At 36.5% G+C, this 57,671-nt stretch carries 43 protein-coding genes; 26 read left to right on the top strand and 17 right to left on the bottom strand.

The genetic code is table 11. The features are described 5' to 3' along the window. The first annotated feature begins 128 nt into the window (after positions 1-128). Entirely contained in the window at positions 129-1,925 is a 1,797-nt protein-coding gene (gene lepA / locus DB895_RS10665) for a translation elongation factor 4 (protein WP_116725383.1), read from the top strand. Positions 1,926-2,046: 121 nt separating this feature from the next. Here the strand turns inward: lepA and DB895_RS10660 are convergent, their stop codons facing one another. After that, on the bottom strand, positions 2,047-2,979 hold the full coding sequence (locus tag DB895_RS10660; protein ID WP_116725353.1) for a 1-phosphofructokinase family hexose kinase: 933 nt from the start codon (positions 2,977-2,979) through the stop codon (positions 2,047-2,049). 143 nt (positions 2,980-3,122) lie between these two features. Between DB895_RS10660 and thiL the strand changes: the two genes are divergently transcribed. The 9 genes from thiL to DB895_RS10615 all read left to right on the top strand — a co-directional run bounded on the left by thiL (position 3,123) and on the right by DB895_RS10615 (position 12,000). Beyond that, positions 3,123-4,172 carry a thiamine-phosphate kinase gene (thiL, locus tag DB895_RS10655; RefSeq protein ID WP_116725352.1) on the top strand — a complete coding sequence of 350 codons (1,050 nt, stop codon included), beginning with the start codon at positions 3,123-3,125 and terminating at the stop codon, positions 4,170-4,172. Between the two features lie 206 nt (positions 4,173-4,378). Next, positions 4,379-5,281: an oxygen-dependent coproporphyrinogen oxidase gene (hemF, locus tag DB895_RS10650; protein WP_116725351.1), complete on the top strand. Its 903-nt coding sequence runs from the start codon at positions 4,379-4,381 to the stop codon at positions 5,279-5,281. A 47-nt stretch (positions 5,282-5,328) separates the two neighbouring features. Next, positions 5,329-5,910: a hypothetical protein gene (locus tag DB895_RS10645; RefSeq protein WP_133242666.1), complete on the top strand. Its 582-nt coding sequence runs from the start codon at positions 5,329-5,331 to the stop codon at positions 5,908-5,910. A 104-nt stretch (positions 5,911-6,014) separates the two neighbouring features. Continuing rightward, entirely contained in the window at positions 6,015-7,007 is a 993-nt protein-coding gene (hemB, locus tag DB895_RS10640) for a porphobilinogen synthase (protein ID WP_116725349.1), read from the top strand. Between the two features lie 2 nt (positions 7,008-7,009). After that, a complete protein-coding gene (locus tag DB895_RS10635; RefSeq protein ID WP_116725348.1) occupies positions 7,010-7,393 on the top strand; it encodes a c-type cytochrome in 384 nt (127 codons plus the stop codon). 97 nt (positions 7,394-7,490) lie between these two features. Further along, on the top strand, positions 7,491-7,961 hold the full coding sequence (locus tag DB895_RS10630; protein ID WP_116725347.1) for a methylated-DNA--[protein]-cysteine S-methyltransferase: 471 nt from the start codon (positions 7,491-7,493) through the stop codon (positions 7,959-7,961). A 76-nt stretch (positions 7,962-8,037) separates the two neighbouring features. Next, complete coding sequence (locus DB895_RS10625; protein WP_116725346.1) at positions 8,038-8,751, top strand: 3'-5' exonuclease; 714 nt, start codon at positions 8,038-8,040, stop codon at positions 8,749-8,751. 53 nt (positions 8,752-8,804) lie between these two features. Further along, positions 8,805-10,244 carry a nucleoside recognition domain-containing protein gene (locus DB895_RS10620; RefSeq protein WP_116725345.1) on the top strand — a complete coding sequence of 480 codons (1,440 nt, stop codon included), beginning with the start codon at positions 8,805-8,807 and terminating at the stop codon, positions 10,242-10,244. Positions 10,245-10,398: 154 nt separating this feature from the next. Next, entirely contained in the window at positions 10,399-12,000 is a 1,602-nt protein-coding gene (locus tag DB895_RS10615) for a fumarate hydratase (protein ID WP_116725344.1), read from the top strand. Between the two features lie 110 nt (positions 12,001-12,110). Here the strand turns inward: DB895_RS10615 and DB895_RS10610 are convergent, their stop codons facing one another. From DB895_RS10610 to DB895_RS10590, 5 genes are all read right to left on the bottom strand, one after another. Beyond that, a complete protein-coding gene (locus DB895_RS10610) occupies positions 12,111-12,770 on the bottom strand; it encodes a CoA transferase subunit B (protein ID WP_116725343.1) in 660 nt (219 codons plus the stop codon). Next, a complete protein-coding gene (locus tag DB895_RS10605; RefSeq protein WP_116725342.1) occupies positions 12,757-13,473 on the bottom strand; it encodes a CoA transferase subunit A in 717 nt (238 codons plus the stop codon). The genes DB895_RS10610 and DB895_RS10605 overlap by 14 nt, the downstream gene beginning before the upstream one ends. Positions 13,474-13,610: 137 nt before the next feature. Further along, positions 13,611-15,902, bottom strand: coding sequence for a penicillin-binding protein 1A (locus tag DB895_RS10600; RefSeq protein ID WP_116725341.1), 2,292 nt, complete (start codon positions 15,900-15,902; stop codon positions 13,611-13,613). A 7-nt stretch (positions 15,903-15,909) separates the two neighbouring features. Then, entirely contained in the window at positions 15,910-16,419 is a 510-nt protein-coding gene (locus DB895_RS10595) for a gliding motility lipoprotein GldH (RefSeq protein WP_116725340.1), read from the bottom strand. Then, a complete protein-coding gene (locus DB895_RS10590; RefSeq protein WP_243694664.1) occupies positions 16,403-17,698 on the bottom strand; it encodes a PSP1 domain-containing protein in 1,296 nt (431 codons plus the stop codon). The genes DB895_RS10595 and DB895_RS10590 overlap by 17 nt, the downstream gene beginning before the upstream one ends. A gap of 518 nt (positions 17,699-18,216) precedes the next feature. Between DB895_RS10590 and DB895_RS10585 the strand changes: the two genes are divergently transcribed. From DB895_RS10585 to DB895_RS10565, 5 genes are all read left to right on the top strand, one after another. After that, entirely contained in the window at positions 18,217-20,658 is a 2,442-nt protein-coding gene (locus tag DB895_RS10585) for a bifunctional UDP-N-acetylmuramoyl-tripeptide:D-alanyl-D-alanine ligase/alanine racemase (RefSeq protein WP_116725339.1), read from the top strand. Between the two features lie 97 nt (positions 20,659-20,755). Next, positions 20,756-21,172 carry a large conductance mechanosensitive channel protein MscL gene (gene mscL / locus DB895_RS10580; RefSeq protein ID WP_116725338.1) on the top strand — a complete coding sequence of 139 codons (417 nt, stop codon included), beginning with the start codon at positions 20,756-20,758 and terminating at the stop codon, positions 21,170-21,172. A gap of 163 nt (positions 21,173-21,335) precedes the next feature. Continuing rightward, on the top strand, positions 21,336-22,325 hold the full coding sequence (locus tag DB895_RS10575; RefSeq protein WP_116725337.1) for an aspartate-semialdehyde dehydrogenase: 990 nt from the start codon (positions 21,336-21,338) through the stop codon (positions 22,323-22,325). A gap of 97 nt (positions 22,326-22,422) precedes the next feature. Beyond that, on the top strand, positions 22,423-22,773 hold the full coding sequence (locus tag DB895_RS10570) for a hypothetical protein (RefSeq protein ID WP_116725336.1): 351 nt from the start codon (positions 22,423-22,425) through the stop codon (positions 22,771-22,773). A gap of 72 nt (positions 22,774-22,845) precedes the next feature. Further along, complete coding sequence (locus tag DB895_RS10565) at positions 22,846-25,053, top strand: TonB-dependent receptor (RefSeq protein WP_116725335.1); 2,208 nt, start codon at positions 22,846-22,848, stop codon at positions 25,051-25,053. Between the two features lie 17 nt (positions 25,054-25,070). Here the strand turns inward: DB895_RS10565 and recJ are convergent, their stop codons facing one another. Beyond that, entirely contained in the window at positions 25,071-26,777 is a 1,707-nt protein-coding gene (gene recJ / locus DB895_RS10560; protein ID WP_116725334.1) for a single-stranded-DNA-specific exonuclease RecJ, read from the bottom strand. 154 nt (positions 26,778-26,931) lie between these two features. Here recJ and ade point away from each other — a divergent pair, with 154 nt between their 5' ends. Further along, on the top strand, positions 26,932-28,557 hold the full coding sequence (ade, locus tag DB895_RS10555) for an adenine deaminase (protein WP_116725333.1): 1,626 nt from the start codon (positions 26,932-26,934) through the stop codon (positions 28,555-28,557). Positions 28,558-28,647: 90 nt separating this feature from the next. On the opposite strand, the gene DB895_RS10550 is transcribed toward ade, so the two are convergent. The 3 genes from DB895_RS10550 to DB895_RS10540 are packed head-to-tail and all read right to left on the bottom strand — an operon-like array spanning position 28,648 to position 30,721. Then, positions 28,648-28,995 carry a HopJ type III effector protein gene (locus DB895_RS10550; protein WP_116725332.1) on the bottom strand — a complete coding sequence of 116 codons (348 nt, stop codon included), beginning with the start codon at positions 28,993-28,995 and terminating at the stop codon, positions 28,648-28,650. A 16-nt stretch (positions 28,996-29,011) separates the two neighbouring features. Next, entirely contained in the window at positions 29,012-29,707 is a 696-nt protein-coding gene (gene rsmI, locus DB895_RS10545; protein WP_116725331.1) for a 16S rRNA (cytidine(1402)-2'-O)-methyltransferase, read from the bottom strand. Further along, a complete protein-coding gene (locus DB895_RS10540) occupies positions 29,708-30,721 on the bottom strand; it encodes a hypothetical protein (protein WP_116725330.1) in 1,014 nt (337 codons plus the stop codon). A gap of 230 nt (positions 30,722-30,951) precedes the next feature. Between DB895_RS10540 and DB895_RS10535 the strand changes: the two genes are divergently transcribed. Beyond that, a complete protein-coding gene (locus DB895_RS10535) occupies positions 30,952-31,536 on the top strand; it encodes a thymidine kinase (protein ID WP_116725329.1) in 585 nt (194 codons plus the stop codon). Positions 31,537-31,641: 105 nt separating this feature from the next. On the opposite strand, the gene rpmA is transcribed toward DB895_RS10535, so the two are convergent. Next, positions 31,642-31,908 (bottom strand): 50S ribosomal protein L27, encoded by a 267-nt coding sequence (gene rpmA / locus DB895_RS10530; RefSeq protein WP_035669638.1) that lies wholly within the window; start codon positions 31,906-31,908, stop codon positions 31,642-31,644. A 23-nt stretch (positions 31,909-31,931) separates the two neighbouring features. Continuing rightward, entirely contained in the window at positions 31,932-32,348 is a 417-nt protein-coding gene (rplU, locus tag DB895_RS10525) for a 50S ribosomal protein L21 (protein WP_116725328.1), read from the bottom strand. Between the two features lie 251 nt (positions 32,349-32,599). Here rplU and DB895_RS10520 point away from each other — a divergent pair, with 251 nt between their 5' ends. The 3 genes from DB895_RS10520 (at position 32,600) to DB895_RS10510 (ending at position 38,639) form a co-directional block, all read left to right on the top strand. Then, positions 32,600-33,925 (top strand): M16 family metallopeptidase, encoded by a 1,326-nt coding sequence (locus DB895_RS10520; protein WP_116725327.1) that lies wholly within the window; start codon positions 32,600-32,602, stop codon positions 33,923-33,925. 12 nt (positions 33,926-33,937) lie between these two features. After that, on the top strand, positions 33,938-35,980 hold the full coding sequence (locus tag DB895_RS10515; protein ID WP_243694663.1) for a M16 family metallopeptidase: 2,043 nt from the start codon (positions 33,938-33,940) through the stop codon (positions 35,978-35,980). 445 nt (positions 35,981-36,425) lie between these two features. Then, a complete protein-coding gene (locus tag DB895_RS10510; protein ID WP_116725325.1) occupies positions 36,426-38,639 on the top strand; it encodes a T9SS type A sorting domain-containing protein in 2,214 nt (737 codons plus the stop codon). Between the two features lie 61 nt (positions 38,640-38,700). On the opposite strand, the gene DB895_RS10505 is transcribed toward DB895_RS10510, so the two are convergent. Next, complete coding sequence (locus DB895_RS10505; RefSeq protein WP_116725324.1) at positions 38,701-39,567, bottom strand: DMT family transporter; 867 nt, start codon at positions 39,565-39,567, stop codon at positions 38,701-38,703. A gap of 122 nt (positions 39,568-39,689) precedes the next feature. Here DB895_RS10505 and DB895_RS10500 point away from each other — a divergent pair, with 122 nt between their 5' ends. Beyond that, positions 39,690-40,211, top strand: coding sequence for a heavy-metal-associated domain-containing protein (locus DB895_RS10500; protein WP_116725323.1), 522 nt, complete (start codon positions 39,690-39,692; stop codon positions 40,209-40,211). 83 nt (positions 40,212-40,294) lie between these two features. Here DB895_RS10500 and gldD read toward each other — a convergent pair whose 3' ends face one another. The 4 genes from gldD to mutY are packed head-to-tail and all read right to left on the bottom strand — an operon-like array spanning position 40,295 to position 43,739. Then, complete coding sequence (gene gldD, locus DB895_RS10495; protein ID WP_116725322.1) at positions 40,295-40,858, bottom strand: gliding motility lipoprotein GldD; 564 nt, start codon at positions 40,856-40,858, stop codon at positions 40,295-40,297. A gap of 6 nt (positions 40,859-40,864) precedes the next feature. Next, a complete protein-coding gene (locus tag DB895_RS10490) occupies positions 40,865-42,163 on the bottom strand; it encodes a gliding motility-associated protein GldE (RefSeq protein WP_116725321.1) in 1,299 nt (432 codons plus the stop codon). A 23-nt stretch (positions 42,164-42,186) separates the two neighbouring features. Continuing rightward, positions 42,187-42,624 (bottom strand): single-stranded DNA-binding protein, encoded by a 438-nt coding sequence (locus DB895_RS10485; RefSeq protein ID WP_116725320.1) that lies wholly within the window; start codon positions 42,622-42,624, stop codon positions 42,187-42,189. A gap of 44 nt (positions 42,625-42,668) precedes the next feature. Continuing rightward, the gene (gene mutY, locus DB895_RS10480; protein ID WP_116725319.1) at positions 42,669-43,739 is read right to left on the bottom strand and encodes an A/G-specific adenine glycosylase; all 1,071 of its coding nucleotides are present in this window, start codon (positions 43,737-43,739) and stop codon (positions 42,669-42,671) included. Positions 43,740-43,872: 133 nt separating this feature from the next. Between mutY and DB895_RS10475 the strand changes: the two genes are divergently transcribed. The 5 genes from DB895_RS10475 to DB895_RS10450 all read left to right on the top strand — a co-directional run. Further along, a complete protein-coding gene (locus tag DB895_RS10475; RefSeq protein WP_116725318.1) occupies positions 43,873-44,163 on the top strand; it encodes an HU family DNA-binding protein in 291 nt (96 codons plus the stop codon). 400 nt (positions 44,164-44,563) lie between these two features. Continuing rightward, the gene (locus DB895_RS10470) at positions 44,564-46,108 is read left to right on the top strand and encodes an Rne/Rng family ribonuclease (RefSeq protein ID WP_116725382.1); all 1,545 of its coding nucleotides are present in this window, start codon (positions 44,564-44,566) and stop codon (positions 46,106-46,108) included. A gap of 298 nt (positions 46,109-46,406) precedes the next feature. After that, entirely contained in the window at positions 46,407-50,159 is a 3,753-nt protein-coding gene (locus DB895_RS10465; protein ID WP_116725381.1) for an N-6 DNA methylase, read from the top strand. Between the two features lie 296 nt (positions 50,160-50,455). Further along, complete coding sequence (locus tag DB895_RS10460) at positions 50,456-53,824, top strand: CotH kinase family protein (RefSeq protein WP_116725317.1); 3,369 nt, start codon at positions 50,456-50,458, stop codon at positions 53,822-53,824. Between the two features lie 179 nt (positions 53,825-54,003). Continuing rightward, a partial coding sequence (locus DB895_RS10450; protein WP_166426964.1) for a CotH kinase family protein occupies positions 54,004-57,671 on the top strand: 3,668 nt, incomplete at its 3' end.

The raw sequence follows: 57,671 nt of genomic DNA, 5'->3' as shown, positions 1-57,671 counted from the left end.
ATTGAGTTTGCGTGAGGGATAGAAGCGGCATCCTTTTGTGGAGCGAAAGCGGAACAAAAGATAGAGCGAATAGCCCGACCCGGAGTTTTTACGAAGGGTCACGCCAAAAAAATAGACATAAACAAAGAATGAAAAACATACGGAATTTCTGCATTATTGCACACATCGACCACGGAAAAAGCACGCTTGCCGATAGACTTCTAGGAGCAACCCAAACCGTTACTGCCCGGGAAGAAAAGGCGCAATTGCTGGACAATATGGATTTGGAACGCGAGCGTGGCATTACCATAAAAAGTCACGCCATCCAGATGGAGTACAAATATAAAGGCGAGGAATACATCCTGAATTTGATTGATACGCCGGGTCACGTCGATTTTTCGTATGAGGTTTCCCGTTCGATTGCCGCTTGCGAAGGAGCGCTTTTGATTGTGGATGCAGCGCAAAGCATCCAGGCACAAACGATATCCAATTTGTATCTGGCATTAGAAAACGACTTGGAAATCATTCCGGTATTGAACAAAGTCGATTTGCCCAGTGCCAATCCGGAAGAAGTTAGCGACGACATTGTTGATTTATTGGGTTGTAAATTGGAAGATATTATTCACGCTTCGGGAAAAACGGGTTTGGGTGTCGAAAATATTTTGGCGGCCATTATCGAAAGAATTCCTCCTCCAAAAGGCAACGTTGACGAACCGTTGCAGGCATTGATTTTCGATTCCCATTACAATCCGTTTCGTGGAATTGAGGTTATTTTCCGTGTAAAAAATGGGCAAATCAAGAAAGGGCAAAAGATTAAGTTCATGGCAACTGGCAATGAATATTTTGCCGATGAAATTGGCACCTTAAAATTGAACCAAGTTCCGAAACAAGTGATTTCGGCAGGAGATGTTGGGTATTTGATTTCGGGCATAAAGGAGGCAAAAGAAGTAAAAGTAGGAGATACGCTGACGGATGCCAAGAATCCAACAACAAACATCATACACGGTTTTGAAGATGTGAAGCCCATGGTTTTTGCGGGAATTTATCCTGTGGATACCGAAGATTATGAAGAGTTGCGAAACTCGATGGAAAAATTGCAATTGAACGATGCTTCCTTGGTGTTTTTACCGGAAAGTTCGGCAGCATTAGGGTTTGGTTTCCGTTGCGGATTCTTGGGAATGTTGCACATGGAAATTATCCAAGAACGTTTGGAAAGAGAGTTCAATATGACCGTGATTACTACCGTTCCCAACGTTTCGTATTTGGCTTACACCAAGAAACACCCAGAAACGCCATTGGTGGTAAACAATCCTTCGGATTTGCCGGAACCCTCTCGTTTAGATCATGTTGAAGAGCCTTTTATAAAAGCAACGATCATCACCAAATCCGATTATGTTGGAAATGTCATGAGTTTGTGTATCGAAAAACGAGGGTTGATTACCAATCAAACCTACTTGACGACCGAACGTGTGGAATTGACCTTTGACATGCCGTTGGCAGAGATTGTATTCGATTTTTATGACCGTTTGAAAACCGTTTCTAAAGGATATGCTTCCTTTGATTATTCCCCAATTGGAATGCGAACTTCTAATTTGGTAAAAGTAGATATCCTATTAAATGGAACTATTGTAGATGCTTTGTCTTCCTTGATGCATGCCGATAATGCGTATTCTATTGGTAAAAAAATGTGCGAAAAACTGAAAGAATTGATACCGCGTCAGCAGTTTGACATTCCTGTTCAAGCGGCGATTGGCGTGAAAGTGATTTCGCGTGAAACGATTAAAGCCTTACGGAAAGATGTAACTGCCAAATGTTATGGTGGCGATATTTCTCGTAAACGTAAATTATTGGAAAAACAGAAAAAAGGTAAAAAACGTATGAGATTAGTTGGAAATGTTGAGATTCCGCAAGAAGCATTTATGGCGGTATTGAAATTGAATGATTAAAGCCCCTAACCCCAAGGGGAAATTAGGATAAAGAAAAAAGAGAATAGATTATAGAAAAACCTGACGATGTTAAAATTGTCAGGTTTTTAGTTTTTAGTTCCCCCTTTGGGGCTTAGGGGGCTTATTTATCCTTCAACCAATCAAACAACCGTTTCGCGTCTTCCAATTTAAACAATTGGGTTCCCTCATTCATGGTTGCTGCCGATCCGCAAGCCACGCCCCAACGAATGACTTCTTTCAGGCTTTTGTTTTGGGAAAGTGCCCAAACCATTCCGCCTACCATACTGTCACCCGCGCCTACGGTACTTTTTTTGGCCACATTGGGAGCTGGAACAAACTCATAATTGTCTTTAGTTACCAAAACGGCACCTTGCGGCCCGAGGGAAACCACAACAATTTCGGCCCCGCCCTTGGTAATGATTTGCTTTGCAGCTTCGTTTACTTCTTCCAGTTCCAATCGCTCCACACCTATTAATTTTGCCAGTTCTCCAACATTGGGTTTGATCATATAAACACCAATTTCTAATGCTTTTTTTAGCGCTTCGCCCGAAGTATCCACGATTAATTTAGCGTTAGATTTTTTAGCGATTTCTGCAATTTTTTGATAAAAATCTACCGGTAGTCCTTCATTCAAACTGCCACTGGCTACAATGAATTTCGGTCTCAAATTGGTTACGGTCTCCAATACTTTAGCGCTTTCTTCTGCTGAAATGACTCCGCCGGTAAATCCAAATCGGTATTGCGAATTCGTGTTGTCATCCACCGCCACAAAACTTTCTCTTGTCCAAGTCTGTATTTCGATGGCTTTGTATACTATTGATTCCTTGGTTACGAGTTCTTCGAGCATTTTACCTATTGGCCCTCCAGAAGTAAAGACCGCTAAAGAGGTTCCGCCCAATCGGGAAATCGCCTTAGAGACGTTGATTCCTCCACCTCCAGCATCAAAACGTGGTTCGTCACAACGGATTTTTTGTTCCGGTACTAAACCCCTAAAGTGCGTGCTTTTATCTAAGGCCGGATTAACGGTAATGGTAACTATGTCAAATGATTTCATTAGGTATGTTTTACAAATCTAAAGATGCGATAAAATTCGGGGAAAACGGTATAATTCTTGGCAAAAATTTCTTCGTATATTTACAGCCTTAAAACTTTTAAAACTAAAAAGAACGAAGAGAACCTTTCGTTTCCTCAATAATCATGATAGAAGATAAATCACCACAACGCACGAGCATAGCTCAACTGGGAGAATTTGGACTTATAGACCATTTAACATCAAACTTTACCATCAACCAACCTTCAACTTTGAAAGGAATTGGGGACGATGCAGCCGTTTTGGATTTCAGAGACAAAAAAGTGGTCGTTTCCACTGATTTGTTAATTGAAGGTGTCCATTTTGATTTGGCTTATGTCCCTTTGAAGCATTTGGGTTACAAGGCAGTCGTGGTTAATATTTCTGATATTTGTGCCATGAATGCTAAAGCAACACAAATCACGGTTTCTATAGCCGTTTCCAATCGTTTCCCGTTAGAGGCTTTGGATGAATTGTTTGCAGGAATTACCCTTGCCGCCAATGAATATAAAGTGGACGTGATAGGAGGCGACACCACTTCATCCCAAAAAGGATTGATTATTTCGATTACCGCCATTGGCGAAGCCGACGAAGATGAAATCGTGTATAGAAATGGTGCCAAACAAACGGATTTATTAGTGGTAAGCGGAGATATAGGTGCTGCTTATATGGGTTTACAAGTTTTGGAACGGGAGAAACAGGTTTTTCAGGTCAACCCAAATTCGCAGCCCGATTTGGATGCCTATACCTATTTAATTGAACGTCAACTGAAACCAGAAGCCAGAAAAGATGTACGCACTTTATTGCACGCTTTGGAAATCAAACCGACTTCCATGATTGATATTTCGGACGGATTGTCATCGGAAATTATGCATTTGTGCAAGCAATCGGGCGTGGGATGCAACTTGTATGAAGACAAACTACCATTAGATCCGCAATTAATTAATGTTTGCGAGGAATTTGACATCGATTCCACAACCGTGGCCATTAACGGTGGCGAAGATTATGAATTGTTGTTCACCATTCCTATAGATGATTTTGACAAAATAAAAGGGAATCCAAATTTCACAATTATCGGTCACATGACCCAAGAAAGTGAAGGCATTCACCTAGTGACTCGAGCCAATACAAAAATCGCTTTGAAGGCTAGAGGTTGGGATGGTATTAGCGAAAATTAGGATTTGATTTCATACAATATCCAACGCATAAAACCAGTAATTTTTGATCTTTTCATCAAAAGAAAAATATTTTATGTAAATTTGAATGTTGCTTTTTGAATTGAATTTCAATTGTACCCAACACAAAAGCAGCACAAATAGTATTAAAAACCAATACAAATCCTCTTGCTTCCTCTTCCTATGAAGATTATGCTGGAATAAGCAATATGAAAGACCAGTTTTACCAATACATACAAAACCTCCAAGATCAAATTTGCAAAGGATTAGAAGCGGTCGACGGTCGGGCTAAATTCCGTGAAGACCTTTGGGAACGCCCCGAAGGAGGTGGCGGAAGAACCCGCGTGATAGAAAACGGAACAGTTTTCGAAAAAGGAGGTGTCAATATTTCGGCAGTTCACGGAAAATTGCCCGAAGCCATGCAAAAATTATTCAACGTAGGTGAAGCCGATTTTTTTGCTTGCGGATTAAGTTTGGTTTTGCATCCAAAAAATCCAATGGTGCCGACGGTTCACGCCAATTGGCGCTATTTCGAAATGTATGATGAGAACAAAAATGTGATTCAGCAATGGTTTGGTGGCGGGCAGGATTTAACACCCTATTATTTGTTTGAAGAAGATGCCATTCATTTTCACCAAACTTGCAAAACAGCTTGCAACAAAGACAATCCCGAGTTTTATCCAAAATACAAAAAACAATGTGATGCCTATTTTTGGAACTCGCATCGCAATGAAGCCCGAGGCATTGGAGGGTTGTTTTTCGATTATTGCAAAGCTACGGATGCGATGAGTATGCAGGATTGGTACAACTTTGTAACCGAAGTTGGTGATAGTTTTCTGGAAGCCTACGTTCCAATAGTTGAAAAAAGAAAAGACCTTTCATACACTGCCGAAAACAGAACTTGGCAGGAAATCCGTCGAGGACGTTATGTAGAGTTCAATTTGGTTCATGACAAAGGCACGTTGTTTGGATTAAAAACCAACGGAAGAATTGAAAGTATCTTGATGAGTTTACCCCCACACGTGCAGTGGGTTTACGACCATCATCCTGAAAAAGGAAGCGAAGAAGAAAAATTATTGAAAGTTTTAGAAAAACCAATTGATTGGCTTTAAAGCTCCAACGGAGCGCCATATTTATAAATAAAAAATTTATCGAGGCTATGATAACAAAAGAGAGCGAAAAAATGTTTTATGAATATGAAGAAATTCTTAAAAAGAATGGTATTGTAAATGTAAAAGACCTTTTGGATGATGAGTATATAATTGAACCTAAAAGTGAATATAATTTTTATAGAAATGAAAATTGCATCATATTATACTTAGTAAAAAGTGAGAGTAGAAGAAAATTGACTGTAGGTTATAATCTTAACAATTGGGTAAGAAGTGCTTTGTTTAATAAGAAGCAATTATTGGAGTTGTCTGTTTCTGTAAGTAAATATGGAGATAACTATGCTTATTTTATTAACGAAGATAAATCTATAGGATTTGCTATAGGTTGGAATTTTTCTCACAAAACTCCTAATATTCCTATTAATAGTTATAATGCCGCAAGAATATCTTATAATATTTTTAAGAGAATATTAGAAGGAGAAATATTTACCGTTGGTATTGTAGAATCTGATATTCATAAGGACTTGTTTGACAATACCAATACTAAATTTAGTATATCAGTTGATGATCTAAAAATAGAGCAATATCCAAATAAACGCGAAGATGAATCAATAAATGATTTGCCTTTTTAATATAAAATAGTTGTGAATTTAATACACATAACATATTGCTCTACCGGAGCTCATAAACAGATTAATAAATATAACGCTCCTACGGAGCTTGAAAAAATAAAATTATGTTCCCATTACACAGAGGTAGAAGATTAAGAACGAACGAATCCATCAGAAGTTTAGTTCGCGAAACCACATTAAGTCCAAGTGATTTTATGTTTCCCATGTTTATTGCAGAAGGCGAAAATATACAAGTGGAAATTGCTTCCATGCCAGGAATATTTCGTCGTTCCATTGATTTGACCGTCAAAGAAGTTATTGAATTATTTGATTTAGGTATTCGTGCTGTAAATATTTATGTAAAAGTCGGCGAAAATCTAAAAGACAATACTGGAAAAGAAGCTTGGAATAAAGATGGACTAATGCAAAACACTATTCGTGCCATCAAAACCTCTTGCCCGGAAATGATTGTAATGCCTGACGTAGCATTGGACCCGTATTCTATTTATGGCCATGACGGAATCATTGAAAGAGGAGATGTTGCTAACGATGCGACTAACGAAGCACTGGTAAAAATGGCCGTTTCTCATGCCCAAGCCGGAGCCGATTTTGTGGCGCCAAGTGACATGATGGACGGTCGTGTACTGCGTTTGCGCCAAGGATTGGATGCAGCTGGATTTCAAAATGTGTGTATCATGAGTTATTCTGCTAAATACGCTTCCGCATTTTACGGACCGTTCCGTGATGCCTTAGACAGCGCTCCGGTTGATTCTACTGAAATCCCAAAAGACAAAAAAACGTACCAAATGGATTATGCCAATCGCATCGAGGCTATCAAAGAAGCCTTATGGGACGTGGAAGAAGGTGCTGATATGGTTATGGTAAAACCAGGAATTGCGTATTTAGACATTGTTCGTGAAGTTAAAAATGCCGTGAACGTTCCTGTAACTGTTTTTCATGTTTCTGGCGAATATGCCATGATAAAGGCCGCTGCCGAAAGAGGCTGGCTAGACCATGACAAAATTATGATGGAACAATTAATGTGTATCAAACGAGCAGGAGCCAGTTTGATTTCGACTTATTTTGCCAAAGAGGCTGCAATACTTTTGAAGAAATAGGCATGAAAAAACAGTTATTCCTATTGTTAATTTTATTGACCTTGTCTTGTAAAAAAGAATCTGCTGAATCTTTTGGAAAACCCGATGAGAACGTATCTGAAGTTCAAAAACCGGAAGATTTAGGAAAAAGCATTTTTGAAGGGAAAGGAAATTGTATTGCCTGTCACCAAGTAGCGCAAAAAGTGGTAGGGCCAAGTTTACAGGAAATTGCAAAAATCTACAAAGATAAAAATGCAAATATGGTTCAATTCCTTAAAGGCGAGGGAGAACCAATTGTAGATCCCGCACAATATGAAGTGATGAAAGCAAATTTTGTCATCACTAAAACCATGTCCGATGAAGAGTTGAAAGCTCTAGAAATTTATGTATATTCTCACTTAAAATAAGGATACATCCGAAATATAGAATATGAACGTCTACAGATTTTTTTGTAGACGTTCTTTTTTTGACAACTTCTAGGAATAAATTATTTACTTTTATAAAATGGAAACTGCCTTATTCAAAACTTCTTTAGGAATTGCCGAAATTATTGGAGACGAAAACGGAATTTCAAAAATTTCCATTTCCGATGAAGGAGAAGTCTCTGAAACCATACCAGCAGTTTTAGTCGAAGCCATTTCCCAACTTCAAGATTATTTTGAAGGAAAAAGAACTCGTTTTGATTTCAAAATCAATCCAAAAGGAACCGAATTTCAACAAAAAGTATGGAAAGGATTATTAGAAATTCCTTTCGGGAAAACGATGTCTTATTTAGAATTATCAAAAAAATTAGGTGATGTCAAGGCCATTCGGGCTGTGGCTTCCGCCAATGGGAAAAACCCGCTGTGGATAGTGGTTCCGTGTCACAGAATCATTGGAACAGACGGTTCGCTTACAGGATACGCGGGTGGTTTATGGAGAAAAAAATGGTTGCTCGAGCACGAAAACCCAGTAACCCAGCAAAGTTTGTTTTAAAATTGAATCCTTAGACCGCTTAGATTTATTAGATTTGTAGAAAGTCTGAATCAATAAGAAGTCTAAAAGCTAAATTATGATAGAAAAAATTCGCCTAGAAAACATCCTATTTCTTGATATAGAAACTGTTCCCGATGTAGCCGATTTCAATACCTTAGATGCCGAAATGAAGGAACTTTGGGAACACAAAACCCAATACCAACGCAAAGACGAATATACTCCAGAAGATTTTTATGACCGCGCCGGAATTTGGGCAGAATTTGGCAAAATCATTTGCATCTCAGTAGGCTATTTCATCATTAAAGGGGATGTCAGAAATTTTAGGGTGACTTCATTTTTTGGGGAGGAAAAGAAAATATTGAACGACTTTAATAATTTGCTGAACAATCACTTCAATCAGCCGCATCATGTTTTGTGCGGTCATAATGCCAAGGAATTTGATATTCCATTCCTCGCCCGGCGCATGATAATCAATCAAATTGCGATTCCAAATAAGTTGAATCTTTTTGGCAAAAAACCTTGGGAAATCCCACATTTGGACACGTTAGAATTATGGAAATTTGGCGATTACAAGCATTTTACTTCTTTAAAATTGATGTGTAAAGTACTCGGAATTCCATCCCCAAAAGGAGACATCGACGGTAGCCAGGTAGGTCACGTTTTTTATGTAGATAAAGACATTGATCGCATTGTTACCTATTGTGAAAAAGATACGATTGCTGTGGCACAAATTTTCCTTCGCTTGCGTCGAGAAGATTTGTTGATTGAGGACGAGATTATTCACGTGTAAGGATTCATTATTGCAATTGTTATTGATTTATTACATTTACAAAAATTATAATTATGGTATTGAGTAGATTTTGGTTGGCTATTTTTATTTCTTCAATTGCATTTGTGATTTTCAGTTTGTTTTCTGGTAACAGCTACACGATTGACAATGTTTTAAACGGAAAAAAAGACGATCCTATTTTAATTTCAGAAAAATATATGGGTCGGATTCCTGTTTTTATAAAAGACAGCATCAATAAATCGAAAGAAAAAACCTTTGTTATCAATAGAGATACACTAAATGCCGATACTACTTATGTGTATAAAAATAAAGTAGTTAAAATTTTTAGTGGAGTTCAAAAATCAGATGGGTTGTTGCCAACTTGCAAAAGTACATTACTTGATTTAATCATTCCGTTGATTGCTTATTTGGCTTTTTTCTGTGGATTGATGGAGCTTCTAATCATTTCCGGAGCATCTGAAAAACTAGCAAAAGTATTGAGTCCGGTATTCGTAAAAGTGTTTCCAAGTATTCCTCAAAATCACCCGTCGATTTCCTATATGACCTTGAACTTTGCTGCCAATTTCTTAGGATTGGATTCGGCCGCGACACCATTTGGATTAAAAGCTATGGAAAGTTTGCAAGAACTGAATACCGACAAAGATCGAGCGAGTGATGCGCAAATTATGTTTATGTGTTTGCATGCTTCGGGACTTACCTTAATAGCAACTTCTATAATTGGCTATCGTGCTGCTGCCAATGCCAGCAATCCAGCTGATGTGATGTTGCCTTGCATTATTACCTCTTTTATTGGTACAATTGCTGCTTTTCTTATCGTTGGAATTAAACAAAAAATTAATTTCAAAAGTGCGTCTTTAGTAGTTACATTAATGGCGTTAATTACTGCAATTGTTGGTTTGTTGATGTATGTAAACCATTTGGATTTAATTGGTAAAAACTATTTTACAGCTAATCTTTCCGCTTTGATATTGGTAGGAATTATTATTTTCACTTTGATCTTTTCCTTTATTAAAGAGAAAAAATTTGCTGAGGCCAATACTACTGTTTATGAAGCCTTTGTAGTTGGAGCCAATAATGGCGTAAAAACTGGAGTTACCATTTTTCCTTATGTTTTGGGAATGTTGGTTGCCATATCTTTATTCAGAAACAGTGGTTTGTTTGAAATTATTAGCAATTGGATTGCTTTTGCTTTTTCTAATATGGGCGTAAGCAAAGAAATCACCGATGCTTTACCGGTAGCATTACTAAGACCCTTTAGTTCTGCGGGTTCACGAGGGTTTTTGATAGATTCGATGAATACTTTTGGTGCCGATTCCTTAACGGGAAGGTTGAGTAGTATTTTTCAATGCAGTGCCGAAAGCACCTTTTATGTAATTGCGGTTTACTTTGGTTCAATTAATATAAAAAATACACGTTACGCTTTAGGAACGATGCTTGTAGTTGACTTTATTTGTGTAATTACGGCTATTTTTGTGGCGACTTGGTTTTTTTAAAATAAATAACACCAGACTTCTGTTAATTAGTGCGGGCAAGCCGATGACTTTTTGACATCTAATTTTAAATCATTCTAAAGCATAAGTTGATATAAATCAGGTTTAGTTCTTTTGACAATTCTTATATTTGGCATTCTTTAAAAAACCTCATATTATGGAATTTATATACCAGGATCCTTATCCAATTTTAAAAGACGATACCCAATACCGAAAAATTACTTCTGACTACGTAACCTTAGAAAAATTAGGAGACAGAGAGATTTTAACAATTAATCCAAAAGGATTGGAATTGTTATCGCAAGAAGCTTTGAAAGACGTTTCGTTTATGTTGCGGACTGCACATTTAGCTAAGCTAAGAGTTATTCTTGACGATCCGGAAGCAACCGACAATGACCGTTTTGTAGCCTATAATTTATTGCAAAATGCAGTTGTGGCAATTGATGGGGAATTACCTTCTTGTCAGGACACCGGAACAGCGATTGTTATGGCCAAAAAAGGCGAAAATGTATATACAGGCGTTGATGATGCTGAATGGATTTCGAAAGGGATTTTTAACACCTATCAAGAAAGAAATCTTCGTTACTCTCAAATTGTTCCGATTAGCATGTTTGAAGAAAAAAATTCAGGTTCTAATCTTCCGGCACAAATTGATATTTATGCCAAAAAAGGAGCTACTTATGAATTTTTGTTTTTAGCAAAAGGTGGAGGTTCTGCCAATAAAACGTATTTATACCAACAAACGAAATCTTTATTGAATGAAAAATCAATGGATGCTTTCATTCGTGCCAAAATAATGGATTTGGGAACTTCGGCTTGTCCGCCGTATCACTTGGCTTTAGTGATTGGAGGAACTTCAGCGGAAGCGAATTTGGCAGCGGTCAAAAAAGCATCTGCGGGTTATTTTGATAATTTACCCACTTCTGGAAATATGGCAGGTCAGGCTTTCCGTGATTTGGAGTGGGAAAAACGAGTGCAATTAATTTGCCAGGAAAGTCATGTCGGAGCGCAATTTGGAGGAAAATATTTCACCCATGATGTTCGTGTAATTCGTCTACCACGTCATGCTGCTTCTTGCCCGGTTGGATTAGGAGTTTCCTGTTCTGCCGATAGAAATATTAAAGGTAAAATTACCAAAGACGGAATTTACGTTGAACAATTGGAAGTGAATCCAAAACAGTTTTTGCCGGAAACGGCGCCACATTTGGAACCAGCAGTCGAAATTGATTTGAATCAACCAATGGCTGATATTCTTAAAAAATTATCCCAATATCCAATCAAAACGCGTTTGAAATTAAACGGAACTTTGATTGTAGCTCGTGATATCGCTCACGCTAAAATTAAAGAATTATTGGATGCGGGTAAATCAATGCCAGAATACTTCAAAAATCATCCAGTATATTATGCAGGGCCAGCTAAAACACCGGAAGGAATGGCTTCTGGAAGTTTTGGACCAACAACTGCCGGTAGAATGGATGTGTATGTGGATGAATTCCAAAAACATGCCGGTAGCATGGTGATGTTGGCCAAAGGAAATAGAACCAAAGAAGTGAAAGAGGCTTGCCAAAAATATGGAGGTTTCTATCTAGGTTCCATAGGCGGACCAGCGGCAATTTTAGCCAAAGAGAATATCGTTTCAGTTGAGGTTGTCGATTTTGAAGAATTAGGCATGGAAGCGGTGCGTAAAATCACGGTTAAAGATTTCCCTGCATTCATCATTACCGATGATAAAGGGAATGATTTTTTTGAGAATTTGTAGTTTTTAACCGCAAAGACGCAAAGTCAAACGCGAAGTTCGCAAAGATATATAATGAAAAAGACCGTTTATTCTTGATGAGTAAGCGGTCTTTTTATTTCATAAGTTTTTCTTTAATCAATCACCATTTCCGGAATTTCTCCTTCAATAATTAAATCGGCTTCGGTAGAAGCAATAATGTGTTCCACGGAAACTCCCGGTGCTCGTTCCAGAAGTTTAAAACCTTTTGGAGTTACTTCGAGAACGGCAAGTTCGGTTACGACTTTTTTTACGCAGTTCACGCCTGTTAATGGCAAAGTACATTTTTTAAGAATTTTGCTTTCTCCAGCTTTGTTGACGTGCATCATAGCCACAATAATGTTTTCGGCCGAAGCGACTAAATCCATTGCACCGCCCATTCCTTTGACCATTTTTCCAGGAATTTTCCAGTTGGCAATATCACCGTTTTCGGCAACTTCCATGGCGCCAAGAATTGTCAAATCGACGTGTTGCCCTCGAATCATTCCGAAACTTAAAGCGGAATCAAAAAAAGAAGCACCCGGTAAAGTGGTGATGGTTTGTTTTCCGGCATTGATTAAATCCGCATCTTCTTCTCCTTCAAACGGGAAAGGCCCCATTCCCAGGACGCCGTTTTCACTTTGAAATTCCACGTCAATTCCTTCTGGAATATAATTGGCTACTAAAGTTGGAATTCCGATGCCTAGGTTTACAAAAAAACCATCTTTCAATTCCTGAGCAATGCGTTTCGCTATTCCTATTTTATCCAATGCCATGATTAGTCTTTTTTCTAGTTGTCCGTTGCTCAATCCTCTTTTCGTATTTCTCGCCCTGAAAAATGCGTTGCACCAGTATTCCAGGAACATGAATTTGGTTGGGGTCGAGTGTTCCGGCTTCTACCAATTCTTCGACTTCAGCGATGGTGATTTTGGCGGCACCAGCCATGCAGGGATTGAAATTTCGGGCAGTTCCTTTGAAGATGAGGTTTCCCGCAGTATCACCTTTCCAGGCTTTCACGATGGCAAAATCGGCTTTGAAGGCCAATTCCATCACGTGCATTTTTCCGTTGAATTCCCGGGTTTCTTTGCCAATGGCGACTTCGGTTCCGAAACCTGCAGGGGTAAAAAAAGCGGGGATTCCGGCTTGAGCAGCTCGGCAACGTTCGGCCAAAGTTCCTTGAGGAATGAGTTCTACCTCGAGTTCTCCAGAAAGCATTTGGCGTTCGAACTCCACATTTTCACCCACATAGGAAGAAACCATTTTTTTGATTTGTTTTTTTTGCAGGAGCAATCCAAGACCAAAGCCATCGACTCCGGCGTTGTTAGAAATGCAGGTGAGGTTGTTGGTTTCTTTTTTTACCAGTTCGGCAATGGAGTTTTCCGGAATGCCGCACAATCCGAAACCGCCGAACATAAGGGTCATTCCGTTTTCGATTCCTTGAAGTGCATCTTGGACGGCATTTACTTTTTTGTTTATCATGATTCCGTTTTTTAGCCCAGATGGCAGCGATATCCTTTTTCCACGCTTTTTTGCGTGGGAAAAGATTTAGCGAACAGCTGGAAATAGCTCCTTATTTTAAATCCAAAAACAGATTACTTCATTCTTCGCAATGACAATTACAAGGCAAATTCATCGGTGCTTTGCTCGAAATCGGTGGTGTCTTTTACGGGTGTCCAACAATCTACCTTTATGGAAAGATTGGCTGGCCTTTCGAAATCTTTTTTAGAGACATTGAGTGTTGTATCACCATAACATTTTTTCATAAATATACCCCAGATAGGCAGGGCAGCAGTCGCTCCCTGTCCGTAAGTAATTCCCTTGAAACGTGAGGAACGATCTTCACAACCCACCCAGACTCCAGTTACTAAATTAGGAACCATTCCCATAAACCAACCATCAGATTGGTTTTGTGTAGTCCCTGTTTTTCCCGCAATTGGATTAGTGAAAGAGTATGGATAACCTGTCCAACGATTATCGCCGTCACCGCCACCTTCAGTTCTCAGTCTTGAACCGGAACCTCCTTCGGTAACACCTTCCAATAATTTGATTACAGCAAAAGCGATATCTTTATTAAGCACATCGTGAGATTCTGGAATAGGCTCATAAATTACGACTCCATTCTTATCTTCTATTCGAGTAATAAATTGGGGTTTCATGTAAACACCCTCGTTAGCAAAGGTGCTGTAAGCGGCAACCATATCCTGAACGGTAATTTCTACAGCGCCCAAAGCAATGGATGGCTGTACGGGAATTTCTGATTTCACACCTAATTTATGGGTTAATTCGACTACGGCTTCCGGACCCACTTTGTCAATTAGTTTTGCCGAAATGGTGTTGATGGAATTTGCTAGAGCTTTTTTCAAGGTGACCATTCCGCGGTATTTATTGTCGGAATTTTTAGGCTCCCAATCTTCGGTGACATGATGACGTCCTTTGTGAATCATAAACGGGCTGTCGATAATGGAATCGCAAGGTGACATGTTCAATTGTTCGATTGCGGTAGCGTAGACAAACGGCTTGAAGGTGGACCCCACTTGTCTGGCGCCTTGACCTACATGATCGTATTGAAAATATTTGTAATTGATTCCGCCAACCCACGCTTTTACATGACCTGTCTGTGGTTCCATGGCCATTAAGCCCGATTGTAGGAAACCTTTGTAATACCTAATGGAATCTGTTGGGGTCATTATAGTGTCCTTATCTCCTTTCCATGTGAAGACGGTCATTTTTGTTTTAATCCCGAATGATTTTATAATATCTTCATCACTCATATCCTGCGCTTTTAAAGTACTCCATCGGGCAGACGATTTCATGGCTCTTCTCAACAAGCTATTGGTCTCATCTGTAGAAATGTTTACGAATGGTGCATTTTTACTATTTTTATGCTGATTGTCAAGCTCTTGCTGTAGATTTTTCAGATGATCTGTCACCGCTTCTTCGGCATACAATTGCATTCTGGAATCAATTGTCGTATAAATTTTTAAACCATCTTTGTAAATGTCATATTCGGATCCATCGGATTTTTTATTGTCTTTTACCCAATTTTTCATAAATTCTCTTAAATATTCCCTGAAATAAGTGGCAATTCCTTCCTTGTGGCTTTCGGGTTGGAAGTGCAATACGATAGGTTTATTTTCTAAAGATTCTTTAGCGGATTCTTCCAAAAAACCATTTTTTACCATTTGACCCAAAACCACATTTCTTCTTGATCTCACTTTTTCTAATCGGCGTACGGGATTGAATAGCGAAGGATTTTTTAGCATTCCAATCAGCATGGCACCTTCTTCGATAGATAAATCACGGGGTTCTTTCCCAAAATAAACCTTTGCCGCCGAACGAATTCCAACAGCAGTATTCACAAAATCGGCCTTGTTTAAGTACATGGCAATGATTTCATTTTTAGTATATTGTCGTTCTAAACGAATGGCGATAATCCACTCTTTAGCTTTTTGGACAATCCTAAAAAGGAAAAATTTGGATCCTTCCCCATGAAATAATAATTTTGCCAATTGTTGTGTCAATGTACTTGCGCCACCACTGGTACCTAAGCTCAAAACAGCTCTCATAGTCCCTCTTCCATCAATTCCCGAATGCTCATAAAAACGTTCATCTTCAGTAGCAACTAAGGCATCAACTAGATGTTTGGGCAAATCAGCATATTTTATAGGCGTTCTGTTTTCATTATAAAATTTACCAATGGTTACTCCGTCAGTTGAAATGACTTCGGTGGCCAAATTGGAATCCGGATTTTCCAGATCTTCAAAGGAAGGCATAGAACCCAAAAGCCCCAAGGAAGCCATGATGAAAAACAAAATAATCCCTCCAAAACTATAAAAGAAGATTTTCCAGAATTTCCTTTTATAATAATTGATATCTTTAATTTGGTCGTTTTTTTTTGTAGTAGCCATAATGTTTTTAATCTAATTTTTCAATTCTAAAACCTACATCGGTAATTCCCTCTAACTTTTCTACTCCAGCCACTTTGCCCGTTTTCCTTACGGCTTGTTTGATGTGTATCTTGTAATTTCCAGTTTTGAATTTGAACCTTTCTTTATAAATAAGTTTGCTTTCTTTAACATCAGTAAAACCATCCCCAAGTAACGTTCCGTCAGGATTTGCCATTAGATATTGTAAAGTATCCACAAGAGTCACCCTATTGGGTTGCTCTAAAGAAACAATTAAAAACAGATTATTGAACGGATACTCATTGTTGTCTCTCACGTTTAAGAATAAATTGTACTTTTTGGACGTGTCAAGTTTAGGTAAATCAAAACTTACAATACTGTCTTTATTCCAGCCGGTTCCCACGGATTTGTACTCGTCAAACACTCTTTTTTTATCACATGACACAAGTAAAAGAGTACTTGCGAAGCAAAAGAGTACTGTTTTTATAATAAAAGAGTGAAAACTACTTTTTAGGTTCATTTTTAGTAACAGGGATTATCTTATTGACGTTAGGAACTATTTTATTGTCGGCTGGTCTAATCTTTTTATCAACCGGTTTTATTTTGTTGTCCGCTAGGTTTTTTTCTACTGCCGGTCTGTTGTTTCCTGGGGCAGATGCATTTTGTACCGTAGGTTTTCTGTTTTTGTTTGGTCGTTTCTTTTTCTTTGGTTGATCAAAACGGGTTAAACTTTCTTGGCCCATGGCATTATTGAAATCTTTTTCTGGCTCTACTACAACCTCTAATGCGTAATCTTCCAGAGAAGAAACTTTGTTTTTTAACTTATTTTCAGCTACGATTTCTCGTACTTGTTCAATTTTCAATACGTGCCAGTTGGCAAAATTATTGGTATAAGCAAACCACATCAATCCTTTAAAAATATCTTGTTTCTGACAAATTGCATCTCCTTTTTCGGTAACTAATTTAGTGTCAAAATCAGGAAAACCTTGCAAAGCATCCATGTAAGTATCCAACTCATAATTCAAACAGCACTTTAATTTTCCGCATTGACCCGCCAGTTTTTGCGGGTTTAAAGACAATTGCTGGTAACGGGCTGCTGAAGTATTTACGCTTCTGAAATCGGTAAGCCATGTGGAGCAGCACAATTCTCTTCCGCATGAGCCAATGCCTCCCAATCGAGCCGCCTCCTGACGGAAACCGACCTGTTTCATTTCTACTCGTGTGCTGAATTCCTTGGCAAAATCCTTGATTAAAAGACGAAAATCAATTCTGTCGTTTGCCGTATAATAAAAAGTAGCTTTCGAACCATCTCCTTGAAATTCGATATCCGAAATTTTCATTTCCAGCTTTTGGGCAATCGCCAATTCACGTGCTCGAACCTTCATCGGCTCTTCTCTATCGCGCGCTTTAGACCAAATATCAATGTCTTTTTGAGATGCTTTTCTATACACTTTAGGAACATCATTGCTTTTATGATTGACTCCTTTTTTCTTCATCTGAATCCGAACCAATTCCCCTGTCAAAGTTACAATGCCTATGTCGTGTCCCGGAGAAGCCTCCGTAGCCACGATGTCCCCCATGCTTAAAGTCAATTTTTCAGTATTGCGATAAAACTCTTTTCTTCCGTTTTTAAAACGGACTTCAACACAGTCAAAAGGCGCTTCTCCACTAGGCAGACTCATATTGGAAAGCCAATCGAAAACCGTTAATTTGTTGCAGCTATCGGTGCCGCAAGTCCCATTATTTTTACAACCCTTTGGTGCACCACCATCAGAAGTTGAACAACTTGTACATGCCATAATTTTATATGTAGTATTGTGACGAACACAATTTAAGTTCTTAAAAAGATTAATGCGTAAAGATAGTACTTTTTAGTTTTAAGTTACAACGGTTGAAATTGCCAAAAAATCATAATTTTTTTCCCTCCGGTTACGCCGATACGGAAAGTCTAACCGAGGCGAATATTGACAACTCGTTATTGTTTTGGCAATGCAAGTATATTTGTTATATTTGTACGTATAGAATATAATGCTCATGATGGGCTCTAAACTCCTTCTTAAATTAGACAAAAACGTTATTGAAAAAGCTAATATATGATGCAATCTACAAAGGAATTTGTCTCAAATTATAGCCGCTAAATTAAAAGCATTAACGGGTGAAGAGAATAAATAATGAAAGTCTAATAATTTGGATAACGTTTCTTATTTTAGTGCATGTGTGATATTTTTATCACTAGAAATAAATTAAAAATTAAAACGCTTAAATTCCTATAATGACTCCAAAAGAGTTTTTCGTTTCACTTCAAAAAAATTAAAAATTGGCTTTATCAATACAAAAAATTGTCCAAATCCTGCACGCCAAATGGTTTGGAATCAATGATGCCACAATTGACAACATTTCCATCGATAGCCGTTCACTTCAAAATGGTTCACAAACCCTATTTTTTGCCTTAGTTGGCCCAAATAATGATGCTCATGTTTATATTTCGGCATTAATCGAAAAAGGCGTTCAGAACTTTGTGGTAACCCATATTCCCGAAAACTTAGAAAATAACGCTAATTTTCTGGTAGTGGCAAACACACTAGACAGTTTACAGCTATTTGCTGCCTATTATCGGAATCTTTTTGATTTCCCTGTTATCGGATTAACGGGAAGTAACGGCAAAACGATTGTTAAAGAATGGCTCAATTTTCTATTAAGTCCCGATTACAACATTATCCGAAGTCCAAAAAGTTACAATTCGCAAGTTGGAGTACCATTGTCAATAGTGGCAATCAACGAGAAGCACAATTTAGGGATTTTTGAAGCGGGGATTTCCACCCGAAATGAAATGGAAAAACTGGAAACCATCATCAGACCCACCATTGGGATTCTAACTAATATTGGCTCGGCACACGATGAGGGCTTTACTGGTATTGGTGAAAAAATTAAAGAAAAATTAAAGCTTTTTCAAAACGCGAAAATTTTAATATATCATAAAGACAAAACGATTGACGCCTTTATTGATTCAAAATTGAAAACCTTCTCTTGGAGTTTCAAAGACGAAGGCGCCGATGTTTTCATTACCAAAAAATTGGATTTTGACCAAACCCTCCTTAAAATTCGACACCAAAAAACGGAATTTGAAATTAAAATTCCTTTTCAAGACGAAGCTTCCATAGAAAATGCCTTACAATGTATGATGGCGCTGTTATACTTTAGCTACGATGCTAAAACTATTAAAGACAGGATTGGATTGTTATTTCCCGTCGAAATGCGTTTAAAACTCAAAAACGGAATTAACAACACCACTTTAATAGACGACAGTTACAGTTCTGATTTTCAATCTCTGAAAATTGCATTGGATTTTTTGGAGAGCCAGAAACAATACAAAAAGAAAACATTAATCCTTTCGGACATTTTTCAAAGCGGATTGTCAAATGAAGATTTATATTCAAAAGTTTCGCATTTAATTGTTTCTAACAAAATTGATCGGGTTATTGGCATTGGAGAAACCATTTCGGCATTCAAAAACAAATTCCCAAATTGCGTAACTTTTAAAAATACGGAAAGTTGTATTGCTGCTATCCACGAACTCAATTTCAGTAATGAAACCATATTAATTAAGGGCGCACGAACCTTCCATTTTGAAAAAATTGTAGCCGCATTAGAAGAAAAAACGCATGAAACCGTCCTGGAAATAAACCTCAATGCCATAAGTCATAACTTGAATTTCTACAAATCGAAGTTAAAACCAGCCACCAAAATGATGGCAATGGTAAAGGCATTTGGTTACGGAAGTGGCGGATTTGAAATTGCCAAATTACTCGAACATCACAAAGTGGATTATCTGGGTGTGGCTTTTGCTGATGAGGGAATTTCGCTGAAAACGGCAGGAATTCATTTGCCAATTATGGTTCTAAATCCTGAAAACACCAGTTTTTCAGCCATAATTCAACATCAATTGGAACCCGAAATATATAGCATGAAAGGACTGAATGCCTTCCTGAAAATAGCAGAACAAAAAAAACTAAACCATTTCCCAATTCATATCAAATTGGATACCGGAATGCACCGATTGGGTTTTGAAGAAGAAAATTTAGAGGAACTAATTGCTACTTTAAAGGAAAACAAATTGGTTACTGTAAAAAGTATTTTGTCGCACATGGCAACGAGCGATGATTTGAACCATCGTGATTTTGCGCTTTCTCAAATTGATTTGTTCGAAAAATTATCCTCTAAATTGATGCGAGAATTGCGAATAAAACCCATAAGACATATCCTGAATACTTCCGGAATCAGTAATTTTCCCGATGCACAATACGATATGGTTCGACTTGGTATAGGCCTTTACGGCGTTTCAAATGATGTAAGAGAACAAAAATACTTAGAGAATGTAGGCACGTTAAAATCTATCATCTCGCAAATTAGAACTATTGATGCGGAAGAAAGTGTAGGATATGGAAGACGATTTGTTGCCGATAAAACAACTAAAATTGCCACAATACCTATAGGTTATGCGGACGGAATATCGAGACATTGGGGAAATGGCGTAGGGTTTGTAACCATAAACAATCAAAAAGCGACCATAGTGGGAAGCATTTGTATGGACATGTTGATGGTTGACGTTTCAGAGATTAACTGCAACGAAGGAGACCAAGTTATCATTTTTGGCGAAAGCCCGACTGTGATATATATGGCTGAACAATTACAAACTATTCCTTATGAAATCCTTACCAGTATTTCACAAAGAGTGAAACGGATGTTTTATAGAGAATAATTTTAGTTGTTTTTAGCTGTAACCTATAATTGTGTTATTTTTTTTACTAAATTAGCTCTAATTAACAAGCGATTTTTAACCTAAAAAACAATTAATTATGGGATTTTTTGGAGATTTTAAGGCATCTTTAATGAAAGGTGATGTATTAAGCTTAGCAACTGCCGTGGTTATTGGTGGTGCTTTTGGTAAAATTGTTGGCTCCGCAGTTGATGATGTCATCATGCCTATTGTAGGTTTACTAACTGGCGGTATCGATTTTACTAAAAAATTCGTAACCCTTGATGGAAACAGTTATGAAAATTTAGCTAAGGCAAAGGAAGCCGGAGCGGCTGTAATTACTTATGGGAATTTGGTTCAAGCCATAATTAATTTCGTCATCATTTCATTTTTCATCTTTATTGTTTTAAGAGCGGCCGAAAAAGCAAAAAAGAAAGAAGAAGCGAAACCCGTTGCACCAGCCGGACCTTCCCAAGAAGAGTTGCTAACTCAAATAAGGGATTTATTGAAAAAGTAATTTACATAATAATACTATTTTGTAACCAAGCCACGTTAAAATACGTGGTTTTTTATTTGTTACAAATATAACATTTTGTTATTTTTTGTGAGGTCGATTGTTTTGGTTTGGATATTACTTACTTTTGCTTCTCAAAATAAATTATAATATTAAAAAATATAGTATGAAAATTGCAGTTGTAGGGGCAACCGGAATGGTTGGTGAAATAATGTTAAAAGTATTAGAAGAGAGAAACTTTCCGTACACAGAATTAATTCTAGTGGCATCTGAAAAATCAGTGGGAAAAGTAATCGAATTCAAAGGACAAAAACACACTGTAGTTGGTTTACAAACTGCGGTAGACATGAAACCGGAAATCGCCGTTTTTTCGGCCGGAGGACATACCTCCTTAGACTGGGCGCCAAAATTTGCTGCAGCGGGAACAACCGTTATCGACAACTCATCAGCATGGAGAATGGATCCTTCGAAAAAATTAATCGTTCCAGAAATAAATGCGAATGAATTAACAAAAGACGATAAAATAATCGCTAATCCTAACTGTTCTACTATCCAAATGGTATTGGCTTTAGCCCCTTTGCATAAAAAATACAATATCAAACGTGTGGTGGTTTCAACCTATCAATCCATCACTGGAACTGGTGTAAAAGCGGTTCAACAATTTGAAAACGAATGTGCGGGTATTGAAGGGGACATGGTTTATAAATATAAAATCAATAGAAACTGTATTCCGCAGTGCGATAGTTTTGAAGTTAATGGATACACCAAAGAAGAAATGAAATTGTCTAATGAAACCAAAAAAATATTAGGCGACAGTAGTATAGCAGTAACCGCTACTGCAGTTAGAGTTCCAGTTGTTGGCGGACATAGCGAAGCCGTAAATGTGGAGTTTAGCAATGATTTTGATGTTGCCGAAGTACGAAATATTCTTCATCATACCGATGGAGTTGTGGTACAAGACAATTTAGATACATTTACCTATCCGATGCCAAGATATGCAGAAGGCAAAAATGACGTTTTTGTGGGAAGAATTCGCCGCGACGAAAGCCAAGCTAACACATTAAATATGTGGATTGTTGCCGACAATTTACGAAAAGGAGCTGCTACAAATACGATTCAAATAGCGGAGTATTTAGTGGCGAATCACTTGGTATAAAAGTTAAATACACAATTCAAATCCGTTTGTTTTAGCAAATCCCAATTTTTGTTAAAACAAACGGATTTCTTTTGTTCGTTTCGTACTTTTGTAAGGAATGAAAAAGAAACTCGTAGGACTAAATTGGGTATTGACGGTTGCCGTATTGTTCTCAATACTGTTTCAATCCATAGACTCTTATGGTCATTTCGCAAAGCTACGAACAGAAAAACAATGTCTTCATGAATACCATTCGAATGCCGAAATTACACATCAGCATCACCATTTAGACCATTGTTTTGCTTGCGAATTTACTTTTAGCAGCTTCATTTCTTCAGAAATTTTCACATTTCAACCGCTACTTACTTTTCAGAAAAAAAAATCTTTACGAAATATTGATGAGCTGATTGTATCTTTTTCAGGCAATTCCAATTCACTCCGCGGTCCCCCACCATATTTTATTGTATAAATCATTTCTATTGCCTCTTCTAAAATTCATTTTGGAAGGAACAAAATCATATTTAACAATAAATTAATTATAATGAAAAATATCATACTTGCAATACTATTAGGTTCTTCAACATTAATTCAGGCACAAAATTCAATTTCGGGAACGGTAACCGATAGCAAAAGCCAACCAATAAAAGGCGTTTCTGTATTTGTTGCCGATTTGCATAAGGGAACTGTCACGGATGAAAATGGCAATTACACCTTTAATAATTTGCCCAACGGAACCGTTAAATTATCCTTTGTTTTTGGAGGATATAACACACAATATACAACGCTAAATATTCAGCAGAAAGAAACCATTTTAAACGTCATTCTCGAAGAAACCATATTCCAGATGGATGAAGTCATCGTTTCTACAGCTTTCAATAAATTGCAATCGCAAAACGTAATGAAAGTAGAACACGAAACCATGAAATCCCTACAACAAAAAGGAACTTCCTCCCTAATTGAAGGATTGGCAACCATTCCTGGAGTTGCTCAGGTTTCTACGGGTACGTCTATCGGGAAACCTGTTATTCGAGGCTTGAGTGGCAATCGCGTTTTGGTTTATTCACAAGGGGTTCGCATGGAAAATCAACAATTTGGAGATGAACACGGCTTGGGTTTAAATGATTCCGGAATAGAAAGTGTCGAAGTCATAAAGGGCCCCGCTTCCTTGCTTTATGGTTCGGATGCGTTGGGCGGCGTGTTGTATTTTAATCCCGAAAAGTTTGCTAATGCCCATACTTTCAAAGCCAATTTCAGTCAAAAAATATTTTCTAACACTTTAGGAAGCAATTCCTCATTGGGACTGAAAACATCATCCGAAAAATGGAAATTCTTGGCCCGGGGAAGTTATAATACACATTCCGATTATACTATTCCTGGTAAAAACCGAGTGACTAACACCCGATATAACGAAAGTGATTTCAAAACCGGAATTGGATATAGTGATGCCAAATTTTCAAGCGTCCTGAGATACAATTTCAACAAACTCGATTTAGGAATCCCTGAAAACGGAATAGACAAACAATCCACAAGCAAAAAAACAACGTATCCCAAACAGGGCGTTTACAATAATTTATGGAGTTTGAATACTATTTTCTTTTTTCAAAACTCAAAATTAGATGTTGATTTGGGGTACATTGCCAATGACAGAAGCGAGTTTGAAGATAGTGATGTTGCTATTTTGCACATGAAGTTGAAAACCTTTAACTATGATGCCAAGTACCATTTGCCCAAATTAGGCAAAGTAGAAACGATTGTCGGAATTCAAGGCATGCACCAAACAAATAAAAACGCTGGAGAAGAATATTTAATTCCGGATGCCATAACCAATGATTTTGGAATTTTTGGAACGGGTAATTACGATTGGAAGTCGAATGTGATTCAGGCTGGATTGCGTTTTGACAATAGAGCAATTGAAAGCGAAAGCCACGGAATTGTTGGTGAAGAAGGGTCGTTTCAAGCCATCAATAAAACCTTTCATAGTTTTAACGCATCGATGGGTTATAAAACCAACTTGAAAGACAATTTGACTTTGCGTTTGAATTTAGCATCCGGATTTCGGTCTCCCAATTTGGCTGAATTAACTTCAAATGGCGTTCATGAAGGAACCAATCGGTATGAAATAGGGAATAACGAACTGAAAACGGAGCAAAACGTACAGTCCGATTTGAATTTAGAATACAAAAACAGCCATTTTGAATTTTTCGCAAACGGATTTTACAATCATATAAATAATTACATTTATACTTCGCCAACTGGAGCAGTGATAGCGAACAATGTCGTTTTTGATTATATACAGAATAATGCCAAATTGTATGGTGGTGAAATGGGGTTGCATTTTCATCCGCATCCGTTAGATTGGTTGCATTTTGAAAGTAGTTTTGAAACCGTAACGGGCCAAAAACAAAATGGCGATTACTTGCCTTTGATTCCTGCAAACAACTGGAACAATACAATTCGGACGGAATTCAATATCAAAAATGGGTTGTCAGATGGTTTTGCAACGTTAAATGTGTCGAACACTTTCCATCAAAATAATGTGAGTGGTTTTGAAACCAAATCAAATGGATATACTTTGGTAAATATTGGCTTTGGCGGAAAAGTAAAATTAGGAAAAACCGTTTTTGACATCAATCTTAATGGGAATAATATTTTCAATAAATCCTATATCGCTCATTTATCAAGATTGAAGACGGATGGGGTACCCAATATTGGAAGAGACATTGTTTTAGGAGTTCTATTTGACATGTAAAAAAGTAAAATTTGAAATTATTCATAATTCTCGTTGGGTATAATACCCCTCAATCTTAATTGCAAACTTACTTTTCCGTTCCATTCGTTTTCATCAATAGAATACACTATATCAAAGGGACGTCCGTCTTTAATGACTTCCAATTTGTTTCCTAATCCAAACCCAATAGCCGGAATTCCCTCCGAGTTATTTTGCTTTATGAAAAGTTTTAAATGTTCGTTTTCTTGGCCCAGCGGTTTCCCGTAACCCGTATCCCGAGCCTTTTTGGTTAAAAAAACAGGTGTCATGTTTAGCGGGCCAAAGGGTTCGAATTGCTTTAATATCCGAGTTAATTTTGGCGTAATATCGGTAAAATTAATCTCGGTATCAATCGTGATTTCTGGAGTTAAAAGATCAGGATGAATGGTTTGTTGAACCACTTTTTCGAAAGCCGCTTTAAAATTTTCATAATTTTCAGGCTTCAAAGTCATACCCGCAGCATACATGTGACCACCAAATTGCTCCAGATATTCTGAACAAGCTTCTAAAGCATTATACACATCAAAACCCGAAACTGAACGAGCAGATGCAGCATAAAAATCGCCACTTTTTGTAAAAACTAAGGTGGGTCTATAATAGGTTTCTATTAACCGAGAAGCTACGATGCCAATTACCCCTTTATGCCAATTTTCCTGAAAAACAACCGTAGTAAATCGTTCTTTTTCTTGATTTTCTTCAATTTGCAAGAGCGCTTCTTTGGTAATTTGTTTGTCTAAATCTTTTCGGTCTGAATTGTATTGTTCAATTTCAGATGCAAATTGTTGGGCTTGCTCAAAATCAAATTCTGTCAATAATTCTACTGCATGATTGCCGTGTTTAATCCTTCCCGCCGCATTAATTCTGGGAGCAATTATAAAAACGACATCGGTAATGTCTAGGGTTTGTTTTTTTATTTGATGGATCAATGCCTTAATTCCAGGTCTTGGTTCGGCATTAATCACTTGCAATCCAAAATAGGCTAAAATTCGATTTTCACCCGTCATTGGAACAATATCTGCTGCAATTGCCGTAGCAACCAAATCTAAATACGGAATGAAATCCTCTATGGTTTGGTTTCTGTTTACGCCTAAAGCCTGTATTAGTTTAAAGCCAATGCCACAACCACACAATTCGTCATACGGATAAGTACAATCGTCTCTTTTTGGGTCAAGAACTGCAATTGCCTCAGGTAAAAATTCTCCAGGTCGGTGGTGATCACAGATAATGAAATCAATATTTCGCTCTTTGGCGTAAGTCACATGATTTATAGATTTGATACCACAATCTAAGGCAATAATCAAAGAAAAATCATTGTCGCTGGCAAAGTCAATTCCTTTAAAAGAAATACCGTAACCTTCATCATAACGATCAGGAATATAAGTCGCTACGTTGGGATAAAACGTTTTTAGATAAGAAGAAACTAGCGAAACAGCTGTGGTTCCGTCCACATCATAATCGCCAAAAACAAGAATATTTTCCTCATTCTGTATTGCTTTCTCAATGCGATCCACGGCTTTATCCATATCTTTCATCAAATACGGATTATGCAAATCGTTTAATGTTGGACGAAAAAATTGTCGTGCTTCTTCATAGGTTTCTACACCACGTTGCACAAGCAATTGCGCAATAAAAGGGTCAACTTTTAAAGCTTCAACGAGTTGTTTTGTCTTTTCGGGTTTGGGAATGGGTTTGATAGTCCAGCGCATAAATTAGATTTGTATGGTGTATAAAATGATTCTCAAATTTACTATAAATTTTTAAAAGTGTGCCAATCAATTATAAATTAACAGACTGGAATTTATAAATCCAAAAAAAATTCGTTCCTTGTGCCTCCAATTATTTTTTCAAAACATCTATTACATGCAAATTCAAGGACAAATTGTAGATATCAAAAATCAACGCATTTACGCAGGCGAAATTACGGTCGAAAACGGAAAAATTACTTCTATTATCGAAAAAGAACATGGGGTTAAAAACTATATTCTTCCAGGTTTTATAGATGCGCACATCCATATTGAGAGTTCGATGCTTGTCCCTTCAGAATTTGCTAAAATTGCAGTGCTTCACGGAACCGTAGCTACTATTTCTGACCCCCATGAAATAGCGAATGTTTTAGGAAAGGACGGCGTGTATTACATGATTGAAAACAGTAAAAAAGTGCCGTTAAAATTTCATTTTGGCGCACCTTCTTGCGTTCCTGCAACCAATTTTGAAACCGCAGGAGCCATTATTGACTCTGAAGGAATCAAAGAATTAATGGCTTCGCCAGATATTTATTATCTAGCCGAAATGATGAATTATCCAGGTGTTTTGTTTGATGATGAAGAAGTATTGAAAAAAATACAATGGGCGAAACATTTTGAAAAACCGGTTGATGGTCATGCGCCAGGATTGCGTGGTGAACCCGTAAAAAAATATATTTCCGCAGGAATTACTACCGATCATGAATGTTTTACTTTTGAGGAAGCTCAGGAAAAATTAAGCCTTGGAATGAAAGTAATTATTCGAGAAGGAAGTGCTGCAAAAAATTTCAATGCTTTGATTGATTTGCTTCCGGAACACTATGGAAATATGATGTTTTGTTCCGATGATAAGCATCCAGATGATTTGATTTTAGGCCATATTAATTTGCTTTGTGCCCGAGCAGTTGCAAAAGGCATGGATATTTTTAAAGTCTTGCAAGCGGCTTGTGTTAACCCTGTACATCATTATAAAATGGATGTAGGTTTACTAAACGAAAATGATGCTGCCGACTTTATAGTAGTAGAAGATTTGGTTAATTTTAAAGTATTGCAAACCTATATTGAAGGTGAATTAGTTGCAGAAAATGGGGAATCATTTGTGAAACATGTTCTGTTTGAAACCCCAAATAATTTTAATATTAGCGAAAAAGAGATTGGTGATTTTAAAGTTTCTGGTTCGGGAACAAAAATAAGAGTAATTGAAGCATTAGAAGGACAACTGATTACTAATGAAATTCATAGCAAACCATTAATTAAAGAAGGTAATATTATTTCAGATATCGAAAATGATGTGCTTAAAATGGCCGTTGTTAATCGCTATCAAAATGTAAAACCCGCTGTGGCTTTCATCAAAAATTTTGGATTAAAAAAGGGTGCCATTGCCAGTTCTGTAGCGCACGATTGTCATAATATTGTGGTTGTGGGAACTTCTGACGAAGAAATTTGTAATGCCGTAAATCTAATTATAAAAAATACTGGCGGAATCTGTGCTGTAAATGGTACCGAAAACAAATCTTTAGCCTTACCCGTTGCCGGAATCATGAGCGACCAAAACGGTTGGGTAGCAGGAAAATTATATGAAGAAATTGATGCTATGGCAAAATCATTGGGAAGCAATTTAAGAGCGCCCTTTATGACACTTTCATTTATGGCGCTATTGGTAATTCCTGATTTGAAATTATCCGATAAAGGATTGTTTAGTGGGAATACGTTTTCGTTTGTGGATTTGGAAGTGGAAAATTAGCCGCAAAGACGCTAGGTCGCAAAGATTTTATTCCGATTTTGTAATTGCTTCGTTCCTAGTAATGTTGAATTGTTAAATCTACTGTTTTAATTATGCTTTCAAAACCAAAGCTTCTTCTTCAAATTGGATTCCATGCCATCCTGTTTTTATAAAATTACGGATGTTTTGGTGGTTTGTTCCTTCAGGATCTCCCAATACATCTTCAAAATAATAGGCTCCAAAACAAGCTAAAGTTTCTGGCTGAGATAAGTTTTGCAATTGTGCAAAAGCAAATAATTTACAAGAACCCGAGTTTTCTCCTGCGGCATTGTGTTGGGCACCATTGTAGAAAGGAGTTGGAGTGAAATCATAATTTTCCTCAATAACGGCGATGGTTTCTGCAAAGGTTATAGCTTCTGGTGTTTGTTTTAATTTTTCTAAAAAGGACGTTATTTTCATCGATTTTATTCTATTTTTAGATTTTTTTATTTTCTTTTACCATTGTTTTCCCGCCAACAACAACCACAATTTCACCCCTTGGCGCATTTTTTTCAAAATGGGTCAACACTTCTCGAACTGTTCCGCGAACATTTTCTTCGTGGAGTTTAGACAATTCTCTGGAAACGCAAATTTGTCGGTCTTCGCCAAAATAAGTAATAAATTCCCCTAATGTTTTTACTAATTTATGAGGGGAAACGTATAAAATCATGGTTCGGGTTTCTTCGGCAAGAGCCAAATATCGGGTTTGCCTTCCTTTTTTATCAGGTAGAAAGCCTTCGAAAATAAATTTGTCGTTGGGCAAACCACTATTTACAAGTGCGGGCACAAAAGCAGTTGCTCCAGGCAAACATTCCACTTCAATTTTGTTTTCGACACAGGCGCGAGTCAGTAAAAATCCGGGATCGGAAATGGCAGGTGTTCCCGCATCCGAAATCAAGGCGATGTTTTCGCCCGCTTGTAAACGAGTGATGATATTCTCCACCGTTTTGTGCTCGTTGTGCATATGATGGCTGTGCATGTGCGTACCAATTTCGAAATGTTTCAGGAGTTTACCACTGGTACGCGTGTCTTCGGCCAAAATTAAATCGACTTCTTTGAGAATACGAATAGCCCGAAAAGTCATGTCTTCGAGATTGCCTATTGGCGTAGGAACAATGTATAATTTACCCATTTACGAGAATCTTTTCTCCACAACATCCATAAAACGGGTTACATATTCTTCTTTACCTTCCCAATTGTGATAATCTGGCTTGACCATATCATTGATAAAGGCTTCTGCTTCCTGAAAAGTATCGAAAGTGATTAATTGCGATAGTACGCGATTGTAGTCTTCGCTGCTGTTTGCAAAAAGGTGTTTTATAAAGGCAATCCTGTCGTTTAACCCAATGGTGATCCCTTTAGAAAGACTATCGTTTAAAGACATTAATTTGGATTCGTTTGCTTTGTACTTTGCCTTTTCTATTTCTAATTCTTCAGGAGTAATAAAAACAGGGTCAGCATAATTGGCGCCTAATAAATCATCAAAAGAAATTTGGGATGTCTTGCTTTTTACCTCTTCTTTCACTTCTTCTTTCGGCTCAAACTTAATTTCTTCTGCTATTTGCTCTTGTGTTTCTTCTATTTGCTCTTCTATTGCTTCTGGCTCTTCTTCAACTTCTTCTTCTGTTGCTTCTTCTCCCTGCGAATCAAATGCCAGCTCAAATGACGGTTTAAAAGCGGTTTCATGAGTTTCAATGGCGGTAGATTGCGAAACTATTTCTTTTTCCGGTTGGAGCAAAACGATTTCCTCTTCCATTTCTTCCGCTACAACCTCATTTGGCTCAGGAATATCGGCACTAATTTCTTCTTCAACTGCTTCCGGAGATTCTTGAACTTCTTCTAATTTTTCAGTTGGAACTTCGGCCACCGTTTCAGACGGGACTTCAATTTCAAGGATGGAATCGTTCGCTTGAACCTCTAGTGTCTCTGCCGGGGTGTCAAAAATAGTCTCTAATTTACTTTTGATTTCGGCCAAGCCAATAGTTGGTTTTACATCTCCAAAATTTTCTTCCACAAATCGTAAAACAGATAATTTCTCGAATAATTTTTGTGTTTCCTGATGCAATTGAACGAGTTCCGATTTATTTTTAAGTTTTAAAATTCTGTGTGCAATGCTGATTAAATCTGCTTCCAACTTTTTTTTCATGACTTTTAGAATTATGGTGAGTAAGGCGTGACTTTTAAATAAATTCGTTTGTCTTATTGTACGAATTATGTTTTGTTAACTTCTTTTTTTAATTTAAAGCGATTGCGAATCTTCGATGTGATAAAAATTTTCTACTTTTGAAACGATGCGGAATATAAAATTTTTGGGTCACTTTGTTTGCGTTACAAAGTAATAAAAACTATTCATCTTAAGAGCAAGAAAAATATAAAATGTTTCTCGAAAATACAGTAAATCATAAAGAACAATTTGGATGGATTGAAGTCATCTGCGGATCGATGTTCTCGGGCAAAACCGAAGAACTTATCCGACGATTGAAAAGAGCCCAATTTGCCAAACAAAAAGTAGAAATTTTCAAACCTGCCATTGATACCCGATATCATGACGAAATGGTCGTGTCCCATGATGCCAATGAAATTCGCTCTACTCCCGTTCCTGCTGCGGCAAACATTGCCCTATTAGCTCAGGGTTGCGACGTTGTGGGTATTGATGAGGCGCAATTTTTTGATGATGAAATCGTTAAAATCTGTAACGATTTGGCAAACCAAGGAATTCGCGTTATTGTTGCCGGCTTGGATATGGATTTCAAGGGCAATCCCTTTGGTCCAATGCCCGCACTCATGGCAACAGCCGAATATGTAACCAAGGTTCACGCCGTTTGCACCCGAACGGGAAACCTCGCAAATTATAGTTTTAGGAAAGCTGGTGGGGACAAACTGGTTATGCTAGGCGAAACCGAGGAATACGAACCTTTGAGCAGAGCCGCATACTATAACGCCATGAAAGATAAAAAATAAATATAGCCACAAAAATTTTCGATTTTTACCCATTTCGAAACTACTTACTAAACAAAAAACCCGTTTCTTTCGAAACGGGTTTTTTAATAAATACAATCGCAGTGATTATGCTTCCACTTCAAATGGAAGGATAGAAACGTACGATTTATTATCTCTTTTCTTTTGGAAGAAAACAACTCCATCAACTCTTGCATGTAAAGTATGATCTTTACTAATGTAAACGTTTTCACCTGGATTATGTTTAGAACCTCTTTGTCTTACGATGATGTTCCCAGCAATAGCAGCTTGACCACCAAAAATCTTAACGCCTAAACGTTTTGATTCTGATTCTCTACCATTCTTAGAACTACCGACACCTTTCTTGTGAGCCATGACGTATTAGTTTTATTTTGTTATTATTCTTGAGTATCTTCTTTTTTGGCTTTAGCTACCTTAGCCTTAGGAGCTTCTTCTGTAGTTGCTTCAACTACCTCTTTTTTCGGAGTAGCTTTCTTAGCACCAGTTGCAGTAATACCTTCAATTACAATTTGAGTAAGATATTGGCGGTGACCATTTCTCTTTTTGTAACCTTTTCTTCTTTTCTTTTTGAAAACGATTACTTTATCTCCTTTTAAGTGTTGTAACACTTTGGCTTCTACCGAAGCACCTTCTATAGCTGGGGCGCCTATTGTGATTGTACCGTTATCATCTAACAAATAAACTTTGTCGAAAGAAACTTTAGTCCCTTCTTCATTTGTCAAACGGTGAACGTAAACCTTTAGGTCTTTGCTAACTTTGAATTGTTGCCCTGCTATCTCTACGATTGCATACATAACAAATTGTTTTATTAATTTTTAAGTTTGCAAATATACAACTATTAATCATTCTCACAACTAGTTGGCAAAAAAATTATTGGGCAGTTATTAAAGTCAATTATTTTATAAAGCCCTAAATAAGAGGCTGTAAAGTTAAATTTTATTAAACTTTACACATCTATGAGGAAAATCGTTAAAAAAAAGTATTTTTGATGTAACAATATTTTCGGTTAAAACACTAATCGGGATACAAAAAAATTATTAACTTTATGAAACATTCAATAATGGCTTTAAGTGCTGCACTTATGCTTGGAGGTGTTGCTTCGGCTCAAAAAGTAGCTTTTGAAGAATACAATTTAGAAAACGGGTTGCACGTTATTTTGCACAACGACCCTTCTGCTCCAACTATTATTACTTCTGTGATGTACCACGTCGGTGCGAAAGACGAACAACCAAATCGAACCGGATTTGCCCACTTTTTTGAACATCTTCTGTTTGAAGGCACAGAGAATATCAAACGTGGCGACTGGATGAACATCGTGACTTCAAATGGCGGAGTCAACAACGCCAATACTACGGAGGACAGAACCTATTATTATGAGGTTTTCCCGTCAAATAATCTAGAATTGGGTTTGTGGATGGAAGCTGAACGAATGATGCATCCCGTAATTAACCAAATTGGAGTTAACACCCAAAATGAAGTGGTTAAGGAAGAAAAAAGATTGCGTTATGACAATAGCCCCTACGGTCAATTGATTCCTGAAGTAAAAAGAAACATGTTTAAAAACCATCCGTACCGCTGGACAACCATTGGTTCTATGGAACATTTGGACGCTGCAAAACTGGAAGAATTTCAAGCGTTCAACAAAAAATTCTACATTCCAAACAACGCTGTACTAGTAGTTGCAGGAGATTTTAACAAAGACCAAGCTAAAGAATGGATCCAGAAATATTTTGGTCCTATCAAAAAAAGACCTGTTATTAAAAGAGAAACTTTTGTTGAAGAGCCTATCACTAAAACAATAAAAGCTACTTACGAAGACGCTAACATTCAAATCCCGATGGTGGTTACTGCATACCGTACTCCATCCATGAAAACCCGCGACGCAAGAGTTTTGGATATGATTTCGACCATTTTAAGCGATGGCAAAAGCTCCCGACTCTATAAGAAAATTGTTGACGACAAAAAAATGGCGTTGCAAATTGGGGCTTTTAGCTACAGTCAGGAAGATTATGGCACATATATCGTTTATGGATTGCCTCAAGCTCCCTTTACCACTGCCGACATCACTAAAGAAATTGACGAGGAAATCGTGAAGTTGCAAACAGAACTGATTTCTGAAAAAGAGTTACAAAAATTAGAAAACAAATACGAAAATCAATACGTAAACAATAACGCAAGTGTGGAGGGTATTGCAGACAATCTAGCCACTTACTATTTATTGTATGGCGACGTAAACCTAATTAACACCGAAATAGACATCTATCGCTCTATTACTCGGGAAGAAATTAGAGACATCGCAAAAAAATATTTGAATCCAAACCAACGATTGTTGTTGGATTATGTTCCATCAAAAGACAAAGCTCAAAACTAAAATATAATTATTATGAAAAAATCAATTTTTATTTTGTCGGGCTTGTTTTTAACTTTAATTATGCAAGCACAAATTATACCTCAACCAAAACCTGGTGCGTCACCAAGTATTAAAATCGGAAAACCGCAAACTTTTGTTTTACAAAATGGTTTAAAAGTAATGGTGGTAGAAAACCACAAACTTCCCAGGGTCTCCTTCAGCCTTAGTATAGACAACACTCCTTATGCCGAAGGCAGCAAAAAGGGAGTTTCGGATTTAACCAGCGCATTAATTGGGAACGGAACCACAAAAATCACTAAGGATGCTTTTAATGAAGAAGTAGATTTCCTGGGTGCTGATATTAGTTTTGAAAACAGTGGCGCTTATGCAAGTGGTCTTTCTAAATATGCGAATCGGATTTTAGAATTGATGGCTGATGGTGCTTTAAATTCTGTTTTTACTCAGGCCGAATTTGACAAGAACAAAGCCAAACTGATTGAAGGTTTAAAATCCGAAGAAAAAAGCGTTCCTTCAGTAGCCAGAAGAGTTCAAAATGTTTTAACGTATGGAAAAAACCATCCTTCAGGTGAATTCTTGAGCGAAGCAACCCTTAACAACGTTACATTAGAAGATGTAAAATCAAATTATAACACTTATTTTGTTCCTGAAAATGCGTACTTAGTCATTATTGGTGACGTGAAATTTGATGTTGTGAAAAAACAAGTGGAAACGTTGTTCTCTCCATGGTTAAAAGCGACAGCTCCTAACCTTTCTATCTCAGATCCAAGAGATGTTCAATATACACAGATCAATTTTGTGGATATGCCTAATGCAGTTCAATCAGAAATAGCTGTAATGAACATCAGTAATCTAAAAATGACTGACAAAGATTACTTTGCTGCCATAGTTGCCAATCAACTTTTAGGAGGTGATTTCAACAGTTACCTGAACATGAATTTGAGAGAAAAACACGCATGGACCTATGGTGCACAATCCAGTATTGGGGGCAGTAAATATGTTTCCTCATTTGGTGCTTTTTCCCAAGTAAGAAACGCCGTAACGGATAGTGCCGTTGTAGAATTCATGAAAGAAATTAAAAGAATTCGCACAGAAAAAGTTTCCGAAGAGGTATTAAAAAATGTGAAAGCCGGTTATGTGGGTAGATTCGTGATGCAAATTGAAAAACCACAAACGGTTGCTGGTTATGCTTTAAGAATTAAAACCCAAGGACTTCCAGAAGATTTTTACGAGAATTACATCAAAAGCATCAATGATGTGACGGCTGATGATGTTTTGCGTGTGGCCAATACCTATTTCCAAGCGGATAAAGCCCGAATTGTTATTGTAGGGAAAGGTTCGGAAGTATTGCCTGCATTAGAAAAACTGAAAATTCCAATTTTCTATTTTGATAAATATGGTAATCCAACCGAAAAACTATCGGTTAAAAAAGTAATTCCTGTTGGGGTAACTGCAAAAACAGTAATCGATAATTATATCAAAACCGTTGGAGGGGCAAAAGCGTTGAATGAGGTTAAATCCTTAGTAACCATTTCTTCGGGAACCATTCAGGGAACTCCATTGGAATTGACTTCAAAAACAACATCCAACAATAAAATGCTTAAAGAGATTAAAGCAATGGGAATATCGATGATGAAACAAGTGGTCAACGAAAAAGGGGCGTACATGGTTCAGCAAGGGCAACGTAAAGATTTATCAGGAGATGACTTGGCAGAAATGAAAGCTAGCGCGAATCCTTTTGATGAATTGTTATTGTCTAAAAAAGCAGGAGTTACTCTTGACGGAATTGAAGATATGAACGGCAGCGATGCGTATGTCATTAAAGACGGGAAATCTACTTTGTACTATGATGTGAAATCCGGACTAAAAGTGGCCGAATCTAAAACTATGGAACAAGGCGGGCAAACTATTACTCAGACCACAAGTTACAGCGATTATAAAGACGTGAAAGGAATTAAATTTCCATATAAAACAGTTCTTAACATCGGAATGGAAATTGAATTAACCACCACCGACGTGAAAATTAACGAAGGCGTAACGGATGCTGACTTTCTATAATTAAAAATTTAAATTCTATATCAAGGCCGTCTTAATCGATGGCCTTTTTATTTTTTACTTGAAAGATACACCCCGATTAAAATGATGAAAGCGCCAAAAAACTGAATCCCTGTAAGCATTTCGGAATCTAGAAATCTCAAAAAGGAAGCAAATACTGGGAGTTAAATACGTAACCAGGGTAGAGGAAGCCCGAGTCGAAATTTTAATCAATTTAAAGGCAATACCCGTACTGACCACTCCCAAAACTAGGATGTTCTACTTTCCAAATGACTTGATCGTGCTAAATTGAGATTCCGATAAAACACCTTGTAAAACCTAAATTAACCCTATATCTTTGCCCTAAAAATAGGTGCTCATTCTTGAATGGTTATGGGGATACTTTTTAAGTAAATTGTATACCAGTACCTTATGAAACAGTCGTATTAAAAATTTAAATGAAATTTAAATGAAAAAAACTTTACTTTCTTTATTACTAGCCATTTCATCGGGTGTGGCATTTGCACAATGGACACAACTTCCTACAGAAGGAGGTAGCATTAAAGACATGATAACTGTTCCCAGTGGTATTTTATTGGCCACTGAAGGCGGTGTTTTTAAATCTATTGATGGCGGTAACACCTGGGCTTATTCTTCTAACGGGTTATTTGCAGCCACCTCAGCCATTTCATGTGGACAATTTGCAAATACTTCAACCGCTTATTTTGTTCAAACAAATAACGGTATAGCAAAAACAACTGATAATGGTACTACTTGGGTCGCTGTCGGAAATACTGGAATGCCAACTAATTCTGGGAATTATTCGGGTTTGGTTTCTGTAAGCAACAAATTGTATGTCTGCAGATATACTGCCATGAATACGTATCAAATCTTTACATCCATAACAGATGGTGCAACTTGGACAGCTGGAGCTACCATTAATTCAAATTCAAACAACAACAGTCCAAAATTATTTAATGTAGGTGGCACTATATATGTAACGCTGCAGGATTCCATTTTCACTACAACAACTGGAGCAAGTTTAACCGCCATGAGCACTACCGGTTTTCCTGTTACGGGAGACCAAATAGGTTCTTTAGTTGGTGATAGTAAATACTTATATGCCGGGTTTGAAAATGATGGCGGTAGTTTTCTTCGTTATGATATGGGAACCAGTATCTGGGAAAGCACAACAAGTGGGATTCCTGCTTTTCGTTTTTCTGCGGGTCCTCATTTAATAAATAATATTCTTTATGTATCCGTTTTGACAACGTCAATGACACTTCAAACATATACCTCTTCAACACAGGGAGCCACTTGGAATCAAATCACTTTGCCTGGTTTGACAAAAGACTTCGTAGAAAAAATCTATTCTTTGGGAGGCAGTAAAATGTTACTGTATAATCCAGTTGATGAACTTAATACTTCAACAGATAATGGCAGCACATGGACACAGCACATTACCGGATTTAAAGCGGAAGTTTTCCGTGATACTAGGGGATTAACCTATTCTAATGGAAATTTAATCGCCTCGCAGGATTTGAGCATCGTTCGTTCAACTAATGGAGGAATGGACTGGGTGTCGGCTAATTCAGGAATGCCAACAACTCTATTTTTCAATTATAGTTTATATAATGCCAATAATACCATATATTCTTCCTTTATGGATTTAAACGGACGTTATTTATATAAATCTACAGATGGCGCCGTTAGCTGGAAAGCCGCCACAACGCCTCCTGGAACTAATGACATCAGATTCTTTGGGCACAGCAATACCGCTCTATTTCTTAGAGTTGGAAGTGCTTATTATAGCAGCAAGGACGCAGGCGGTTCTTGGACGGATATTACGGCTAATTTAAATGTATCTTACAATTATGACATCCCTTTTGTATCGGACGGAAAAAATGTTTATGTTTTGGGAAAGAATGGGTCAACCTCTCAAATATTCACGTCTAACAATGATGGCGGAACCTGGAACACCGTAAGTATGACAGGCATACCTTCTCCAAACGGTTACATTGCAGATAATCTATTTGTATCGGAAGGAACTTTAATGTCCCTATGGGCAGATTTTTCATCATTCCCTTCGACTTATAAAATGTGTACCTATACAGGAACCGACTGGACATCGGTAACCGTTAGCGGCTTACCTCAAAATATTGTTAACACCTGTACAAACTGTGGTGGCAATTATTATGATACAGGCAAATGGTTTTCAAATGCCTCTAATTTGTATTTTATGACAAATCAAGGATTGTTTTACAGTACGGACAAGGGAGCAACGTTCAATGCGTATAGTTCCGGTTTTTATCCTGGTGTAAACGTTAGTCGTTTGGCATCTGACGGCGTTAAACTGTTTGCCGGAACCGAAGGAAATAGTATATGGAGCGTAACTCCACCTCTTGGTATAAACGGGTATTCTAAATCAGAATCGTTATTTGATATTTACCCTAACCCTGCGGTCGATCATGTTATGGTTACTTATAATGCAGACACAATAGATGCAACCAGCAAATTGATTGTCACAAATATGCTTGGAGCAATTATTCAAGAAGTTAATTTACCGGCCAGATCAAATCAAATGGAACTATCTACTTCTAATTTAAAAAGCGGTATTTACTTTTATACAATGACGTCTAACTCAAAAAAATCGGTTACTAAAAAGATAGTAATCAGCAAATAAAATTCTGGTATCTAAAAACTGTTTATTTTTAATATCAAGGCTGTCTTAATCGATGGCCTTTTTATTTTTTACTCGAAAGATACACCCCAACCAAAACAATGAAAGCACCAAAAAACTGAACTGCCGTAAGCATTTCATTGTCTAACAATCCCCAAAAGAAAGCGACTATAGGGATTAAATAGGTGACCGAGGTCGCAAAAACAGGAGAAGATATTTTGATTAATTTGAAGAAAAGAATATTGGCAATACCCGTACCAACCACTCCCAAAATTAGGATGTAAAAAATAGAATGTTGCACTTCTTCAACAGGAATTATTTCCAAAAAATTGGAAAAACCCAACACTACAATAGCCGGAATCAGCATTATAGTGAAATTCCCAGTAGAAATGGTCAGCGGACTCAAATCGAACAAATATTTGTTAATCAAATTGACATTAATGGCATAACAAACCGAAGCGATTAAAGCCAAAATGGCGTAATAATAATTTTGCTCTGGATGGTTTACCGCCCCGTTAAAAACAAGAAGCATACTGCCAATTAAACCGATACCCACGCCAAATGCCTGACTTCTTTTATAGCCCAACCCAAACACCAAAACACTCAAAACTAAAGTGTTTAATGGCGTTAACGAATTCAAAATGGCGCTAACTGAACTGTCTATCTCCGTTTGGGCAATAGCAAAAAGATAGACTGGAAGAAATGTCCCAAACAAAGCGGTTATTGCGATGAATTTCCATTGTCCCAGCGGAATTTTAGGCAACGTTTTAAAACCGATTGCCAACAAGAAAATAGCTGCAAAAATGATTCTCAGGGAACCCAATTGAAAAGGATTTAATCCCACCAATCCTCTTTTTATCAGTATAAATGAACTTCCCCAAATCAAGGCAAGAACAATAAGGTAAAACCACTTTAACTGTTTAAAATTCATAATCACATTTTGGATTGTCAAAATTGTACTAATTTTATGAATTACCGCTTCTTTTTTTAGTTATTTTTGTAAACGATTTCCATTTAAGAACTTGAATTATAATAAATTTTAAACCCATAATTATGAATTTTCCAAAATCATTATTAGCATTGTCATTTGCTGCACTGCTATTTGCAAGTTGTAAACAAACTGACAGCGAACCTAAAACGGAAGCTTCTACCTCCGTTACAGCTACAGAAAAACCCGCTACAATTGCAAAACTGGAAACCACTAGCTTTTCAATAGAAGGGATGACCTGCGCCATAGGCTGTGCTAAAACCATCGAAAAAGAATTGTCTGAAATGGAAGGCGTTCAAAAAGTGACCGTCGATTTTGATAAAAAACTGGCTACCGTTTCTTTTGATGCAACAAAACAAACTCCAGAGGTTTTGGTGAAAGCGGTTGAAGCTACCGGGGATGGAAAAACCTATAAAGTTTCGAACGTGAAATCTTCCGAAGACAAAGCTATGGTAGTGATTCAAGGTCAGGAAAATGATTCTGTTAAAAAGAAATCATGTTCTGCTGATGAAAAAAAATCTAAAGACGGAAAACCGGCTTGTTGCGCTAAAAAGAAACACTGCGATAAGGACGAGAAAAAAGCATAATTTTTTAAAATATAAAGTAAAGAGCCAAGAAGCTAGATTTAATAATCTTAACTTCTTGGCTCTTTCTTATTGTTTAGTAATTCTTATTTCCAACGCATACTTTCCATTATTTTTTGCATATCATTTTTAATGTAACTCGCTGCCGGCATCACTGAATCAAAATTGGGTTTTGCGTAAAAATAGACTGAGCAATCAACAAAATGCTTAACACTATCGGTTACATAAAATTGTGCGTTTGTAGCCGCATTTCCATTTACTTGATAAAACATGCCGTAAACCTTGTTTTTGGGGTTTAAAAAGGGTTGTTCTAGTATATCGTCGGCTTTTATGACGTGTTCATAAGTCAGTTTTTGGGCGTCCCGCAAAAGAAGATTGATATTGTTATTGACCGGTTTGTAACTCAAATAAATCGTGGCTTTCATTTTAGGGTAATCTATCGTAAAATTACAATCTGGCTTTCCCTTAATTATCGCTTCAGAATTGATATCAAATGTATAGGGACAGGCATTTTCAAAATGAGCATATTCCGCCACGGGATAATCCAGCCGCAGCTGGCCTGAAGGCTTGGGCAATACCTCTTTTTTACAACTTGACAGAGTAAAAAAGACGATGCAAACCATAGAAAAAGTAATTATTTTATTGTACATCTGGTATTATTCAATGGTTACTTTTATTTGTTTGATTCGTTTTTTATCTACGGTCTCAATAGTAAAACGACACTTTAGGAAATTTATTTTCTGTCCCTTTTTAGGAAAATTTCCCAAAATTTCCAGAATAAATCCTGCCAGTGTTTCTGCTTCCCCTTTTCTGATTTCAAAAAGTGCTTCATCGACATCTATGATTCGGTAAAAATCTTTCAGATTAATTTTGCCTTCAAAAATAAAATTTTTATCGTCAATTTGAGAATAGTTCGCATTTTCAACATCAAATTCATCACTAATATCGCCCACTATTTCTTCGATAATATCTTCTAATGAAACCAATCCCGAAGTTCCTCCATATTCATCAACCACAATGGCCAAATGACTCTTCATGCTTTGGAAATCTTTGAGTAAATTATCCAATTTCTTGTTTTCTGGAACAAAAAATGGTTCCCTTAATAGTGATTTCCAATCAAATCCTTTTTTGTTAATGTGTGGAATCAAATCTTTTACAAACAAAATGCCCTCAATCTGATCGATATTATCCGTATAAACCGGAATTCTAGATAAGCCTCTCTCGGTGATTTTAAGCAGGATTTCTTCAAATGTTTCATCAATTTGCAATGCAAAAATGTCAATTCTAGGGCTCATGACCTGTTTAACATCAGTATTACCAAAAGAGACAATACCTTCCAATATTTTTTGTTCTTCATTAGAAGTATCAGACGAAGAAGTCAACTCTAACGCCTGCGACAATTGATCTACTGAAAAATTTGATTTTTGTTTGCTGCCTAATTTATCATGAAGATAAATAGTCAAGGAACGCATAGGCATGCTTATGGGAGATAACAGTTGGTCTAAAATGGATAGCGGATAGGCGAAAAATTTAGCGAACTTTATGTTGTTTCGGCTTGCGTATATTTTGGGTAAAACTTCTCCAAACAACAAGATTAAAAAAGTAACAACTATAACTTCGACAATAAATTTAAGCAAAGGGGATGCAATAGAAGCAAATAGATTTTTACCAATAAAGGAAAATAATATCACCACCGCAATATTGATAAAATTATTTGCAACGAGTAATGTTGCTAAGAGTTTCTTTGGTTTTTCTAAAAGTGTGGTGATAATAGCGGCCTGAGTCGGATGATTTTGGGAACAATCATCTAAATCTTTTGGGGTTAAAGAAAAATAGGCAACTTCAGCGGCAGAAACTAAAGCGGAACAAAAAAGCAATATAAAAATTGCCACAAAACCAAAGAGAACATTAGTGTCTATAGTTGATAAAAAAGAAAAACTGGGCTCTGGGTCCAAATTAAAAAAGATTAATTAAACAATTAAAACGGCAAATCGTTTTCTGGTAAAGGATTGCTTGGTGCGTCAAAGTTAGCGCTTTTAGTTTCAGAGGCCGAAATTGGTTTCTGGTTTTCAGTCTCTTTTTTTGTTGTAAGAAAAGTGAATTCCGTTACTTGAATTTCTGTGGTATGTTTTACCGAACCATCTTCTGCCTGCCATTGACGTGATTTTATTCGGCCTTCCACAAATATTTTATCTCCTTTTGATAAATATTTCTCACATATTTCTGCCGCTTTATTTCTCACAACCAAATTATGCCATTCCGTTGAAGTGATTTTTTCATTAGTCGATTTATTGATGTACGTTTCGTTTGTTGCCAATGGAAACCTACCAATACAATTCCCTCCGTCAAAGTAATGCATTTTCACTTCATCTCCCAAATAGCCTATCAACATTACCTTATTTAGCGTACCACTCATTTTATTTCGATTTCTTTACAATTCAAATGTACTAATTTTTGAAATTATTTCCATTCTTTTTCTATAAAATTAAAAATTACAATAGGAAAAGGAAGCCGCAATAGCGTTTCGTAATCTATTCCGTTTTCAAGGGTTTCATTTACATTTACCTTCCAAAATTTAATATGAAGGTGCTGGTGTGACAACTTATGAATTTGGCTTTTAGGGCTTAATTCTGATATTGAAATGATTCCATTTTCAACCATGGGCTGTTCTTGAATTTGAGCAGAAATGAATTCAAAATCTTCCTCGGTTTCCGTTTCAATCAACGGAAATTCATAGAGATTATGCCAAATTCCCTTGTCGGAGCGTTTTTGTATCAGGGTATTTTCATTCACATCCGAAAAAATTATGTAATTGAAATATCGGTTTCTCACCTTTGTCTTCTTTGATTTTACAGGCAATTGACCTACTTTCTTTCTCTTCAATGCCAGACAACCAGAATTCAAAACGCAAATTTCGCAATTCGGGCTTTTAGGAACGCATTGCAAAGCGCCAAACTCCATGATGGCCTGATTAAACAGCGCGGGATTAGCTTCGCTCAGTTCGGCTCCGCCTCGGGCGTTTTTTGTCATCAACTCAAAAGCTATGGATGCGAATTCTTTTTTGGCTGATGCCGAGGCGATATCGGTTTCAATATCAAAATAACGAGAAAGCACACGAAACACATTTCCATCTACAACCGGAACCGCTTCATTGTAAGAAAAAGAAGCGATTGCGGCAGCTGTATAATCTCCAATTCCTTTTAATTTTAATAGGTCATTATAAGTAGTCGGGAAAATGCCATTCAACTCAAAAGCGACCTTTTGCGCCGTTTTATGTAAATTTCTAGCTCGAGAATAATATCCTAGACCCTGCCATAATTTTAAAACCTGTTCCTCTGAAGCATTAGCCAACTCAAAAACTGTGGGAAAAGCAGTAGAAAAAGCAAAAAAATAAGGCATTCCTTGCGCCACCCGAGTCTGTTGTAACATGATTTCCGACAACCAAATGAAGTACGGGTTTTGGGTGTTTCTCCACGGCAAATCGCGTTTATTTTGTAAATACCACTTTGTTAAGGAGTTAGTAAAATTCATGATTTATTTTTTGGTTAACAAAAGTATAAGTTTATGTAATTAAAATTTAATGAATTAGGTTGATTAATTGTTTTTTAAATTCATATATTTGCAACCTCAAAAAAAATATCACACAATATAAATACGAAAGAAAATGACGAAAGCAGATATCGTAGCGAAAATTTCAGAAAAATTGGGTCTTGAAAAAGGAGATGTTCAAGCAACTGTAGAATCTTTTATGGAAGAAGTAAAAAACTCTCTTGAAACAGGAGATAATGTATACTTAAGAGGTTTTGGTAGTTTTATCATCAAAACAAGGGCGGAAAAAACGGGTAGAAATATTTCTAAGAATACCACTATCAAAATTCCAGCTCATAATATTCCTGCATTCAAACCTGCAAAAGTGTTTGTTGAAGGCGTAAAAACGAATAACGAAGCAAAATAAAACATATTATTAATCACAAAATCACCAACTATGCCAAGTGGTAAAAAAAGGAAGAGACATAAGGTAGCAACGCACAAACGTAAAAAAAGAGCGAGAGCTAACCGTCACAAAAAGAAAAAGTAGTCTAATAACTACTTTTTTCTTTTTTAAAAGTTCATTGAAATTGAGAAAAAGACGAAAAAGATAAAAGACGAAAAAGATAAAAGACACAATCAGTATCTTGTCTTTTAATCTATTATCTCAAAGTCTTCTTTCCCCCCGGGTACAGTACCTGTTAAAATTATTGTTTAATCCATCCTTGCGGACGGGTTCAGGGTTTTAGGTCTTAGATTCAAGGTTTTACACCAAGTATCAAGCACTATCTCCACTGTCCCTTAACGTCTGGATAAAAATGTACAGCGTGAATAAAGAATTAATCATCCGATCTAGTTCTGAAGCCGTAGATTTTGCCTTATTAAAAGATGGAAAACTAATTGAATTACACAAGGAAGAAGAAAAAAGCAAATTCCAGGTCGGCGATATTTTCATAGCCAAAATCAGGAAACCAGTTGCTGGACTAAATGCCGCTTTTGTAAACGTGGGCTTCGAAAAAGATGCCTTTTTACATTATCACGATTTAGGTCCTAATTTAGCTTCCCAACTGAAATTCATAAAACTTGTAAGCGCAGGTAAAATAAAAGATTTCTCCCTAAAAAACTTTCAGTTTGAAAAAGAGATTGACAAAGATGGCACTGTAGCTAGTGTTTTAAGTGCCAATCAGTCTATTTTAGTACAAGTCGTAAAAGAACCCATATCAACCAAAGGACCAAGAATTAGCTCTGAGCTCTCTCTTGCTGGACGGTTTATTGTTCTTGTCCCATTTTCTGACCGAGTTTCTATTTCACAAAAAATAGAAGAAAAAGGAGAAAAAGATCGACTTAAAAAATTAGTCCAATCAATCAAACCAAAAGGATTTGGTGTTATTGTTCGCACAGTAGCCGAAGGCAAAAATACAGCAGAATTAGAAAAAGATTTGCAGAACCTGTTAGACAGATGGACTGCAATGTGTAAAAAATTACCAACTGCTCATCATCCGTCCAAGGTATTGGGAGAACTCAACAGAGCTTCTTCTATATTAAGAGACGTTTTTAACGATACCTTTAGTGGTATATACATAGATGATGAAGAGTTGTACAACGAAACAAAGGACTATGTTCAAGAAATAGCGCCTTCAAAACAATCAATTGTTAAGTTTTATCAATCAAACGACACTCCCATTTTCGAGAAATACAACATAGAGAGACAAATCAAGACTTCTTTTGGCAAAACTGTATCGATGAGCAAAGGCGCTTATCTTATTATAGAACATACCGAAGCTTTGCACGTTATAGACGTAAACAGCGGAAACCGTTCTAATAAAGCCTCCAATCAGGAAGATACCGCTATGGAAGTGAATATGATTGCCGCAGCCGAAATCGCCAGACAATTACGTTTGCGGGATATGGGCGGAATTATAGTCATTGATTTCATTGATATGTCTAATCCAGAAAACAGAAAAGTGTTATTCGACTTCTTGAGGGAAGAAATGAGTGATGATAAGGCCAAACACAAAATCTTGCCTCCAAGCAAATTTGGATTAGTCCAAATTACCAGACAAAGGGTAAGACCAGAAGTAAACATTAAAACTAGAGAAGAGGATCCTAACAATGATAAAGGCGAAATTGAAGCGCCCATTCAGATCATTGATAAAATCGCTTTAGATTTAGAAACCATATTGAAAATCCACAAAGATGTAGTCCTTAATGTACATCCATTTGTGGCTGCATACCTCAGCAAAGGTTTTCCATCTTTACGTTTAAAATGGTTTTTTGAACATAAAAAATGGGTAAAAATAATCCCTCGTGATGCTTACACGTATTTAGAGTATCATTTCTACGATACTAAAGGGAAAAAAATAAAAGATTAAGAAAAACCGCCTTTCGTGAGACTGGCGGTTTTTTTATGGCTTTTATGGGGTACGAAGCATCTATTCTTTAGGAGCTTTTTCCAGCTATCTACTTCAATCTTTATTGTTTTAAAGAAAAACAAATAAAGGATTTCCGTTTCTATCTGGGCTAGGACTTTCGTTCTTCTTTACTATTTTAATGCAAATTCATAAATCTGCTTCTATCCTAAAAGATTTTGTTAATACAATTATTAAAAATAAATTGCGTATTTATACGCAACTTTTATTTTTAAGTTATTTTTGTTCAAAATCAATAAATATGCCTCATAAAAAATTAATACAACAACTTGGCTTTCTTCCTAAAGAAAATACATCGGGTATTTTTTATAAAAAATATGTTGATGGTTATTGTATTGAGGTTGATTTTGAAAAAAACACATTCCATTTTGGAGGAAAAATAAAAATTCAAGGAAAAGACTCTCAAAACATCACTAAACCGGAAGACTGGGTAGTTCTTGAGTGTGTAAACCGTTTACTTGAAAAAGGATACAAACCCGAAAACATTTCATTAGAAAAAGTATATCCAGCAGGACACGGATTTTCAGCAAGATTAGATGTTTGCGTTACTCGCGAAGATGGTTCGGAATATTTATTAATCGAATGTAAAACCTACGGAAGAGAATTCGAGAAAGAATTTACTCGAATGAAAAAAGACGGAGGACAATTATTTACCTATTTTAATTTTAGCAGAAAAGCGGATGCTATTATGCTTTACGCTTCTGAATTAAATGGTAAAAAAATTGTTTATAAAAATGAAATTGTAAAGATTGAGGACGATTACAGAACGGGTGATGTAAAAGATTTTTATGATAAATGGAGTAAACTCACTAAAGACAATGGTGTTTTTGACAATTGGGTAAATCCTTATAATTTTGAAAGTAAAGCATTAACCATAAACGAACTGGTAGAAATAAAACCAGAAGACAGCAGTTTTATATTCAACCGTTTTCTTGAAATTCTTCGTCATAATGTGGTAAGTGATAAAGGCAATGCTTTTAATAAAATATTTACGCTTTTTCTTTGTAAAATATATGATGAAAAAGACAAAGAAGGAACAGATAATGAACTTGAATTTCAATGGAAAGAAGGCGAAAACCATCGTGATTTTCAGTTGAGACTTACTGATTTGTATAAAAAAGGAATGTACGATTTTTTAGAAAAAAGAGTAACTGATTTTTCTGAAACGGAATTCAACAATAAATTCAATTATTTAAAAGAATCTGACAGAACTTCTTTACTAGATGAATTTAGAAAAATACGCCTTGAAAAAAACAATGAATTTGCTATAAAAGATGTTTACGATGAGCAATCTTTTAATGAAAATGCCATTGTAGTAAAAGAAGTTGTAGAATTATTGCAACGCTTTAAAATAAGATATACTAAAAAACAACAATACCTTTCCGATTTCTTCGAGTTGCTTCTTACAACTGGTTTAAAACAAGAGTCAGGACAATTTTTCACACCTGTACCAGTAGCACAATTTATCATTAAAAGTTTACCTATTGATGTTGTTGTAGAAGAAAAATTGCAAAAAGGATTAAGAGATGAACTGTTGCCTTATGTAATGGATTATGCAGCTGGAAGCGGACACTTCTTGACAGAAACGATGCACGAAATTCAACGATTGTTAGATAAAAAAATTGATGCTTCAAAACTTAAAGTTGATGCACGAAAATTTGTTGAAACTTCTCGGATAAACCATTTTGATTGGGCTTTAAACTATGTTTATGGAATAGAAAAAGATTATCGTTTGGTCAAAGTGGGCAAAGTAGGTTGCTATTTACACGGTGATGGATTAGCTAATGTAATTCATAGCGATGGATTGGCTCGTTTTGCTCATCCTGATTACAAAGGAAAACTTTTAACGATAGATAAAATTTTTCCAAAGGATAACAAAGAGTTTGATATTATAGTTTCTAATCCGCCTTACTCGGTTTCTTCTTTTAAAAACACCAGCAGTAAATTTTATAAAGGTGAGGAATTTGAACTTTATGAAAAACTTACCGATAACAGTTCTGAAATTGAATGTTTGTTTATAGAACGAACCAAACAATTACTAAAAGACGGAGGTGTTGCCGGAATCATATTGCCAAGTTCTATTTTGAGTAATGCAGGAATTTACACCAAATCTCGAGAAATTATTTTGCAGTATTTTGATATTGTTGCCATCACGGAATTAGGCAGCAATACCTTTATGGCTACAGGAACAAACACGGTTGTTTTATTCCTACGCAGAAAAAGCAATTACAAAAGCATTCATCTGAAAAATGATGTTACGGTGTTTTTTACCAATATGCAAGATGTAACCCTCAACGGAATTGAAAAACCTGTAACCAAATATGTAAACCACGTTTGGGAAGGAATTTCGTTTGACGATTATGTTTCTTTATTGAAAAAAGCGCCCAACAAAGCTATTGCCGAACACGAAATATACATAGAATACCAAAAGAAACTAAAAGCTAAAAACGACAAGGAGTTTTGGACAATGCTTTTAGAAAAAGAAGCAGACAAACTGTTTTACTTCATTATTGCATTTCCACAAAAAGTGGTTTTAGTAAAAAGCGGCGAAAAAGATGCTGAAAAACGTTTCTTGGGTTATGAGTTTAGCAACCGTAGAGGAAGCGAAGGCATACACCCAATACAACGAGGCAAAAACATTGAAGATTGCACACAAATGTTCGACCCAGAAGTTTTTGACAACCCGACCAAAGCAAGTACTTATATTTACAAAGCCTTTGCAGGCGATTACGATTTTGATATTGACGAAGCCATGCAAAACAAAGTTTCTCGCCACAACTTGGTAGACATGATGACTTTTGATAGAGTGGAATTTGAAAAAAATATTTCGCTTAGTGTTAAAAAAAAAGTAGTTATTAACTCTAAATATCAACAAGATAAAGTTGAGAATATTTTTACTGAAATAAAAAACGGTAAGAATGTTGCACAAAGTGATGAAGTTGGAAATTATAGAGTTTCTAGAATTGAGTCAATTGCAAATGCAAATTTTAATATCAATGCAACAAAATGGACAAATGATAAAGTTGCCGAAAATGATTTCTTACAAAAAGGAGATATTTTGTTAAGTCATATTAATAGTGTCGAACATTTAGGAAAAACAGCTTATTTTAATTTAAATGAAAAAATTGTTCACGGCGTAAATTTATTGAGGTTTAGACCGGACAAATCTAAAGTTCTACCAAAATATGCTTCAGAAATATTTAAAGTTAAAGAATTTATTTTTGAAATGCAGAAATATGCAATAAAGGCGGCAAATCAAGCAAGTTTAAATTCTGCTAATTTAAAAGCTTTAAAAATTCCACTACCACCACTAGACATTCAACAAAAAATCGTTTCTGAAATTGAAGTTTTAGAAGCAAAAGAGAAGAAAGCAAAAGAGGAAGTTGAGGAGTTGAAGGGTTCTATTTCTGATTTAATGGAGCTAAATTCAAATTCTAAAATTGAAAAGTTAGAAAATTTGGCTCTTATACTAAAAAGAGGAAAATCTGCAAAATATGGAGATTCTGAAATTCAAATTATCAAATCAGGGCAAGCACGAGGCTTGAAAGAGTTTGATTTTTCTCAAAAGCATTTTGTGATTAAAGACTTTATTTTAGATGAAAGAAAATTAGAGAAAGGTGATATTCTTATAAATTCTTCAGGAGTTGGAACTGCTGGGAGAATAACTTTATTTAATTTAGAAGGTGTTTTTGTTGTTGATAGTCACATTACTATTTTAAGACCGAATAAAGAAATTGTTTTGCCTGATTTTGTTTTACAAAGTTTAGCAAAAATTGGTTTTAAAAATATTGAAGCAATGGCAATGGGTCAAAGCGGTCAAATTGAATTAACTATTCCAACTATTCAAAACATAAAAATCCCACTTCCCCCCATTTCCGAACAGCAAAAAATAGTTTCCAAAATTGAGAAAATCGAAGCTAAAATAACTGCTTTAAAAATTGAAATTGCCTCTATACCAAAAGAGAAAGAAGTGGTATTAAAGAAGTATTTATAGTTATTTATAACTGTTAGAAAACCGCCTTTCGTGAGACTGTCGGTTTTTTTATGGTTTTTTGGGAACCTTCACCCCGAAGTTTCTTTGGCATTTACACAATCTAATGACTACCCCAAATTTTTTCCGCAGGGCGAAAATATCTATCCGTACCTGTAAATTAAATTCAAATACTTATGAATTTCATCTTACTGAAATTGTGTACTTAAAAGACAAAATTGGCAATACAACGGTAAAAATTTTATTTCTTTTTATGATTCTTTAGCTTTATTTCTTTTTAACCTAAACTTTAAAAAGTCATGCTAAAAATCACTTTATTTTTTGTTGCTCTATTTTTCCTTGGTTTTTTTAATGATGTTCATAGTCAGGGGATTGTAATCAATGAAATTCTCACCTCAAATACCACAATCAACCAAGATGAAGACGGAACATACCAAGATTGGATTGAGCTCTATAACACCGGAACAACAACGGTAAATTTGTCTGGTTACGGATTATCAGACGATCCAACTTTATTGTACAAATGGGTTTTTCCAACTATTTCTATTGCTTCTGGCACGTATTTATTGGTATGGTGCTCTAATAAAAACAGAGCTATTCCCGGCAATCCTCTACATACAAATTTTAAACTGAGTTCATCAGGAGAAGTAATTACCTTAACTAGCAATAGCGGAGTAACTGTAGATTTTGTACCCAAAACCGTGAGTGCACAAAATATTTCTTTAGGTCGTTTACCGGATGGAACTGGAAATTTTGTTTTCTTTTCAAATGTTACTCCAAACGCGACAAACTCGACCGTAGGCTATTCTGAAGTATTAAATCCCCCAACATTTTCTCAAGAATCTGGTTTTTTAACCGCTAGTTTTGATTTGACTTTATCCAGTGCCACTGCGGGGTCAACTATTTTATATACTTTGGACGGTTCTGAGCCTAAAGAATCTAATTTAGGAGGTACAACGTATAGTTATAAAAATCAATATCCCTTTTTCCCTGGCCAAGCTACGGGGCCACTTTTGACTCAAAGTTTTAGGACATTACAATACACTGTCCCCATAAATATTGTCGATCGATCTCCCCTTCCAAATAAATTGGCCGCCATTTCTACAACAACTGATTTTGATCCGTTTTATATTCCAAAGACTCCCATTTTTAAGGGCACTGTTGTTAGGGCAAAACTAATTAAACCCGGCTCTTTAGAAAGTAAAACAGCAACTAAAACCTATTACATTTGTCCCCAAGGAGCCTCAAAATTTACCTTGCCTGTGGTTTCGTTGAGTTTAGATGAAAACAAATTTTTTGATTATTATGCAGGGATAAATGTTGCCGGGATTGATTTTGATAACTGGAGAATTGCAAATCCAACATTAGATACACCGGATATCGGAAATGTTTGTAATTTTTTTAGACACGGAATTAATAATGAGGCGGTTGCCAACATGACCTACTTTGTAAACGGCAAGGAAGTCTTGAATCAAGATGTGGGTCTTCGTATTCACGGAGGGTCTTCAAGAGTTGCCCAAAATAGATCTTTAAGCATAAATGCAAGATCCGATTATGGAAATGACGCTATGAATTATAAATTTTTTTCAGATAAGTCGCATGATAGTTTTACAGGATTAGTACTTCATAATTCTGGAAACGACTATAACCAAACCTTATTTAGAGATGCATTTTGTCATGAATTAATGAAATCCTTAAATATTTTAACTAAAGGATACCAACCTACAATTACACTGATTAATGGAGAGTATTGGGGAATAATGAGTTTTAGGGATAAAATTGAGGCCGATTATTTTAAACGGGAATACAATGTTCCATCAACTGCAATTGACATTTTAGAGGACGGGAATAAACTAATAGCAGGTGACAATCTGGATTATCTTGACCTCTTAGATTATATTACTAAAAACCCCTTGTCGATTCAAACTAATTTTGACTACATAAAAACAAGACTTGATCCTGAAAACTTTAAAGATTATTATATTTCAGAAATTTTTCTTGAAAACACCGATTGGCCTTCAAACAATATCGTGTACTGGAGAAAGAAAACGGTGATTTACGAGCCTAATGCACCTTTTGGTAGTGATGGAAGATGGAGATGGGCAGCACATGATATGGATGATACTTTTGCCATTACTAACAGCGATATTAATTTTAATACATTGGCAGCAGCAACTGATCCTAATGGACCGGGCTATCCAAACCCAGAATGGGCAACCTTTTTGCTACGCAAAATGCTAGAAAACAATAGATATAAAATTGAATTCATTAACCGTTTTGCCGATTTGTTGAATACAACATTCCTCACATCAAGAATGCTGTCAAAAATGACTGAAATGAAAGCGGTCATTGCTCCAGAAATGCCTCAACAATTTGCCAGATGGAGTGCTCCATATGATAATGGTGATTGGACATATTTCCTAAATAACCAGACTAACTTTATAAATCAAAGACCTACATTTCAAAGAAACCACATTCGCGCTCAGTTTGGGATTTCAAAAAATATTAATGCCACTCTAGATGTGTCCAGTGCAAACCATGGTTATATAAAAATGAATACCATTGACATAAAAACAGGAACACCTTCCATTACCTCAAATCCGTATCCGTGGACAGGGATCTATTTTTCGGCAATTCCAGTTACAATAAAAGCAATTGCGAATCCAGGGTTTACTTTTAGCCACTGGACTGGAGCATCAACAAGCACAAATCCTGAAATTACGATAACATCAAATACTGATTTTAATGTTACCGCAGTATTTGTTCCAGAAACCGTTGCAACAAGTCGACCTATTTATTACTGGATGATGAACGCCGCTATTGCCAACAATATCCCTTTAGAAACGCTAAATTCAACATACAAAACAGGAAATAGTGATGGAGTTATTCAATATCAATCCTGTCTTGTGGGTTATCCGTTTGTTGCTGCCGACTTGACACATTGGAGAAAAGCGTCGATGGAAAGACGAAATAGCCCTACTGATATTAACTACATTCCCGAAGTCAATAATAATATTGCTTTTAATATAAGTGATATGAAAGGATTACAAATCAGAGAGCCTCTGGAAAATGGCACTCTGGAAAACACAATGGTATTTAATTTTTCTACTATTGGCTATAAAGACATTACATTTTCTTTTGCAGCCATAAATGAATCGACTCCTGCAAATGCCATTATTGTTGAATATTCCATAAACCCTGGAACTCCCGTTTGGACTACTTCCGGATTGATTTCAACTTCGTTGCCTTTAACGACTAGGTATCAATTGTTCCATTTAGATTTTTCAGCCATCACTACTATAAACAATAATGCCGATTTCAAAGTGCGTTTGCGATTTGCAGGTACCAATATGACCGTTGATACCGGAGCGCAAATTACATTTAATAATATAGCAGTAAACGGAACACAATTACCATTAGCTGTTACAGAGAATGTAACGCAGAAGTTTTTGGTCTCACCAAATCCTTTTTCAGATTTCGTAACTATTAGGGGGATAAATGACATGCAATCCGTTTTTTATAAACTGTATGCGATTGATGGAAAATTAATTAAAACCGGGGTTTTAGAAGATGCCCAAATCAACTTGAATCATTTATCTAAAGGGATCTATTTACTTCAATTATCATCAGAAGAAAAAGTAGAAACCAAAAAAATAATCAAGAAATAAACTTCCGTCAAATAAGTTCCAAAGGAGATGATGTCACTATTATCTCCTTTTTTTATGACAAAAAAATATTTTTTGATAGATGTTATTAATCGGATAAATCCGTCATGTGGCGAAAAAATTATGGGTTTGTTGGGTTTGTACATAGCTTTGATGTTGCTATCAACTTAATAATCAATAAAATGAAAAAAATTTTATTTTTAGGTTTACTTTATATATTGTTTTCCAATGCCGGGGTAGCCCAAAACATTGTGCTAAACGAAGTATTGGCTTCTAATACGAGTTCTATTAAAGACGAGGACGACAGTTATCAAGATTGGATTGAATTACACAACAAGGGGTCTGTTTCTGTTAATTTACTTGGCTATGGTTTGAGTGATGATGCGTTACTTCTATTTAAATGGACTTTCCCAAATGTTTCTGTTGCACCTGGTCAATACCTATTGATTTGGGCTTCTGATAAAAATCGCTCCGTTGCTGGAAGTCCCTTGCATACTAATTTCAAAATAAGTGCTTCAGGCGAAACCATTTTATTGACAAATGCTTCCGGAAATACCATTGACACCATACCCCCAGCAAACTTACAACCCGATGTCTCCTATGGCCGATTGCCAAATGGGACTGGTCCGTTTGTATTTTTTGGAACACCAACACCAAATGCTGCAAATTCATCTACGGGGTATTCTGGCGTTTTAAGCCCACCCGTTTTTTCTCAAAATAGCGGTTTTTTCACTTCTGGTTTTAATTTGACGTTATCTTCTTTGGAGACGGAAACCACTATTTTATATACACTTGATGGCTCAGAACCCAGTGAGAATAATTTAGGCGGAACAACTTATACTTATAAAAACCAATATACGGAAATACCTGGACAAGCTACTGGACCACTATTAAATAACAGTTATAAAACTTTGCAATACAGTACTCCGATTACTATTATTGACCGATCCTCCCAACCAAACAAGGTTTCAGTCATTTCGTCGACCTATGATTTTGATCCGTCTTACTATTTTCCAGATAACCCCATATTTAAAGGTACCATAATTAGAGTTAAAGTTATAAAGCCCGGATATTTAGCCAGTAAAGTAATTACAAAAAATTATTTTATTTCCCCACAAGGAAGCAGTAAATACACGTTACCAGTAATAGCATTAAGTATAAATGAGGACCGATTTTATGGCTATGACAACGGAATATACGTTGCCGGTAAGGACTTTGATGATTGGAGAGCTGCTAATCCCAATGGATCTGCTCGCGGAAGCCAAGCGGGTAATTATTACCGTGAGACTGATGACGAGAGATTTGCAAATATGTGTTATTATGTAAATGGTTCCGAAGTCATTAATCAGGATATTGGTTTGAAAATTCGTGGTGGGGCAACCAGAAGATATGAGAAAAAATCCTTAACCGTTTATGCGCGGTCTGAATATGGTGATAGTACTTTAGATTATAAATTCTTTCCCGATCTGCCTTTTACAAGTTATGACAGACTAACGCTTTCCTCATCAGGATGGGATTTTCGTCTTACTAAATTTAGAGACGCTTTAGAACATCAATTATGCAAATCATTGCATGCCGAAATCGAAGCATATCAACCGGCCGTTGCCTTTGTAAATGGAGAGTATTGGGGGATTTTAGGCATTCGTGAACGATACGACAACAACTATTTCGAAAGAGTATACAACACTAAAGCTGTTGATTTTTTAGAGAACAATATGGATTTAAAAGAAGGAGATGCTATTCATTATAATGCCATGACAAATTATGTGAGAACACATTCTTTAGCAAATACCTCAAATTTTGATTATATCAAAACACAACTTGACCCCGAAAGTTTTAGCGATTTCTTTATCACAAATATTTTCTTTCAAAATGCAGATTGGCCCAACAATAATGTTCAGTATTGGAGAAATAAAATTTCCGCTTACGACTCAACTGCTCCCTACGGACTTGATGGGAGATGGAGATGGTTACTTCATGATATGGATGCGACATTTTCATTTGGAACGAATGATTTTAATGGAAACACTTTAGAGCTAGCCACCTCAATTAACACCACCGATACAAACCCAGAATGGTCTACTTTGTTATTGCGTAAAATGTTAGAAAACAATACATTTAAAACTGATTTTATTAATCGCTTCGCCGATTTATTAAACACTTCTTTTCTTCCTGCCAGAATTATTTCAAAAATGAATGAAATGAAGACAGTAATAGCTCCAGAAATGCCTGGAGAAATGACGAGATGGAATGTTCCTTCAGACTTAAACGAATGGCAAGAGTATATTGATGATCAAATAAATTTTGCCAATGCAAGACCTGCATTACAAAGAAATCACATTAGATCTGTATTTGCTATTGCATCAAATATCAATGCCACACTAAATGTTTCCGGAGTAACCCATGGATATATAAAAATGAATACTATTGATATTATCGATGGAACTCCCGGAATTACAGGAAATCCTTATCCTTGGACAGGAATTTATTTTAAAGATATTCCCGTAAAACTAAAAGCAATTGCAAAACCTGGTTTTGTTTTTAGCCATTGGTCGGGGGCTTCTTCAAGTACTACTCCCGAAATAACGATTACTCCTACAGGAAATTTTTCTATTACTGCCAATTTTATTCCAGATGGTCCAGTAGAAACCAGTGTGCCCATTTATTTTTGGATGATGGATAACGCAATTGTTAATGGCGCGCAGTTAACCTCATTAAATTCTACCTATAAACTGCTGACCGATGGCGTCATCCAATACCAATCTTGTATTGTAGGTTATCCGTTTATTTCGGGAAACCCCAGTTTTGGCAAAGCATCAATGGAAAGAAGAAATCTTCCTACAAATATCAACTACAGGCCAGAAGCCAACAATAATATTGTTTATTCCGCCGGCATCATGAAAGGGTTGCAAATTAAAGAACCCTTGCAAAGCGGTGGATTAGAAAACACCATGATTTTTAATTTTTCAACCGCCGGATACAAAAAAATCATATTTTCTTTTGCCGCAATAAACGAATTGACAAATGCCTCTGCCATCTCAATTGATTACGCCATAAACTCAGGAACTCCTGTTTGGATTACCTCCGGATTAACGGCCACTTCACTACCTTTGACGGCCACTTATCAATTGTTTCAAAATGACTTTTCAACGATAACGACTGTTGATAATAATCCGGATTTTAAAGTCCGATTGCGATTTACCGGTTCTAATATGACTGCCGATACGGGAGCAAGGGTAACTTTTAATAATATTGCCGTTGATGGGGTAAAAATGCCATTATCCTATCCCACACCAAACGTGTTTAATGTTGGTACTGTCATTACAAACCTTACGCCTTCAACCACACAAACAATAACTGGTTACAGTGTTTTCCCTAGTTTACCGAGCGGATTGATTTTGAACGCAACAACTGGCGTGATTTCAGGGACACCAACAGTTGGTATAGCGACCGCAACCTATACTGTCACGGCAAATTATTCTGGTGGCAGTCTTACTTTTGGTGTAGTCATTACCATCAATGCTGTGACACCTCCAAGCGGATTGAGCTATAACTCCCCTAATGTGTTTATTGTTGGAAGCCCAATTACTAATTTATTGCCTTCGATTACAGGAACCGTTTCAAGTTATGGCATTGCTCCCAGTTTGCCTTCTGGATTGTCGTTTAATACTTCGACCGGAGTGATTTCAGGTACGCCTACCGTAATTAGTTCAACCGTAACCTATACCGTTACTGCTAACAATTCTGGTGGAAGTGTTTCTTTTGGGGTCGTAATTACCGTGAATGATGTCGCTCCGAATTCTTTGAGTTATAATTCACCGAACGTGTTCACTAAAAACACGGCCATTAC

The sequence above is a fragment of the Flavobacterium psychrotolerans genome (genome assembly GCF_003097635.1).
GTDB classification, from domain to species: Bacteria; Bacteroidota; Bacteroidia; order Flavobacteriales; family Flavobacteriaceae; genus Flavobacterium; species Flavobacterium psychrotolerans.
The sequence above is the reverse complement of the archived record's forward strand: the minus strand, read 5'-3'. Positions and strand labels throughout refer to the sequence as shown.

Bases quoted from the DNA above. Each gene is read 5' to 3' on its own strand.
- lepA (WP_116725383.1), top strand. From the start codon at position 129: ATGAAAAACATACGGAATTTCTGCATTATTGCACACATCGACCACGGA.
- DB895_RS10660 (WP_116725353.1), bottom strand. From the start codon at position 2,979: ATGAAATCATTTGACATAGTTACCATTACCGTTAATCCGGCCTTAGAT.
- thiL (WP_116725352.1), top strand. From the start codon at position 3,123: ATGATAGAAGATAAATCACCACAACGCACGAGCATAGCTCAACTGGGA.
- hemF (WP_116725351.1), top strand. From the start codon at position 4,379: ATGAAAGACCAGTTTTACCAATACATACAAAACCTCCAAGATCAAATT.
- DB895_RS10645 (WP_133242666.1), top strand. From the start codon at position 5,329: ATGATAACAAAAGAGAGCGAAAAAATGTTTTATGAATATGAAGAAATT.
- hemB (WP_116725349.1), top strand. From the start codon at position 6,015: ATGTTCCCATTACACAGAGGTAGAAGATTAAGAACGAACGAATCCATC.
- DB895_RS10635 (WP_116725348.1), top strand. From the start codon at position 7,010: ATGAAAAAACAGTTATTCCTATTGTTAATTTTATTGACCTTGTCTTGT.
- DB895_RS10630 (WP_116725347.1), top strand. From the start codon at position 7,491: ATGGAAACTGCCTTATTCAAAACTTCTTTAGGAATTGCCGAAATTATT.
- DB895_RS10625 (WP_116725346.1), top strand. From the start codon at position 8,038: ATGATAGAAAAAATTCGCCTAGAAAACATCCTATTTCTTGATATAGAA.
- DB895_RS10620 (WP_116725345.1), top strand. From the start codon at position 8,805: ATGGTATTGAGTAGATTTTGGTTGGCTATTTTTATTTCTTCAATTGCA.
- DB895_RS10615 (WP_116725344.1), top strand. From the start codon at position 10,399: ATGGAATTTATATACCAGGATCCTTATCCAATTTTAAAAGACGATACC.
- DB895_RS10610 (WP_116725343.1), bottom strand. From the start codon at position 12,770: ATGGCATTGGATAAAATAGGAATAGCGAAACGCATTGCTCAGGAATTG.
- DB895_RS10605 (WP_116725342.1), bottom strand. From the start codon at position 13,473: ATGATAAACAAAAAAGTAAATGCCGTCCAAGATGCACTTCAAGGAATC.
- DB895_RS10600 (WP_116725341.1), bottom strand. From the start codon at position 15,902: ATGGCTACTACAAAAAAAAACGACCAAATTAAAGATATCAATTATTAT.
- DB895_RS10595 (WP_116725340.1), bottom strand. From the start codon at position 16,419: ATGAACCTAAAAAGTAGTTTTCACTCTTTTATTATAAAAACAGTACTC.
- DB895_RS10590 (WP_243694664.1), bottom strand. From the start codon at position 17,698: ATGGCATGTACAAGTTGTTCAACTTCTGATGGTGGTGCACCAAAGGGT.
- mscL (WP_116725338.1), top strand. From the start codon at position 20,756: ATGGGATTTTTTGGAGATTTTAAGGCATCTTTAATGAAAGGTGATGTA.
- DB895_RS10575 (WP_116725337.1), top strand. From the start codon at position 21,336: ATGAAAATTGCAGTTGTAGGGGCAACCGGAATGGTTGGTGAAATAATG.
- DB895_RS10570 (WP_116725336.1), top strand. From the start codon at position 22,423: ATGAAAAAGAAACTCGTAGGACTAAATTGGGTATTGACGGTTGCCGTA.
- DB895_RS10565 (WP_116725335.1), top strand. From the start codon at position 22,846: ATGAAAAATATCATACTTGCAATACTATTAGGTTCTTCAACATTAATT.
- recJ (WP_116725334.1), bottom strand. From the start codon at position 26,777: ATGCGCTGGACTATCAAACCCATTCCCAAACCCGAAAAGACAAAACAA.
- ade (WP_116725333.1), top strand. From the start codon at position 26,932: ATGCAAATTCAAGGACAAATTGTAGATATCAAAAATCAACGCATTTAC.
- DB895_RS10550 (WP_116725332.1), bottom strand. From the start codon at position 28,995: ATGAAAATAACGTCCTTTTTAGAAAAATTAAAACAAACACCAGAAGCT.
- rsmI (WP_116725331.1), bottom strand. From the start codon at position 29,707: ATGGGTAAATTATACATTGTTCCTACGCCAATAGGCAATCTCGAAGAC.
- DB895_RS10540 (WP_116725330.1), bottom strand. From the start codon at position 30,721: ATGAAAAAAAAGTTGGAAGCAGATTTAATCAGCATTGCACACAGAATT.
- DB895_RS10535 (WP_116725329.1), top strand. From the start codon at position 30,952: ATGTTTCTCGAAAATACAGTAAATCATAAAGAACAATTTGGATGGATT.
- rpmA (WP_035669638.1), bottom strand. From the start codon at position 31,908: ATGGCTCACAAGAAAGGTGTCGGTAGTTCTAAGAATGGTAGAGAATCA.
- rplU (WP_116725328.1), bottom strand. From the start codon at position 32,348: ATGTATGCAATCGTAGAGATAGCAGGGCAACAATTCAAAGTTAGCAAA.
- DB895_RS10520 (WP_116725327.1), top strand. From the start codon at position 32,600: ATGAAACATTCAATAATGGCTTTAAGTGCTGCACTTATGCTTGGAGGT.
- DB895_RS10515 (WP_243694663.1), top strand. From the start codon at position 33,938: ATGAAAAAATCAATTTTTATTTTGTCGGGCTTGTTTTTAACTTTAATT.
- DB895_RS10510 (WP_116725325.1), top strand. From the start codon at position 36,426: ATGAAAAAAACTTTACTTTCTTTATTACTAGCCATTTCATCGGGTGTG.
- DB895_RS10505 (WP_116725324.1), bottom strand. From the start codon at position 39,567: ATGAATTTTAAACAGTTAAAGTGGTTTTACCTTATTGTTCTTGCCTTG.
- DB895_RS10500 (WP_116725323.1), top strand. From the start codon at position 39,690: ATGAATTTTCCAAAATCATTATTAGCATTGTCATTTGCTGCACTGCTA.
- gldD (WP_116725322.1), bottom strand. From the start codon at position 40,858: ATGTACAATAAAATAATTACTTTTTCTATGGTTTGCATCGTCTTTTTT.
- DB895_RS10485 (WP_116725320.1), bottom strand. From the start codon at position 42,624: ATGAGTGGTACGCTAAATAAGGTAATGTTGATAGGCTATTTGGGAGAT.
- mutY (WP_116725319.1), bottom strand. From the start codon at position 43,739: ATGAATTTTACTAACTCCTTAACAAAGTGGTATTTACAAAATAAACGC.
- DB895_RS10475 (WP_116725318.1), top strand. From the start codon at position 43,873: ATGACGAAAGCAGATATCGTAGCGAAAATTTCAGAAAAATTGGGTCTT.
- DB895_RS10465 (WP_116725381.1), top strand. From the start codon at position 46,407: ATGCCTCATAAAAAATTAATACAACAACTTGGCTTTCTTCCTAAAGAA.
- DB895_RS10460 (WP_116725317.1), top strand. From the start codon at position 50,456: ATGCTAAAAATCACTTTATTTTTTGTTGCTCTATTTTTCCTTGGTTTT.